The sequence below is a fragment of the Aestuariivirga sp. genome (assembly GCF_037139295.1).
Classification (GTDB): domain Bacteria; phylum Pseudomonadota; class Alphaproteobacteria; order Rhizobiales; family Aestuariivirgaceae; genus Aestuariivirga.
In genome coordinates, this window is the sequence record NZ_JBAXGR010000021.1 from 1 (window position 1) to 48,505 (window position 48,505).

At 64.4% G+C, this 48,505-nt stretch carries 49 protein-coding genes; 19 read left to right on the forward strand and 30 right to left on the reverse strand.

Annotation, left to right across the window (positions count from 1 at the left end; genetic code table 11):
- Positions 1-25 precede the first annotated feature (25 nt).
- Positions 26-2,746: a preprotein translocase subunit SecA gene (gene secA, locus WCJ41_RS07960; RefSeq protein ID WP_336905314.1), complete on the reverse strand. Its 2,721-nt coding sequence runs from the start codon at positions 2,744-2,746 to the stop codon at positions 26-28.
- Positions 2,747-3,140: 394 nt separating this feature from the next.
- Between secA and WCJ41_RS07965 the strand changes: the two genes are divergently transcribed.
- From WCJ41_RS07965 to mutT, 3 genes are read left to right on the forward strand one after another with little or no spacing between them, the layout of a single operon-like run.
- Positions 3,141-4,082: a peptidylprolyl isomerase gene (locus tag WCJ41_RS07965; protein ID WP_336905315.1), complete on the forward strand. Its 942-nt coding sequence runs from the start codon at positions 3,141-3,143 to the stop codon at positions 4,080-4,082.
- Between the two features lie 40 nt (positions 4,083-4,122).
- Positions 4,123-5,370: a bifunctional glutamate N-acetyltransferase/amino-acid acetyltransferase ArgJ gene (argJ, locus tag WCJ41_RS07970; protein WP_336905316.1), complete on the forward strand. Its 1,248-nt coding sequence runs from the start codon at positions 4,123-4,125 to the stop codon at positions 5,368-5,370.
- Between the two features lie 2 nt (positions 5,371-5,372).
- Complete coding sequence (gene mutT / locus WCJ41_RS07975; RefSeq protein WP_336905317.1) at positions 5,373-5,771, forward strand: 8-oxo-dGTP diphosphatase MutT; 399 nt, start codon at positions 5,373-5,375, stop codon at positions 5,769-5,771.
- A 131-nt stretch (positions 5,772-5,902) separates the two neighbouring features.
- Here the strand turns inward: mutT and WCJ41_RS07980 are convergent, their stop codons facing one another.
- Positions 5,903-6,742 (reverse strand): methyltransferase domain-containing protein, encoded by an 840-nt coding sequence (locus WCJ41_RS07980; RefSeq protein WP_336905318.1) that lies wholly within the window; start codon positions 6,740-6,742, stop codon positions 5,903-5,905.
- Positions 6,742-7,566, reverse strand: coding sequence for an inositol monophosphatase family protein (locus tag WCJ41_RS07985; protein WP_336905319.1), 825 nt, complete (start codon positions 7,564-7,566; stop codon positions 6,742-6,744). The genes WCJ41_RS07980 and WCJ41_RS07985 overlap by 1 nt, the downstream gene beginning before the upstream one ends.
- An 89-nt stretch (positions 7,567-7,655) precedes the next feature.
- Here WCJ41_RS07985 and WCJ41_RS07990 point away from each other — a divergent pair, with 89 nt between their 5' ends.
- From WCJ41_RS07990 to WCJ41_RS08005, 4 genes are read left to right on the forward strand one after another with little or no spacing between them, the layout of a single operon-like run.
- Entirely contained in the window at positions 7,656-8,417 is a 762-nt protein-coding gene (locus tag WCJ41_RS07990; protein WP_336905320.1) for a ComF family protein, read from the forward strand.
- Between the two features lie 6 nt (positions 8,418-8,423).
- Positions 8,424-8,681: a glutaredoxin 3 gene (grxC, locus tag WCJ41_RS07995; protein WP_336905321.1), complete on the forward strand. Its 258-nt coding sequence runs from the start codon at positions 8,424-8,426 to the stop codon at positions 8,679-8,681.
- Entirely contained in the window at positions 8,678-9,508 is an 831-nt protein-coding gene (locus tag WCJ41_RS08000) for a carbon-nitrogen hydrolase family protein (protein WP_336905322.1), read from the forward strand. Before grxC ends, WCJ41_RS08000 begins: the two co-directional genes overlap by 4 nt.
- A 20-nt stretch (positions 9,509-9,528) precedes the next feature.
- Positions 9,529-9,972, forward strand: a complete 444-nt coding sequence (locus WCJ41_RS08005) for a DUF1178 family protein (RefSeq protein ID WP_336905323.1) — start codon at positions 9,529-9,531, stop codon at positions 9,970-9,972.
- A 54-nt stretch (positions 9,973-10,026) separates the two neighbouring features.
- On the opposite strand, the gene WCJ41_RS08010 is transcribed toward WCJ41_RS08005, so the two are convergent.
- Genes WCJ41_RS08010 through WCJ41_RS08035 form a run of 6 tightly spaced genes read right to left on the reverse strand, consistent with a single transcriptional unit; the run spans position 10,027 to position 15,288 of the window.
- Complete coding sequence (locus WCJ41_RS08010) at positions 10,027-10,767, reverse strand: SDR family oxidoreductase (RefSeq protein WP_336905324.1); 741 nt, start codon at positions 10,765-10,767, stop codon at positions 10,027-10,029.
- 1 nt (position 10,768) lies between these two features.
- Positions 10,769-11,398 carry a 2-dehydro-3-deoxy-6-phosphogalactonate aldolase gene (locus WCJ41_RS08015; protein ID WP_336905325.1) on the reverse strand — a complete coding sequence of 210 codons (630 nt, stop codon included), beginning with the start codon at positions 11,396-11,398 and terminating at the stop codon, positions 10,769-10,771.
- Positions 11,398-12,291, reverse strand: coding sequence for a 2-dehydro-3-deoxygalactonokinase (locus tag WCJ41_RS08020; RefSeq protein ID WP_336905326.1), 894 nt, complete (start codon positions 12,289-12,291; stop codon positions 11,398-11,400). Before WCJ41_RS08020 ends, WCJ41_RS08015 begins: the two co-directional genes overlap by 1 nt.
- Entirely contained in the window at positions 12,288-13,286 is a 999-nt protein-coding gene (araD1, locus tag WCJ41_RS08025; protein ID WP_336905327.1) for an AraD1 family protein, read from the reverse strand. Before araD1 ends, WCJ41_RS08020 begins: the two co-directional genes overlap by 4 nt.
- A gap of 47 nt (positions 13,287-13,333) precedes the next feature.
- Entirely contained in the window at positions 13,334-14,245 is a 912-nt protein-coding gene (locus WCJ41_RS08030; RefSeq protein WP_336905328.1) for an SMP-30/gluconolactonase/LRE family protein, read from the reverse strand.
- A gap of 5 nt (positions 14,246-14,250) precedes the next feature.
- Positions 14,251-15,288 carry a proline racemase family protein gene (locus tag WCJ41_RS08035; RefSeq protein WP_336905329.1) on the reverse strand — a complete coding sequence of 346 codons (1,038 nt, stop codon included), beginning with the start codon at positions 15,286-15,288 and terminating at the stop codon, positions 14,251-14,253.
- Between the two features lie 163 nt (positions 15,289-15,451).
- On the opposite strand from WCJ41_RS08035, the gene WCJ41_RS08040 reads away from it, so the two are divergent.
- A complete protein-coding gene (locus tag WCJ41_RS08040; RefSeq protein WP_336905330.1) occupies positions 15,452-16,459 on the forward strand; it encodes a TerC family protein in 1,008 nt (335 codons plus the stop codon).
- Positions 16,460-16,525: 66 nt separating this feature from the next.
- Complete coding sequence (locus tag WCJ41_RS08045; RefSeq protein WP_336905331.1) at positions 16,526-17,041, forward strand: TIGR00645 family protein; 516 nt, start codon at positions 16,526-16,528, stop codon at positions 17,039-17,041.
- 13 nt (positions 17,042-17,054) lie between these two features.
- Here the strand turns inward: WCJ41_RS08045 and WCJ41_RS08050 are convergent, their stop codons facing one another.
- Genes WCJ41_RS08050 through WCJ41_RS08070 form a run of 5 tightly spaced genes read right to left on the reverse strand, consistent with a single transcriptional unit; the run spans position 17,055 to position 22,973 of the window.
- Positions 17,055-18,467, reverse strand: a complete 1,413-nt coding sequence (locus WCJ41_RS08050; protein WP_336905332.1) for a sodium:proton antiporter — start codon at positions 18,465-18,467, stop codon at positions 17,055-17,057.
- An 8-nt stretch (positions 18,468-18,475) separates the two neighbouring features.
- Positions 18,476-19,432 (reverse strand): MBL fold metallo-hydrolase, encoded by a 957-nt coding sequence (locus WCJ41_RS08055; RefSeq protein ID WP_336905333.1) that lies wholly within the window; start codon positions 19,430-19,432, stop codon positions 18,476-18,478.
- Positions 19,433-20,209 (reverse strand): hypothetical protein, encoded by a 777-nt coding sequence (locus tag WCJ41_RS08060; RefSeq protein WP_336905334.1) that lies wholly within the window; start codon positions 20,207-20,209, stop codon positions 19,433-19,435. It lies immediately after the preceding gene.
- A gap of 16 nt (positions 20,210-20,225) precedes the next feature.
- Positions 20,226-21,605 (reverse strand): glutamine synthetase family protein, encoded by a 1,380-nt coding sequence (locus tag WCJ41_RS08065; protein ID WP_336905335.1) that lies wholly within the window; start codon positions 21,603-21,605, stop codon positions 20,226-20,228.
- Positions 21,606-21,617: 12 nt separating this feature from the next.
- Positions 21,618-22,973, reverse strand: coding sequence for an aspartate aminotransferase family protein (locus WCJ41_RS08070; protein ID WP_336905336.1), 1,356 nt, complete (start codon positions 22,971-22,973; stop codon positions 21,618-21,620).
- Between the two features lie 125 nt (positions 22,974-23,098).
- Here WCJ41_RS08070 and WCJ41_RS08075 point away from each other — a divergent pair, with 125 nt between their 5' ends.
- On the forward strand, positions 23,099-23,944 hold the full coding sequence (locus WCJ41_RS08075) for a D-amino-acid transaminase (RefSeq protein ID WP_336905337.1): 846 nt from the start codon (positions 23,099-23,101) through the stop codon (positions 23,942-23,944).
- A 358-nt stretch (positions 23,945-24,302) separates the two neighbouring features.
- Here the strand turns inward: WCJ41_RS08075 and betA are convergent, their stop codons facing one another.
- Positions 24,303-25,961, reverse strand: coding sequence for a choline dehydrogenase (betA, locus tag WCJ41_RS08080; RefSeq protein WP_336905338.1), 1,659 nt, complete (start codon positions 25,959-25,961; stop codon positions 24,303-24,305).
- Positions 25,958-26,824 carry a MurR/RpiR family transcriptional regulator gene (locus WCJ41_RS08085; RefSeq protein ID WP_336905339.1) on the reverse strand — a complete coding sequence of 289 codons (867 nt, stop codon included), beginning with the start codon at positions 26,822-26,824 and terminating at the stop codon, positions 25,958-25,960. Before WCJ41_RS08085 ends, betA begins: the two co-directional genes overlap by 4 nt.
- A gap of 96 nt (positions 26,825-26,920) precedes the next feature.
- On the opposite strand from WCJ41_RS08085, the gene WCJ41_RS08090 reads away from it, so the two are divergent.
- Genes WCJ41_RS08090 through WCJ41_RS08100 form a run of 3 tightly spaced genes read left to right on the forward strand, consistent with a single transcriptional unit; the run spans position 26,921 to position 30,253 of the window.
- Complete coding sequence (locus WCJ41_RS08090; protein ID WP_336905340.1) at positions 26,921-27,670, forward strand: N-formylglutamate amidohydrolase; 750 nt, start codon at positions 26,921-26,923, stop codon at positions 27,668-27,670.
- A gap of 21 nt (positions 27,671-27,691) precedes the next feature.
- Entirely contained in the window at positions 27,692-29,065 is a 1,374-nt protein-coding gene (locus WCJ41_RS08095) for a glutamine synthetase family protein (RefSeq protein WP_336905341.1), read from the forward strand.
- Positions 29,066-29,092: 27 nt separating this feature from the next.
- Positions 29,093-30,253: an iron-containing alcohol dehydrogenase gene (locus WCJ41_RS08100; RefSeq protein WP_336905342.1), complete on the forward strand. Its 1,161-nt coding sequence runs from the start codon at positions 29,093-29,095 to the stop codon at positions 30,251-30,253.
- A gap of 5 nt (positions 30,254-30,258) precedes the next feature.
- On the opposite strand, the gene WCJ41_RS08105 is transcribed toward WCJ41_RS08100, so the two are convergent.
- On the reverse strand, positions 30,259-30,696 hold the full coding sequence (locus WCJ41_RS08105) for a copper chaperone PCu(A)C (RefSeq protein ID WP_336905343.1): 438 nt from the start codon (positions 30,694-30,696) through the stop codon (positions 30,259-30,261).
- A 72-nt stretch (positions 30,697-30,768) separates the two neighbouring features.
- Between WCJ41_RS08105 and WCJ41_RS08110 the strand changes: the two genes are divergently transcribed.
- The 4 genes from WCJ41_RS08110 to WCJ41_RS08125 all read left to right on the forward strand — a co-directional run bounded on the left by WCJ41_RS08110 (position 30,769) and on the right by WCJ41_RS08125 (position 37,402).
- Complete coding sequence (locus tag WCJ41_RS08110) at positions 30,769-31,785, forward strand: NADP-dependent oxidoreductase (protein WP_336905344.1); 1,017 nt, start codon at positions 30,769-30,771, stop codon at positions 31,783-31,785.
- Between the two features lie 100 nt (positions 31,786-31,885).
- Entirely contained in the window at positions 31,886-32,782 is an 897-nt protein-coding gene (locus tag WCJ41_RS08115; RefSeq protein ID WP_336905345.1) for a hypothetical protein, read from the forward strand.
- Positions 32,667-34,169: a DNA polymerase Y family protein gene (locus WCJ41_RS08120; RefSeq protein WP_336905346.1), complete on the forward strand. Its 1,503-nt coding sequence runs from the start codon at positions 32,667-32,669 to the stop codon at positions 34,167-34,169. The genes WCJ41_RS08115 and WCJ41_RS08120 overlap by 116 nt, the downstream gene beginning before the upstream one ends.
- Positions 34,166-37,402 (forward strand): error-prone DNA polymerase, encoded by a 3,237-nt coding sequence (locus WCJ41_RS08125; protein WP_336905347.1) that lies wholly within the window; start codon positions 34,166-34,168, stop codon positions 37,400-37,402. Before WCJ41_RS08120 ends, WCJ41_RS08125 begins: the two co-directional genes overlap by 4 nt.
- On the opposite strand, the gene WCJ41_RS08130 is transcribed toward WCJ41_RS08125, so the two are convergent.
- From WCJ41_RS08130 to WCJ41_RS08145, 4 genes are all read right to left on the reverse strand, one after another.
- A complete protein-coding gene (locus WCJ41_RS08130) occupies positions 37,403-37,888 on the reverse strand; it encodes a TspO/MBR family protein (RefSeq protein WP_336905348.1) in 486 nt (161 codons plus the stop codon).
- A 5-nt stretch (positions 37,889-37,893) separates the two neighbouring features.
- Positions 37,894-39,012 (reverse strand): nickel/cobalt transporter, encoded by a 1,119-nt coding sequence (locus tag WCJ41_RS08135; RefSeq protein WP_336905349.1) that lies wholly within the window; start codon positions 39,010-39,012, stop codon positions 37,894-37,896.
- Complete coding sequence (locus WCJ41_RS08140) at positions 39,000-39,668, reverse strand: DUF1007 family protein (protein ID WP_336905350.1); 669 nt, start codon at positions 39,666-39,668, stop codon at positions 39,000-39,002. Before WCJ41_RS08140 ends, WCJ41_RS08135 begins: the two co-directional genes overlap by 13 nt.
- A 61-nt stretch (positions 39,669-39,729) precedes the next feature.
- A complete protein-coding gene (locus WCJ41_RS08145; protein ID WP_336905351.1) occupies positions 39,730-40,665 on the reverse strand; it encodes a zinc ABC transporter substrate-binding protein in 936 nt (311 codons plus the stop codon).
- A 130-nt stretch (positions 40,666-40,795) separates the two neighbouring features.
- Here WCJ41_RS08145 and WCJ41_RS08150 point away from each other — a divergent pair, with 130 nt between their 5' ends.
- Positions 40,796-41,569 carry a cytochrome c biogenesis protein CcdA gene (locus WCJ41_RS08150; protein WP_336905352.1) on the forward strand — a complete coding sequence of 258 codons (774 nt, stop codon included), beginning with the start codon at positions 40,796-40,798 and terminating at the stop codon, positions 41,567-41,569.
- On the opposite strand, the gene WCJ41_RS08155 is transcribed toward WCJ41_RS08150, so the two are convergent.
- From WCJ41_RS08155 to nthA, 4 genes are read right to left on the reverse strand one after another with little or no spacing between them, the layout of a single operon-like run.
- Positions 41,556-41,906 carry a nitrile hydratase accessory protein gene (locus WCJ41_RS08155; protein ID WP_336905353.1) on the reverse strand — a complete coding sequence of 117 codons (351 nt, stop codon included), beginning with the start codon at positions 41,904-41,906 and terminating at the stop codon, positions 41,556-41,558. The genes WCJ41_RS08150 and WCJ41_RS08155 overlap by 14 nt on opposite strands.
- On the reverse strand, positions 41,869-42,519 hold the full coding sequence (gene nthB / locus WCJ41_RS08160) for a nitrile hydratase subunit beta (protein WP_336905354.1): 651 nt from the start codon (positions 42,517-42,519) through the stop codon (positions 41,869-41,871). The genes WCJ41_RS08155 and nthB (WCJ41_RS08160) overlap by 38 nt, the downstream gene beginning before the upstream one ends.
- Positions 42,516-43,172 (reverse strand): nitrile hydratase subunit beta, encoded by a 657-nt coding sequence (nthB, locus tag WCJ41_RS08165; RefSeq protein ID WP_336905355.1) that lies wholly within the window; start codon positions 43,170-43,172, stop codon positions 42,516-42,518. Before nthB (WCJ41_RS08165) ends, nthB (WCJ41_RS08160) begins: the two co-directional genes overlap by 4 nt.
- Positions 43,169-43,786 carry a nitrile hydratase subunit alpha gene (gene nthA / locus WCJ41_RS08170; RefSeq protein WP_336905356.1) on the reverse strand — a complete coding sequence of 206 codons (618 nt, stop codon included), beginning with the start codon at positions 43,784-43,786 and terminating at the stop codon, positions 43,169-43,171. Before nthA ends, nthB (WCJ41_RS08165) begins: the two co-directional genes overlap by 4 nt.
- Positions 43,787-43,845: 59 nt before the next feature.
- On the opposite strand from nthA, the gene WCJ41_RS08175 reads away from it, so the two are divergent.
- Positions 43,846-44,523, forward strand: coding sequence for a haloacid dehalogenase type II (locus WCJ41_RS08175; RefSeq protein WP_336905357.1), 678 nt, complete (start codon positions 43,846-43,848; stop codon positions 44,521-44,523).
- Position 44,524: 1 nt separating this feature from the next.
- On the opposite strand, the gene gshB is transcribed toward WCJ41_RS08175, so the two are convergent.
- The 5 genes from gshB to rdgB are packed head-to-tail and all read right to left on the reverse strand — an operon-like array spanning position 44,525 to position 48,504.
- Complete coding sequence (gene gshB, locus WCJ41_RS08180; RefSeq protein WP_336905358.1) at positions 44,525-45,463, reverse strand: glutathione synthase; 939 nt, start codon at positions 45,461-45,463, stop codon at positions 44,525-44,527.
- Entirely contained in the window at positions 45,463-45,828 is a 366-nt protein-coding gene (locus WCJ41_RS08185) for a YraN family protein (protein WP_336905359.1), read from the reverse strand. Before WCJ41_RS08185 ends, gshB begins: the two co-directional genes overlap by 1 nt.
- Complete coding sequence (gene rsmI, locus WCJ41_RS08190) at positions 45,818-46,714, reverse strand: 16S rRNA (cytidine(1402)-2'-O)-methyltransferase (RefSeq protein ID WP_336905360.1); 897 nt, start codon at positions 46,712-46,714, stop codon at positions 45,818-45,820. The genes WCJ41_RS08185 and rsmI overlap by 11 nt, the downstream gene beginning before the upstream one ends.
- A gap of 49 nt (positions 46,715-46,763) precedes the next feature.
- Positions 46,764-47,912: a radical SAM family heme chaperone HemW gene (gene hemW, locus WCJ41_RS08195; protein ID WP_336905361.1), complete on the reverse strand. Its 1,149-nt coding sequence runs from the start codon at positions 47,910-47,912 to the stop codon at positions 46,764-46,766.
- Entirely contained in the window at positions 47,899-48,504 is a 606-nt protein-coding gene (gene rdgB, locus WCJ41_RS08200; RefSeq protein ID WP_336905362.1) for an RdgB/HAM1 family non-canonical purine NTP pyrophosphatase, read from the reverse strand. Before rdgB ends, hemW begins: the two co-directional genes overlap by 14 nt.
- Position 48,505 lies beyond the last annotated feature (1 nt).

The window sequence follows — 48,505 nt, forward strand, 5'->3', positions numbered from 1 at the left end:
TTGTCGTCTCGATCTGCTCCTGCCGTTAGGCAAACGCCCCGTGGCAGTGCTTGTAGCGCTTGCCGGAGCCGCAGGGGCAGGGGTCGTTGCGGGCAACCTTGCCCCAGCTCTTGGGGTCCTTTGGGTCGCGCTGCTGCGACTGCTGGGCCAGAAGCGGGCCGGACTGGGAGATTTCGTCCTCGCCGGTGATCGGGTCGATGTGGTGGGCCTGCATCATCGGCAGCTCGTCCTCGTCGAGCAGCTGCGTCAGTTCGGAGGGGTCGCGCATCTGCACTTCAACGCGCATCACCTGGGCCGTCACGTTCTCGCGCAGGCGGTCGACCATGTTTTCGAACAGGTTGTAGCCTTCGGTCTTGTATTCGTTGAGCGGGTCGCGCTGGCCGTATCCGCGGAGATGGATGACCTGGCGCAGCTGCTCCACCGTGATGATGTGGTCGCGCCAAAGCTGGTCCAGCGTGCGGAGCAGGAAGGTCTTCTCGACCTGGCCCATGATGTCCTGGCCATAGCGCTCACGTTTCTCGGCATAGTGCTTGTCACCCGCGCTGGCGACGCGCTCCATGATCTCTTCTTCGGCGATGCCCTCTTCCTTCGCCCAGTCGTCGACGGCGAAGTCGATGCCAACCACCTCGCGCAGCCTTTCGCGCAGGCCCGCGGCATCCCACTGCTCGGCGTAGGTGTTGGGCGGAATGTGCTTGTGGACGAGTTCCTCGATGGAGTGGTGGCGCATGTCGTCGATGGTCTCAGCGACCTCTTCGCCCTTCATGATGCCGATGCGCTGGTCGAAGATGACCTTGCGCTGGTCATTCATCACGTTGTCGAACTTCAGCAGGTTCTTGCGGATGTCGAAGTTGCGCGCCTCGACCTTCTGCTGTGCCTTTTCCAGTGCCTTGTTGATCCACGGGTGGACGATCGCCTCGCCCTCCTTGAGGCCGCTCATGGTCAGCATCGCGTTCAGCCGCTCGGAGCCGAAGATGCGCATCAGGTCGTCCTCGAGCGAGAGGTAGAACAGCGAGCGGCCGGGGTCGCCCTGGCGGCCGGAGCGGCCGCGCAGCTGGTTGTCGATGCGGCGGCTCTCGTGGCGCTCGGTGCCGATGACGAACAGTCCGCCGGCGTCCAGAACCGTCTTCTTGTTGACCTCGATCTCCTGCTTGATCGCGGCGATGCGGGCATCGCGCTCAGGCCCCTTGGGCAGATCGGCGAGTTCGATGTCGACCCGCATGTCAAGGTTGCCGCCCAGCTTGATGTCGGTGCCGCGGCCGGCCATGTTGGTGGCGATGGTCACAGCGCCGGGAACGCCCGCCTGCGCCACGATCGCTGCTTCCTGCTCGTGGTAGCGCGCGTTCAGCACATTGTGCGGCACGTTCTTGGCCTTCAGCATCTCGGACAGAAGTTCGGACTTCTCGATCGAGGTGGTGCCGACGAGAACCGGCTGGCCGCGGACGCGTGCCTCATCGATGGTCTCGATGATTGCATCGTATTTTTCCTTGGCGGTGCGGAACACCTGGTCGTCCTCGTCGAGGCGGGCAACCGGCACGTTGGTCGGAATGTCGAGAACTTCAAGGCTGTAGATGTCCATGAATTCCTCGGCCTCGGTCAGCGCCGTGCCTGTCATGCCGGCGAGCTTGGCATAGAGGCGGAAGTAGTTCTGGAAAGTGATGGAAGCGAGCGTCACGTTCTCCGGCTGGATCGCCACGTGTTCCTTGGCTTCCAGCGCCTGGTGCAGGCCTTCCGAATAGCGGCGGCCCGGCATCATGCGGCCGGTGAATTCGTCGATGATGACAACACCATCATCCTTGACGATATAGTCCTTGTCGCGCTGGAACAGCTTGTGGGCGCGCAGCGCCTGCTGCACGTGGTGCACGATGGTGACGTTCTCGGCGTCATAGAGGTTGGTGCCGCGCAGCAGCCCCGCACCGCCCAGCACCTGCTCGAGATGTTCGTTGCCCTGCTCGGTGAGCGTCACCGAGCGCTGCTTCTCGTCGAGGTCATAGTCCTCAGGCGTCAGCGCCGGGATGTACTGGTTCACCGCATTATAGAGGTCCGACTTGTCGTCGACGGGGCCAGAGATGATGAGCGGCGTGCGCGCCTCGTCGACGAGGATCGAGTCGACCTCGTCGACAATCGCGAAATTGTGCCCGCGCTGAACCATCTCCTCGAGGTGGTACTTCATGTTGTCGCGCAGGTAGTCAAAGCCCAGCTCGTTGTTCGTGGCGTAGGTAACGTCGGACGCGTAAGCTTGGCGGCGCTCCTCGTCGGAAAGGCCGTGCACGATGGTGCCCGTGGTCAGTCCGAGAAAGCCATAGACCTGGCTCATCCAGCTGGCGTCACGCTTGGCGAGGTAGTCGTTGACGGTAACGACATGCACGCCCTTGCCGGTGAGCGCGTTGAGGTAGACGGGAAGCGTGGCGACAAGGGTCTTGCCTTCGCCGGTCTTCATTTCGGCGATCTGGCCCTCGTGCAGCACCATGCCGCCGATCAGCTGGACGTCGAAGTGGCGCTGGCCGAGCGTGCGCTTGGAGGCCTCGCGGACGGTGGCGAAGGCGGGCACCAGGATGTCGTCGAGGTCCTTGCCTCCCGCCAGCTGTTCCCTGAACATTGCGGTCCGGGCGCGCAGTTCGTCGTCCGACAGGGCCTCGAGTTCGGGCTCGAGCGCGTTGATCGCCTCCACCCGGCCGCGGTACTTGGCGATGCGGCGGTCGTTGCTGGAGCCGAAAATCCTAGCGGCGATGCCGCGCAATCCGAACATTGATTCGTTTCCTTCAGGTAGGGGCCGTCCGCCCCCGGGTCGAGGCGCTTTCTAGTCAAGTTGCGGGGCCGGGGCAATGCGCCGCCGCGACGAAAATCGCATCGCCTGCCAGATGGTGCCAAGGTTCCGTGATTTCAATGTGTTGCATTGGCGCAACAGGGGTTTCATCTGTGGCCCGCCCACTTGCAAGGCTTCGGCAACACGACCAATGTGCGCGCGAGTTGTGACGGCCCGGACAGACGCGTGCGGGGGCTTATTCTTGCCTTCTTTGAAGGACAAAGAGCAGCGCCCGGTCGATGGCATCCGGGGCGGTCGATGGCCCTTTGAACGGTGGACTTGAATGTCGTTTTATCGTAGTCTTTTCACTATTTGCGCAGCATCGGCTCTGCTGGGCATGAGCCTTGCGATGCCCGCCCGGGCGCAGGAAGACGCCCCGCCGAAGGACGACAAGGTCATCGCCATCGTCAACGGCCACGAAATCCGGGTTTCGGAAGTCCAGATGGCGACGGACGACATCATCGGCCAGTTGCCCGACATGCCGCCCAAGTTGCGCTACCCCTTTGTCGTTGAGTACCTGATCGAACGCCACCTGCTCGCCCAGTACGCCGTCAAGGAAGGCATCGCCGAGACTGAGGAATACAAGCGCCGCCTCGCCCTTTACCAGGCCAAGGCCCTGCGCGACGCCTATTTCTTCCAGAAGATCCGCCCGATGGTGACGGAAGAAGAGATCAAGAAGGTTTATGACGAGGAAGCCGCGAAGCTCCAGCAGACGGAGCGGGTGCGCGCCCGCATGATCCTGGTCGCCACCGAAAAGGAAGCCCAGGACATCGAGAAGATGCTGGCCGACGGCCAGAAGTTCGAGGACCTCGCCAAGAAGTACAGCCTCGACGGCTCGAAGGACTACGGCGGTGACCTCGGCTACTTCACCTCAGCCGAGATGGTTCCGGAGTTCTCGAAGGCCGTCTTCGCGCTGAAGGTGGGCGAGACCTCGCAGCCAGTAAAGACAGACTTCGGCTGGCACATCATCCGCCTCGAGGACAAGAAGCAGGGCGCTGCCCAGCCCTATGACCAGGTGAAGCAGGCCATCCGCAACGTGCTGCTGCGCCAGAAGGTCGGCGAGGTCATGACCAAGATCCGCGAGGCCTCGAAGGTCGAGATCCTCGACGACGATCTCAAGAAATACGCCGAGGAGGCCGCCAAGGCCGCCAAGAGCTTCCAGAACACCAAGCCGACGCTCGACCAGGGCGGCGACGGCGCCGTGCCGGCTTTGGGCGGCGACAATGCGGCTGGCGACGCCACCACCGGCAAAGGCGACCTGCAGCTTCCGGCACAGTAAGACCCGACACCGTATCCTGACCGTTCTGAGGGGGCTCGCCATGGCGAATCAAGACGCACATCAGGTCTCGCCGCTGGCGCCAGCGGCCTTCCCGGACCTGCCGCCCATCGCCGGCGTCAGGCTGGCGGCGGCCGAAACAGGCATTCGCTACAAGAACCGGCCTGACGTGCTGTTGGCCGTCATGGAGCCCGGCACCGCGGTGGCTGGCTCCTTCACCCGCTCCAAGTCGCGCTCCGCACCGGTGGACTGGTGCGTCGACAGCCTCGAGGGCGGATCTGCCCGCGCGGTGGTCATCAATGCCGGCAATGCCAATGCCTTCACCGGCAAGGCGGGTGTCGCCACCGTCACCGCCGTGGCCAAGTCCGCGGCGAAGCTCCTCGGCTGCAAGCCGCATGAAATATTCCAGGCCTCGACCGGCGTCATCGGCGAGCCGCTGGACCCCGGTTTCATCACCAATGCCCTGGCGAAGCTCGCCGAAACGGCGGAACCCAATCAATGGGGCATGGCCGCCAAGGCCATCATGACCACCGACACCTTCCCCAAGGCGGCCACCGCCCGGGTAAAGCTCGGCGGCAAGACCGTCACCATCAACGGCATCGCCAAGGGCTCGGGCATGATCGCTCCCGACATGGCGACCATGCTGGTCTTCATCTTCACCGATGCGGCGATCCCCTCGAAGGTTCTGCAGAAGCTGCTGTCGAAGGCGGTGGACAAGAGCTTCAACTGCATCACGGTGGATGGCGATACCTCCACCTCCGATACGGTTCTGCTGTTCGCCACCGGCAAGGCCGGCAACGCCACCAAGGGCCTGCGCGCCGACGACAAGGAGCTCAAGGCCTTCTCGAAGGCGCTGAACGGCTTGTGCATGGACCTCGCCCACCAGGTGGCGAAGGATGGCGAAGGTGCCGAGAAGTTCATTGAGATCGCCGTCACCGGTGCGGAAAATGACAAAGCCGCCCACCGCATCGCCATGTCGATTGCCAATTCGCCACTTGTGAAGACGGCGATCGCGGGCGAGGACGCCAACTGGGGCCGCGTCGTCATGGCGATCGGCAAGGCTGGCGAGAAGGCCATCCGCGACAGGCTGAAGATCAAGATCGGTGGCATCACGGTCGCAAAGAATGGCATGCGCGATCCGGGCTACAAGGAAGCGGAGATCATGCCGCACATGAAGGGCCGCCACATCGTGATCGAGGCGGATGTGGGTGTGGCCAAGGGCAAGGCCACCGTGTGGACCTGCGACCTCACGCACCGCTACATCGACATCAACGGCTCCTACCGCAGCTAGTGATGAAGATCGTCCTCGTCGCCGCCGTGGCGCTGATCGACAAGGATGGCCGCGTGCTGCTCTCGCAGCGCCCCATGGACAAGCAGCTGGGCGGCTTGTGGGAATTTCCGGGTGGCAAGGTGGAGGCGGGCGAGCGCCCGGAAGCCGCATTGATTCGTGAACTGAAGGAAGAACTTGGCATCGACGTTGCCGAGTCATGTCTCGCACCTCTCACCTTCGCCAGCCACGCCTATGAAGACTTTCACTTGCTGATGCCGCTCTACGTCTGCCGCCGCTGGAAGGGCCAGGTCGTGGGTGCCGAAGGCCAGGCCATCGCCTGGGTCAGGCCCCAGAAGCTGAAGGACTATCCCATGCCGCCGGCGGACGTGCCCCTGATCCCGCATCTGGTGGATTTGCTGTAGAGGTCGTGGCCCCACTCGCCACCATCATCATCGCCGGGCTTGTCTCGACGATCCCTTTTGGCGACCAGCAAAGAAGATGCCCGGGTGAAGCCCGGGCATGATGAGGAATAGGAAAAGCGCTTGTGGGTGGTTCAAATCTTCTTCTCTTCCACCTTCAGCGCATCGGCCAGCCTTGCCTTTGCACTTCCCGGTTTCAGGGGCTGCTGCTGGCTTTCATGCGGGGCCCAGCCGGTGATCCAGGCAACCTCCACCGTCGCGCGCACGCGCTCGTCCGGGTCGGCGAAGTTCTGCTGGTAGTGGTTGATCGCAGCGCCCATCAGCCGGCGGCTGACGGGTGTACGAGAGCGCCCGACGAGGTTGTTGGAAAGGCCCAGCTCGCGGATCTCGTGGATCAGCGCCACCGCATCGGCATAACGCACAATGGTGCGGTCGAGGTCGGCCACCGGCAGGGCAAGGCCTGCGCGTTGCAATAGTCCACCCAGTTCGCGCACGTCGATCATCGGTGCCACGCGGGGTGAAACGCCGCCAGAGACGGCAGCCTCCGCCGCCAGCCATGACTGGCGGAGTTCTGTCAGCGTATCGCCCGCGAAAAGGCAGGCGAGCAGCAGGCCATCGGGCTTCAGCGCGCGGCGCATCTGGATCAGCGCGCCCGGCACGTCGTTGAAAGTCTGCAGGTCGAGGATGCTGAACACCGCGTCGTAGCGCGCTTCGGGCAGACCGAGGTCGTCGCTTGCCGAAGGGCCACGCGTTTCCACCTGCTTCACCTGGCCACCTTCCTTCAGGCGTTCGGCAATCGCTTCCGGTTCCGCCGCGATCAGCAGCACGTGTTCGAAGCGGCGGTTGACGAATGCGAGCCGTTCGACCAGCTCCTCGGCGATGGTGCGCGTCAGGATGTTGGGCTCGGCACCGCGCTTGCGTGAAGCGCGGTCCGCCGCCAGGGCGCGGTCGAAGAGGGGAGTTGCCCCTGTCATCAGCCCACGAGCTCGCGGCGGATGAGGTCATATGTGGCGCGATCGGGCGCCGAGATGATGCCGCCCTCGTGTTTCATCGCGTCATAGGGGTTGCCGTCAAGGAGGGCCGAATAGCCGCCCGCTTCTGCGTGGATCAGCACGCCCGCCGCATGGTCCCACGGCATCAGCTTGTAGTGCAGCGAGAAGTGCACGAGGCCTTCCGAGATCAGGCGATATTCATAGGCCGCACAGCGGTAGTTGAAGCTGGCCTTGGTCTTGGCGAGGTTGGCCACGGTGCGCGAGCGCTGCGGCTCCGGCATCAGGTACCAGGAGGAGAGCCCGGTCATCTCGGACAGCGCGTCGGGCTTTGCCACGGCCAAGTCTCGCGTGCGGCCATTTGCGCTCTCGCCCCAGGCGCCTGTGCCCTTCAGCCCCTTGTGCCAGTCGCGGCCCACGGGGTCATAGATCAGCCCCGCCACCGTCTCGCCCTTGGCCACCACCGCGGCCATGACGCCGAACAGCGGCAGGCCCCAGGCGAAGTTCGACGTGCCGTCGACGGGGTCGACGATGATGCAGAGGTCGGCACTGCCGATCTTGTCGAGCAGTCCCTTGTCGCGCGCCACCGATTCCTCGCCCACGAACAGCGTGTTCGGGAAGGCCTTGGCGCACTGGTCGCGAATTCTCCATTCTGCCTGCTCGTCGGCGTCGGTGACGAGGTCAAGGGCACCGGTCTTCTCGCGGACGCCACCATCCTCAAGACTGCGGAAGCGCGGCATGATTTCGGTTTCGGCGGCCTCCGCCATGATGGCGGCAAGGCGGTCGAGATCGGCACGGGAAAAGGACATGCGGGTGGCTCCGAGGCTGGTTAGGGCCGCTGTTAGACCAATCGCGCAAGGGAATCCACGGTTCCGCTGCGCTGTGTTAATGTTACGTCATGCAGATTGCATTTTCCCATCTCGCCCCCCGCCTGTGGCGGGGCTTCGTGGACCTGGTCACGCCCAGTCTCTGCCTGTCCTGCGCGGTACCTGTTGGCGAACCTTCAAGCCTCTGCGTTGCCTGTTGGGGCCGGTTGAAGCTGATCGAGGAGCCAGTCTGCAACGCGCTGGGCACCCCCTTCGCCTATGACCAGGGCGATGGCGCGCTGTCCGCAGCCGCCCTGTCGGACCCGCCCGCCTGGGACCGCTCGCGGGCTGCCGTGCTGTTCGAGGACGAGGCTGCGAAGCTCGTCCACGCCCTGAAATACCGTGACCGGCCCGAGGCGGGCCTGCTCATGGCGCGCATGATGGCGATTGCCGGCCGCAGGCTGATCGCCCAGTCGGACGTGATGCTGCCGGTGCCACTGCATTATCTGCGCCTGTGGCGGCGGCGCTTCAACCAGTCCGCCTTTCTCACACAGCGCATCGCCGCTCTTTCCGGCACACCTTGGCGGCATGACGTCCTCATCCGTGCCCGAAGCACCCGTGCCCAGGTGGGGCTGGATGAGGCGGCGCGGCGCAAGAACGTCCGCAACGCATTCGCGGTGCGCCCCGAATTGCTCGCTGTGGTGGCGGGAAAGTCCGTGCTGCTGGTGGATGACGTGCGCACCACGGGGGCGACGGCCGAGGCCTGCTCGCTGGCGCTGCGGAAGGCCGGCGCCCGGCAGGTGAACCTGCTGACCTTCGCCCTTGTCCAGCTTCCGTCGAAGTCTCATATTTGATCGATCATGCAGAAAGTCACGATCTACACCACCCCCTATTGCCCCTACTGCCACGCCGCCAAGGCGCTGCTGACAAAGAAGGGTGTCGCCTTCGAGGAAATCGACGTGCAGGACGCAGGCCTTCGCCAGCAGATGATGCTGCGCGCCAATGGCCGCCGCACCGTGCCGCAGATCTTCATCGGCGAGAGCCATGTTGGCGGCTCCGACGACATTCATGAGCTCGACCGGCGCGGCCAGCTCGACCCGCTGCTCGCAGAGCAGTGATCCGCGCCGCTCTCATCCAGCTGCGTTCGGGTACCGACATGGCCCGCAACGCGGCGGAGGCCTCTGCGCTCATCCGCGAAGCCGTGGGTCAGGGCGCCACATTCGTCTCGACGCCCGAGATGACCAACATCCTGGAGCCGGACCGCCCGCGCCTCAGGTCGCTGGCGAAGTCGGAATCGGAAGACGAGAGCGTCGAAATGTTTTCCGCCCTCGCACATGATCTCGGCCTGTGGCTCAACATTGGCTCTCTGGCGCTGAAGGGCCCGGGTGACAAGCTGCTCAATCGCTCGCTGCTCTTCGCACCCGATGGCTCTATTGCCGCGCGCTATGACAAGATCCACCTCTTCGATGTTGATCTGCCCACGGGCGAGAGCTTGCGCGAGTCACACGCCTATGAAGGCGGCGCGGAAGCGGTGCTGGTTGAAACACCGCTGGGGCCGATCGGCCTCACTATCTGCTATGACATGCGCTTCCCGCATCTCTACCGCGCGCTGGCCAAGGCGGGTGCAAAGCTCTTCACCGTGCCCTCGGCTTTCACCGTGCCCACGGGGCAGGCGCACTGGCACGTGCTGCTGCGTGCACGCGCCATCGAGACCGGCAGCTTCGTACTGGCTGCCGCGCAGGGCGGCAGGCATGAGTCGGGCCGCGAGACCTATGGCCACTCGCTCATCGTCTCGCCCTGGGGCGAGGTGCTGGCGGAGGCGGGCACCGAGCCCGGCATCGTGATCGCCGATCTCGATCTCTCGCAGGCGGATCTGGCCCGCGCCCGCATTCCGGCCCTTTTCCATGACCGGGCCATGTCCTTAACTGTCTTGAAACCCGACTGAGCAATCGTTACCTGAAGCCGATGATTCATTACGACCTCATATGCGACAAGGGCCATGCCTTCGATGGCTGGTTCCGCAACAGTTCCGCCTATGACGAGCAGGCGGACCGCGGCCTCGTGAGCTGCACGCAGTGCGGTTCTGTGAAGGTCGAGAAGCAGCTCATGGCGCCGGGCATTCCGGCCAAGTCCAATCGCAAGAGCGATTCAGCGACGAAGATGGTCGCCGCCCCGGCCGATCCGCGCCTCGCCGAACTCATGAACATGATGCGCGAGATGCGCAAGCACGTGGAAGAAAACGCCGAATATGTCGGCGACCGTTTTGCCGATGAGGCCCGCAAGATCCACTACGAGGAATCCGAGCAGCGCGGCATCTATGGCCAGACGACGGCGGACGAAGCCAAGGCGCTGGTCGAGGAAGGCATCACCGTGCACGCGTTGCCGAGGCTGCCCGAGGACGGGAACTGACGCCCCGGCATTCCTGACGTTCATCAGGCCCGGCGATGATGAATCGAATGGGGACTACCCCCGCCCGACATAGGGCATCTTGGTCGCCATCACCGTCACGAACTGCGCGTTGGCCTCCAATGGCAGCGATGCCATGTACATCACCGTCTTCGCGACGTTCGCCACATCCATCGTGGGCTCCGGTGCCATGGAGCCATTGGCCTGCGGCATGCCGGTCTTCATCTTCTCGGTCATCTCGGTTCCGGCATTGCCAATGTCGATCTGGCAGACCGCGATGTCATACTTTCGGCCATCGAGCGAGCCTGACTTGGTGAGGCCCGTCACCGCATGCTTGGTCGAGGTGTAGGGGGCCGAGTTGGGTCGCGGCGCATGGGCCGAGATCGAGCCGTTGTTGATGATGCGGCCGCCGCGCGGGGTCTGCTCCTTCATCATGCGGAAGGCCTCCTGCATGCAGTAGAAGACGCCGGAGAGATTGACGTTCACAACGTTCTGCCACATCTCGATTGACAGGTCCTCGAGCATGATGGTGCCCGGCGCACCGGTGCCGGCATTGTTGAAGAGCACGTCCAGCCTCCCGAACTTGGCCTTGCAGGCGGCGAACAGTGCCTTCACCGACTTGGGGTCCGCCACATCGGTGGGAACCGGCAGTGCGTTCGGCCCGATCTCCTTGGCCACCGCATTCAGCAGATCGGCGCGGCGTCCGGCCAGCACCACATTGTAGCCCTCGCGCGCGAAGGCCAGCGCCACTGCCTTGCCGATCCCTGAACCGGCACCCGTCACCATCGCAACCTTCATCTCAATTCCCCTTCAGGTTCTTCCACGCCGCCACGAATTCGCGTGCGGCCTTGCCCACATCATCGGCACTCATGCCCGGCTTGTAAATGTTGGAGCCGATGCCGAAACCTGCGCAGCCGGCATCGGCCCAGTCCTTCATGTTGGCAGGCGTCACGCCCCCCACCGCATAGATGTTCACGTCGCGTGGCAGCACCGCCTTCCACGCCTTCACCGTCTTGGGGCTCGCGGCTTCCGCCGGAAACAGCTTCAGGTGCCGCGCACCGGCGCGCACCGCGGTGAAGGCTTCCGTCGGCGTAAACACGCCCGGCAGCGGCACGAGGCCAAGCTCCACGGCGCGCCCGATGACCTGCGGGTTGCAGTCGGGCGACACGGAAATCTCCCCGCCCGCCGATTTCAGTTTGTCGACGCTGTCGACATCCAGAACCGTGCCCGCACCCACAACCATGCGGCCCTGGAAGCGCGCCGCGAGGGCGGCGATGGAGCGGAAGGGCTCCGGCGAATTGAGCGGCACCTCGACCACGCGAATGCCCGCATCGTGGAGCGCATCGCCGATGCCCTCCACCTCGCCCGGCGTCACACCGCGCAGAATGGCCACGATGCCGCAGGCCTTCGCGGCGTCTTCGAAACGCATCATATGATCCCCGCCTTCCTTGCGATGATCGCCAGTCCCTTCACGATGGCCTGGGGGTCGCCGTAGCGCACCTTCAGCCCCGCGATATCGATCGCCTTCACATAGCGCCCGCCGATGCCGGGCGAGGCCAGCACGGCATATTCCGCCTCGCGCGGATTGTCCCTGATGGCATGCGCCACTTCCGAGCCGATCACCTGGCCCGAGAGATAGGAGGAGATCGCCTCAGGCGCGATTTCGCCGAACAGCCCCAGCGAACGCGCCGAGAAGATGCGGTGCAGGAAGCCCGCCGGGTCCTCCAGCGCGGCGCGCACACCCACGGCGAAGGCCTTCTCGTCATCCGGCCCCGGCTTCATCAGGCGCCCGAGAATGGTGTGATCCTTCAGTGCGGCGAAAACCTCGCCCGTCACATAGGTGGAATAGCGCACCAGCCGGTCGCCCTCGGTGGTGATCCACTTGGAATGCGTGCCCGGGGTGACGAAGTGCGAGACGCCAAGGTCAAGAGAACCAAACACCTGCACCTCTTCCGAGCGCATCACGTCGGGCATGCCGTCGGGCGCGCGGTAGCTGAGCCCCGTGGCAAAGGCAATGTGTCGCCCCGAGGCGGTGGTGTGTCGGTGCAGTGCGCCCGCGACGTCCTCGGCACTCGCGGGGCAGGGGAGATAAGGCAGTTCGATCCAGCCCTGCCGCGAGGTGATCATGCCGGCGGCCATGATGGGCAGGTTCACGTCCCAGGCGCCGATCAGCCGTTCGAGTGCCGCCTCGAAGGCGCCGTCCTTCACCGCAAGGATTCCTTCCGTCGCTGCGATGGTGTCCAGCACATGTCCGCCAGCGGCCACGCGATAGGCGCGGAAGGATGTGGTGCCCCAGTCGAGGGCGATGAACTCCGTGCTCACAGCGCCTTCACACTGCCCGGCTTGTGCGCCGCCTTCACTGCCTTCAGCGGGTTGCGCAGGGGCGCACCAAACGGTGCGGCGCTGATCTCGAACACGTCGCCGTCCTGCGTCTTCACATTGTCGGCGATCGAGAGGGTGGCCGTGCCGAAATAGTGGATGTGCAGGTCGCCCGGGCGGCGGAAGCCGTCATACTTGAAGTGGTGATATTCGAGATTGGCCAGCGTGTGGCTCATGTTCTTCTCGCCGGTGAGGAAGGGCTTTTCCCAGATCACCTTGCCACCACGGAGGATGCGGCTCATGCCCTCGATCGAGGCAGGAATGCCGCCCACCACCATCTCCGGCCCGATGGAGGAATGGCGCAGCTTCGAATGCGCGAGGTAGAGGTAGTTCTGCCGCTCGGTCACATGGTCGGAATATTCGTTGCCCAGCGCGAAGCCGAGCCGCACCGGGCGGCCCTTGTCATCGATGACATAGAGGCCCGCCAGTTCCGGTTCCTCGCCGCCGTCGAGCGCGAAGGCGGGTATTGGCAGCGGTTTGCCGGGTCCGACCAGCCATGAGCCGTCGCCCTTGTAGAACCACTCGGGCTGCACGCCCGCTTCTGATTTCGACTTCGGCCTGCCGCCCTCGAGGCCCATCTTGAACATCTTCAGGCTGTCGGTCAGGTCTTCCTTGGCGCCCGACAGCTTCTTGTGCATGCCGTCGCGCGCAGCAGCGGAGCCCAGATGCGTGAGGCCGGTGCCGGTGATGATGCAGTGGGCAGGGTCCGGATGGTCCACCGGCGTCAGCACGCGCTTTTCCTTTAGTGCCGCCGCATAGTCCTCTGTCGTCGAAGTTGCGAGCGACGAAGCCATGGCTGACAACTTCACGCCCGCCTGCAGGGCCATGCGCGCGAGATCGAGCGTGGTCGCGGCCTTCTTCAGCAGCACGATCCGGTCTGCCGCCACGAGGCCCACGCGGCGCTTGCCCTTTTGGTCGGTAATCTGGACGAGGTTCATCTTGGGCTCTCCCTTGCGTGCTTTTGTATGACGAATAACCCGTCCGCTCAGCCCGCGAAAGCGGGTTTTTCGAAGCCGGTGACGTGCGGGTCGAAGCAGAACAGCCCGCCCGTCAGCGGCCGGTCGCGCAGCTCTTCCTCCGGCAACCCCTGCCGCGAGGAGGTGGCATAGAGCGTGTCAAGCTTTGCGCCACCGAAGCACACATTCGTCACGCGCTTCGCCGGCATCGGCACCACGCGGTCGATGCGGCCCTTGGGGTCGATGCGCAGTACGCAAGATCCCTCCCAGCGCGCGCTCCAGATGAAGCCATGGGCATCCACCGTCGCGCCATCAGGATAGCCGTAATCCTTCGTGTCGTTCAGGACGCGACGGTTGGAGATGGTGCCAGCCGCTTCGTCGAAGTCATAGGCATAGATGATCTGCGCCATCGAATCCGTGAAGTAGAAGCTGCGCCCGTCGGGCGACCAGCAGGGGCCATTGGAAACACCGATCCCTGTCTCCATCACCGCGACGTTGCCACTGGCATCGATGCGAAACAGCTTGCCGGTGGATGCCGTGATGGGAAGGTCCTCTCCGCGGGGACCGATGTTGTTCATCATGGTGCCGAACCAGAAGCGGCCACGCGCATCGCAGGCCCCGTCATTGCCGCGGTTGCCCGGCGTTTCCGGGTCGATCCTGCGCCACGGTGTCAGCGCGCCCGTCTCCGGGTTGAAGATCGCCAGCCCCGCCTGCGTGCCCACCAGCACCGTGCCGTCATTGCGCTTGGCCATGGCCGTCACCTTCTCGGTGAACTGCCACTTGCGATAAGCACCTGATGCCACATGCAGGCGGTGGATCGCCGAAGGCTCGATGATGTCGAGCCACCACAGCGTCTGGGTCGAGACGTCCCAGAAGCAGCCCTCGCCCAGCTTGTCCTGCGCCTCGACGAGGCAGGTGACCGGAATCTCGGTGATCTTCATTTGGCTCAGTCCTTTGCGTCGATGGGCCAGGTGTCGGCGATCTTGTAGCCGTCGGGCCAGGGGTCTTCCGGATCCAGCATCAGGGTCGACTGCCCGGTGATCCACGCCCGCCCGGTAATGATGGGGATGATCGCCGCGTGATTGCCCACCGTGGTGAGTCCCGCCACCTCGCCGATGAAGCGGCTCTCGATGATCGAGCGGCCGATGTAGCGCTCGCCTTCCTTCAGCAGGCCCTTGGCATGGAGGACGGCCATCAGCGCCGAGCAGCCGGTGCCGGTGGGCGAGCGGTCGATCTTGCCGGGCTTCACCACGCAGGCATTGCGGCTCGACAGGCAGTCGTCCACGCGTTCCAGTTCGCCTGTCAGGAAGGCGAAGGAAAAATGCCGCCATTCAGGAAGATCCGGATGGGTGAATCCCAGTTTTTCATTCGCCGCCTTCACGATCCTGCGCCCGACCACCGCAAGGTCGCGTCCCTCGTCTGGCGTGATACTGAATCCCAGCGCCCCGGCATCCGCCATCACGAAGCTGTCGCCGCCGAAGGCGGTGTCGACGGTGATGGTGCCCAGCCCCTCGACGTCCAGCGGCACGGCAATGCGCTCCGCAAAGGCCGGCACGTTCCTGAGCGTGATCGACTGCGCCTTGCCATCGCGGCACTGTGCCGTCACCTCGATCAGCCCGGCCGGCGCCTCCAGCACCAGCCTGGTCTCCGGCTCCGTCATCGGAATGATCCCGGCATCGAGCAGCACGGTGGCGACACAGATGCAGTTGGAGCCGGACATGGGTGGCGTATCCTCCGGTTCCATGATGATGAAGCCCATCTGGGCGCGGGGGTCCTTGGGCGGCACCAGCAGGTTCACATGCCGGAAGACGCCGCCCCTGGGCTCGTTCAGCACGAAGGCGCGAAGCCTGCCGTCCGAGGCCACGAAGCGGGATTGTTCCCAAACTGTTCTCCCCGGCGGCGGGGCAACACCCCCCACGATCACGTCGCCCACCTCGCCCTCGGCGTGGCAACCGATCACCTGGATGGCCTTCGATGTGCGCAAATCCGCGTCTCCCCCTGCCGTTCACAAATTCGTTATCGAACCAGAGCTTGAACTTGCCGCAATTCGCCATATTTCACCAGTGCGGCGCCGGGCCCCTCTGGCGGGATGAATGTCCCGTGATGTCGGAGCTGCAGAATGACAACATTCAACGCAGGGTCCGGCAATGGAAATTCTCCAGACGTTCATATTCTCCGACTTCCTCGGCACGCCCGCCTATTTCTGGCTGATCTTCATCTCGGTGGTCATCGGCCTCCTCGTCCTTGACCTCGGCTTCCTGCACAAGGGCCAGAAGGAGATCGAGGCCAAGGAGAGCTTCCTGCTCTATGGCGGCTACATGGCCATCGCCTTCGCCTTCGGCGCCTGGGTGTGGCATGCGCGCGGAGCCCAGTCCGGCCTCGAGTTCTTCACCGGGTACCTGATCGAACAGTCGCTGGCGATGGACAACATCTTCGTCATCGCCACGGTCTTCGCCTTCCTCGGCATTCCACGCATATATCAGCACCGCGTGCTGTTCTGGGGCATCATCGGCGTCATCCTGTTCCGCGCCATCCTGATTGGCGTGGGCGCTGCGCTGGTGATGTCCTTCCAGTGGATCCTGTTCCTGTTCGGCGCCTTCCTGGTGTTCACCGGCCTCAAGATGTTCAAGACGTCGAGCGACAAGCCCTCGCTCGAGGACAACTGGATGCTGAAGCTCATCAAGAAGAACTTCCGCGTCACCGACAGGCTGCATGGCGAAAAGTTCACCATCCGCCAGATCGACCCCAAGACCGGCAAGCTGGCGCTGTTCATCACGCCGCTCTTCGTGGCACTCATCATTGTCGAGTTCGTGGACCTGGTCTTCGCGGTGGACTCGGTGCCGGCCATCTTCGCCGTCACGCAGGACCCGTTCATCGTCTATACCTCGAACATCTTCGCCATTCTTGGCCTGCGCGCCCTCTACTTCGCGCTTGCCGCCGCCATGCACAGGTTCAAGTATCTCCAGTACTCGCTGGCGGTCATCCTGGTGCTGGTTGGCATCAAGATCTTCCTCGTGCCGCTCGGCATCAAGATCGACACCGCCATCTCGCTTGCCGTCACCATCGGCGTGCTGGCCTCCGGCATCCTCTGGTCGCTGTGGAAGACCCGCAACGACAAGCCGGAGCCTGCCCCGGTGGTCGGAACCGCCGAGTAAGAGGCCCCCTTGCCTCAGCCAACGGATACGCTATCAGGGGACCCGTCCAACGGCGGGTCCTCTCCCATGAAGAAGCTTGAACACCTCATCGAGAACATCATCCTGGCCTCACGCTGGCTGCTGGTGGTCTTCTACCTCGGCCTGACAGTGGCGCTGCTGCTCTATGCGATTTCATTCGCCAAGAAGCTGTGGGAGTTCGTCGACAAGCTCTTCGTGCTGCAGGAGACCGATACCATCCTCAAGATGCTGTCGCTGATCGACGCCGCCCTGGTGGCGAGCCTCGTGGTCATGGTCATCATCTCGGGATACGAGAACTTCGTCAGCCGCTTCGACAATGCGGAAGGTGCGGAGATTTCCTGGCTTGGCAAGCTTGATGCCTCCTCGCTGAAGATCAAGGTGGCCTCCACCATCGTGGCGATCTCGTCCATCCACCTGCTGCAGGTCTTCCTCAATGCGCAGATGTATACCGATGGCCAGCTGATGTGGCTCACCATCATTCACCTCACCTTCGTCATCTCGGCCCTGCTCCTGGCCTATATCGACAAGCTGATGGTCTCGACCAAGAAGGAAAAGGGCGAGTAGAGGGGAACCCCGCTTACCCCGTGAAGAACAGCCAGCCTACCACCGCGAACAGCGGCAGCAGGATTGCGCCCGACCACAGCATGTAGCCGAAGAAGCCTGGCATCTTCACGCCCGCGTCACGCGCCATGGCATAGACCATGAAGTTCGGTGCATTGCCGATGTAGGTGTTGGCACCCATGAACACCGCACCCGCCGAAATGGCGGCGAGCGTGGTAGCGCCCTCCGTCATCAGCTGCTGCGGGTCGCCGCCCGCGAGTTCAAAGAACACCAGGTAGGTCGGCGCATTGTCGAGGAAGGACGAGAGCCCGCCGGTGATCCAGAAATAAGCCAGGTTGTTGGGCTCTCCTGCGGGCCCCTGCACGAGCGAGACGAGCGGCGCGAACACGCCGCCCATGCCGGTCTTCAGCATCGCCAGCACCGGGATGATGGTGATGAAGATGCCCGCGAAGAGTTCCGCCACCTCCTTGATCGGCTCCCAGTCGAACTTGTTCGCCGCGCGGCGCTCCTGGGGCGTGAAGGCAAGCGAAAGGCCGACGATGGCGAGGAAGGCCGCGTCCCTCAGCAGCGCGGCGATGGGCTCATGGGTTCCGAAGATCACCACTTCGCCGAGGTCGACGGACGCCGACAGCAGGATGGTGGCGATGATGGCCGCGGTCAGCAGGTAGTTGATGCCGCCGATCACATGCACCGGCGCGCCGTCCGGGGTGGGGTCGCGCCGCATATGGCCTTCCTTGCGATAGATGAAACTGTCCATGGCGAAGAACAGGGCGAGCAGCACGCCGACGATCAGCAGCGCGGGCAGCAGCAGGTGCACGGTTGGCCAGAAGAAGCTCACCCCGCGCAGGAATCCTAGGAACAGCGGCGGGTCGCCAAGCGGCGTGAGCGCGCCGCCGGCATTGGCGACGAGAAAGATGAAGAACACGAAGACATGCACATTGTGCTTGCGGTCATCGTTCGCGCGCAGCAGCGGACGGATCATGATCATCGCCGCACCCGTGGTGCCGATGATCGAGGCGAGTGCTGCGCCGATTGCCAGGATCGCCGTGTTGGTGCCGGGTGAGCCATGCAGGTTGCCGCGCACCACGATGCCGCCGGCCACCGTGAACAGCGCCAGCAGCAGCAGGATGAAGGGGATGTATTCCTCCAGCGCCGTATGCACCAGCGCCTCGCCTGCAGTGCCGAGGCTCCGCGTCACCACGATGGGGATCAGCGCCAGCAGCGACCAGAAAACAGCCACCTTGAAGCGGTGGTGATGCCAGAAATCCGATGCCACCAGCGGAAAGATGGCGATCGACAGCAGCATGCCGAGGAACGGGATGGCCCAGGGCAGCCCCAGCGTGCGGCCGTCAAGGCCTTCGGCCGCGAAGGCGGGCACTGCGGAAACAAGCAAAAATCCCGCAGCAAGGGCGGCGCGTCGCAGCGTCATCGGTATCCTCAGTCAATGTCCAGGGTTTCGCCCGCATCAGGCACAAGGAACCGGGCAGGGTCAACCGAATGTTGTGCGAGAGCGTCCTTCAGCGCCGCCACCGGCGCATCGACCGGCTCGTCGGTGAGCTGTACGGTGCCGTGGTGGATCGCAATGCTGGCGTGGCTTTCGAGCAAGACGTGTGCTTTCACGGCCTCGTCCGGGTTCATGTGCTGCGGATGCATGAACCAGCGCGGCTCATAGGCGCCGATTGGCAGCAGCGACAGGCGCGGCGCACCGAAGCGCTTGCGCACGTCGGCGAATGTCGAACCCTTACCAAAGCCGGTGTCCGCCGCGAAGTAAATGGGGCCGCCCGGCGCCTCCACCACGAAGGCACCCCACAGTGCGGCATTGGCATCGAAGAAGCCGCGCTTCGACCAGTGCAGCGCAGGGGTGAGGTGAATGCGCAGGCCCTTGTGCTCCACGTGCTCGCCCCAGCCCAGCTCGTCGATACCGAAACGGGGCGAGGCCCGCCGCACCCAGCGCGCATTACCGTGCGGCGTCACCACATGTGCGGCGTGGTGCTTGGCGATGCGGCGCAGAGCCGGCAGGTCCATGTGGTCATAGTGGTTGTGGCTCAGCAGGATCAGGTCGATGGGCGGCAGCGTCTCCGCGGTGAGTGCTGCCGGGCGCACGCGCCTCGGTCCGGCGAAGGGAACGGGGCTCGCCCGCGAGGAGAGGAAGGGATCTGTGAGGATGTTGAGGCCCGCCGTCTGCAGCAGCACCGTCGAGTGCCCGATCCATGTCGCCTTCAGCGCATCGCCTTCGACGCGCGCGGGCGGCGGCGGGAAGCTGCGGTTCTTCATGCGCCACGGCCAGCGCGCGCGCTTTCCTTCCATCTGCCATTTCAGCAGATCGCGGAAGGAGCCCTCGCCGCGATGGCCTGCGATGATGTAGCGCTTGCCGTCGTGGACGACGTCGACCATTCAACCCCCGGCTCCCGATGCCCGGACGATCGCGTCCGGCGTCAGGGTTGTGTAGCCGCGGAACGGCCGGTCATGTTGCACGATCACGAACAGCATGAAGCTCACCGCCAGCGTCACGATGGCCAGCGCCACACGCCGGGCGAAGGGAAAGGGCGCATGGTTGATGGCAACCACTATCAACAGCAGCAGGCCCAGGCCCATCACCAGAACCCATTGCGGCAGACTGACCACGTCCTGGGCGATTGACAGCCGCTCCTGGCGGGCGGTGGAAAGCGCGTCGAGCGCCACCAGGATGCGCTGGTGCAGCAGCCTGTCCTCTTCGCTGTGCGACACATCACGGATCACCGCTGCATATATCTTGCGCAGCGACGTCTCGGCCTGGCTGCCGCCACTGCCGCCATCGGCCATGCTGTGCCATTCATCCGCAACGCCCTCTCCGTAGTCAGCGAGCATCTGGTAGAGGGCGTTGTGCGGCGGTTCCTGCGTGGCGTCGAGGTAGACTTCCATCACACGGATGGCGCGCGCCTCGGCGCTGACCGCCTCGCGCGCCCTGTCTTCGATGTTCCACACCGAGTTGGCGAGGAAGGTGACGGAGAGGCCAAACAGCGCGCCGCACACCGTGATGACGGTTGCCGACACCTCGGAAAAGCGCGGCGCCAGCTTGATGAAGCGCGGCAGGCAGAAGATCAGATTCAGCAGGATCGCAACGCTCGAAACCGTTGCGAAGACGGTCAGGAAAATGCCGAGGGCAGGCAGGTCGAAGATGAAGTCCGGCATTTTCCCGTGTCTTTCCTCAGACGGTGCGGAGGTACCATTCGAAGTCGCGCGCCGTGGGTTCGGCATAGAACCGGTCGGCCTCGACTTCCTTCAGCGTACAATAGGTGTCGACGAATTCCTTGCCGAAATATTCCTTGAGGATCGAGGCCCGCCAGAAGGCGTCGATGGCGTCGAACCAGTTGCCCGGAATGTACTTCGCCCGGCGCTCATAGCCATTGCCGTTCACCGGGTTGCCGGGGTCGGACTTCTCGGTGATGCCGTAATGCATGCCGGCAAGGATTGCGGCCATCACGAGATAGGGGTTGGCGTCAGCGCCCGACGGCCGGTGCTCGATGTGGCAGGCTTTGGGCGGGCCTGCCGGAATGCGCAAGGACACCGTGCGGTTGTTGATGCCCCAGCTGGCCGAGACCGGCGCATAGGAGTTGCGGCGGAAGCGGCGGTAGGAATTGGCATTGGGCGCGAAGATCAGCATCGATTCCGCCATCGCCGCCTTGAGGCCGCCGATGGCGTGCATCAGCAGTTCGTTCTGCATCGGGTCTTCGGCGGCGAACAGGTTGTTGCCGTCTTCATCACCCAGCGAGACATGGATGTGCATCCCCGAGCCCGTCCACGCGGAATAGGGCTTGGCCATGAAGGTGGCGGCCAGCCCGTGCTTCTCGGCCACGTTCTTGATCAGCCGCTTCAGCATGATGCCTTCGTCGCAGGCCTTGAGAACGTCAGCGCGGTGGCGCAGCACGATTTCCATCTGGCCCGGCGCGTATTCCGAGATCAGCGTCTTGGCCGGCAGGCCCTGAATCTCGCACCAGGCATAGAGATCCTTGAAGAAGGGCCCGAAGTCTTCCGTATCCTGAAGATAATAGGCCTGGTAGTGCTGGGGCCTTGCCTCGTTGATCAGCGACTGCGGCGCCATCGGCTTGCCGGCGAGTGCTGAGGCCCGGTCCATCAGGAAGAACTCGAGCTCAACCGCCCCCACCGGCTTCATGCCGAGTTCCAGCTCGAAGCGCTTGACGATCTTGTCCAGCGCATTGCGCGGGTCGGCGTAATGCGGCGTGCCGTCGAGATCATGCACGGTGGCGATGTATTGCGCGGTGGGCACATGCGCCCAGGGCACGCGCACCATGGAGCCGGGTACCGGCCACAGCAGCATGTCGCGGTCGCCTTCGTCGAAGACGAGGCCGGTTTCGGGCACGTCCTGGCCCGTCACGTCGAGCACGAGTGCCGAGATCGGCATGAAGCGGCCGTCCTTCCAGGCCGGCACCACCTCGTCACGGCGCAGGATCTTGCCGCGGGCAACGCCGCACATGTCGGTCCAGATCACGTGGACGCTTTCGATGTCCGGATTGGCATCGAGGAAGGCCTGCGCTTCGGCTTCGCGGCGGGGGAACACGAGTGTCATGCTGTTTACTCCTCAGCCCATCAGTTCGGTGAGACAGCGGTCGAGACCTCCGACCAGCTGGTTCACATGTGCCTCGGTCGTCGCCGGGCAGATGAGCATCATGTTGTGGAAGGGGGTGACGATCACCCCGCGATTGAGCAGATAGTGATGCACGGCTTCATCGATGGGCCGGTGGATCACTCTTGCAGCTTCGCCGCCGTTGCGGGGCCGGTCGGGAGTGCACATGAACTCCACCCGGGCGCCGACGCGGACGACGTGCCACGCCACGCCATGTTTGATGATGACATCGGCAATCCCCTTCTCGAGGCGCTTTGCCAGCGCCACGAGGGGACCGAACGCCTCCTCGGTGAAATAGTTCTCCAGCACGGCGCGCATCAGCGCCAGCTGGATCTTGGAGCCCGACAGCGTGGTGCCGATGCCGGAATGGCCGGGTGTGCGCGTCTCGAGGAATTTGCGGATGCGGTCCGTCACGTCCTGCGTGAAGCCATAGACGGCGGCGGGAATGCCGCCGGCGATGGGCTTTCCCAGCACCATCGCGTCAGGTTCCAGCCCGTATTCGCGGGTATAGCCGCCGGGGCCTGACGACATGCAGTGCGTCTCGTCGATCACCAGAAGCGTGCCATGCTTGCGGGTCGATTCGCGCAGCGCGGTGTGGTAGCCGTCATCCGCCAGCACCATGCCCACGTTGGTCATGATCGGCTCGGCCAGCACGCAGGCGACGTCCTTCTCCGCCAGCGCCTTTTCCAGTGCGGGGATGTCGTTGAACTCGACGACCTTGGTGAACCGCGTGAGGTTGCGCACTTCGCCGATCAGCGCCGGGTCGGCATGCGGTGTGCCGCCGTCGATCGTCACGTAAGTCTCATCCACCGCGCCATGGTAGCAGTGGTTGAAGACGAGGATCTTGCTTCGGCCGGTAATGGCCCGGCACCACTTTATGACGGCGCGGTTGGCATCGGACGCGGTCGCCGTCACCTGCCAGCAGGGCAGGCCGAAGCGGTCTTCGAGCAGCTTGCCCACGACTGCGGCATCGGGAGACGGCATCATGGTGGTGAAGCCGTTGGCCCCTTCGCGCTGCAGCGCGTCGACCACGGCGGGCGGCGAGTGGCCGAACATGGCCCCGGTGTCGCCCAGGCAGAAGTCGATGTAGTGGTGGCCGTCGGCGTCGGTCACGTCGACGCCCTGCGCCTTGGCTACGAAGAGTGGGAATGGCGTGCCCCAATCCACCATCCAGTGCATGGGAACACCCTTCAGCCAGTTCCGGGCCGCATCTTCCGAGAGCTGTTTCGAAGTGGGGTTGCGCTGGGTGAAGAGGGCCTCTTCGCGGCTCAGCATGGCCTTTATCGCTTGCTCCGGAACGTTACGCGGCATGATATCCTGTATGGCTGTTGACGTTGGTCAATCTCCTAGCCGCCCGGACAGGCCGCCACAACCCCCATGGATTAGAGTGCCGGAATCATGCTTAGAGGCAATGCAGCATGAAGGAGCCCGTTTCCATGGTCCGCACCGTCTTCGTGAATGGTGATTATCTATCTGAAACAGAAGGGAAAATCTCGATCTTCGACCGTGGCTTCCTGTTCGCCGACGGGGTGTATGAAGTGAGCGCGGTGATCAACGGCAAGTTGGTCGACTACGCCGCGCACATGGAGCGCCTCGGCCGGTCACTCAACGAACTCCGCATGGACTGGCCCTGCACGCGCGATGAACTGGACCAGATGCATTCTGAGCTCATCAGGCGGAACAATCTCGCTGAAGGCATCATCTACATGCAGGTCACGCGCGGTGCCGCGGACCGCACCTTCAACTTCCCCAAGGGCGACGTGAAGCCCACCCTCATCGCCTTCACCCAGGCCATGAGCCTCGTCAGCAATCCCAATGCAGTGACGGGGATCAAGGTCGTCACCACGCCGGACCTGCGCTGGGCGCGGCGCGACATCAAGACGGTGATGCTGCTGGCCCCGGCGCTGGGCAAGCAGGAGGCCTATGAGAAGGGCGCACAGGAAGCCTGGATGGTGGAACACGGCTTCGTCACCGAGGGCACCTCGTCCAACGCCTACATCGTGAAGGATGGCAAGGTCATCACCCGTCACCTCTCCAACGAGATCCTCGCCGGCTGCACAAGGCGGGCGCTGATGCGGCTGGCGAAGGAAGAGGGCGTCGAGATCGTCGAGCGCAAGTTCACGGTGGAAGAAGCCCTCGCGGCGGACGAAGCCTTCCTCACCTCCGCCTCGCAATTCGTCATGCCCATCGTGGAGATCGACGGCCACCGCATCGGCGGCGGGCAACCGGGGCCGGTGGTCAGGAAGCTGCGGGAATTGTTCCTGAAGGAAGCGATGGCCTAGGGAGGGAAGCGCGCCAGTCTTCTCCCGCTCCTCTCCCGCTGACGCAGGAGAAGACGAGCGAAGCCGGGGCCAAAAAACAGATTCACAATGTCAATCAGCAGAAAGCACTTTCGCCCCTGCATCTAGCATATCTAGGAATAAAAGTCAAGGATTATTTTCCGAAGAGGATTGCGCCTTTCGTCCTCTCCCGCTTCAGCGGGAGAGGAGGGGGCCCCAGCGAAGCTGGGGTAGGTGAGGGGAAGTCAAGAGAGCCGCAATCCGCCTTGACTTCCCCTCATCTCCCCGTTGCGTGCCGCAACGGGGCCCTTCTTCTCCCGCTTCAGCGGGAGAAGACAAAGTGCGCGCGGGTCGAAGCCCCCTATCTTTGGCTCACCATCCAGTCCGGGTTGATCCACGGTTCCTGGTTCGACGGCGCCAGCGGCTGCTTGCCGAGGATGTGGTCGCTCGCCTTCTCGCCGATCATGATGGTGGGGCCGTTCAGGTTGCCGTTGGTCACCTGCGGCATGATGGAGGAATCCGCCACGCGCAGGCCCTCGATGCCGATCACCCGGCACTCCGGGTCCACCACCGCGGCCGGATCGTCGACCGCACCCATCTTGCATGTGCCGCAGGGGTGATAGGCGCTTTCGCAATGCTCGCGGATGAAGGCGTCAATCTCGGCGTGCGAATTCACCTTCGGGCCGGGCTGGATTTCTTCCGCCGCATAGCGCTGCATGGCGGGCTGCTGGAACAGCTCGCGCGTGAGCCTCACGGCGCGGCGCCATTCGGGCAGGTCGTCCGGGTGGGTGAGGTAGTTGAACAGGATCTGCGGCGCCTCGCGCGCCTTGTTGCTCCGCACACGGACGAAGCCGCGCGACTTCGCCCGCATCGGGCCTACATGCACCTGGAAGCCGTGTCCGGCGAAAGCAGCCTTGCCGTCGTAGCGCATGGCGGCAGGCAGGAAGTGATACTGGATGTCGGGATACTCGACACCCGCGGCGGAGCGGATGAAGCCGCAGGATTCGAAATGGTTGGTGGCGCCGAGGCCTGTCTTGAAGAACACCCACTCAGCACCAATCAGCCCCTTCGAAAACCAGTTGAGCTTGGAGTACAGCGTCACCGGCTCCTTGGACTTGATCTGGAAATAGATCTCGAGATGGTCGTGCAAGTTCTCGCCCACGCCCGGCAGCGCATGCGCCACGTCGATGCCTGCGGCTTTCAGCACCTCCGGCGCACCGATGCCGGACATCTGGAGGAGTTTCGGCGAATTGATGGAGGAGGCGGCGATGATCACCTCGCGCCGGGCCTTCACCTGCCGCTTCTCGCCGCCCACGTCATATTCCACGCCCACGGCGCGCTTGCCTTCGAGGATGACGCGGTGCGCGAAGGCCTTGGTGGTGAGCTTCACGTTGCCGCGCTTCATCGCGGGCTTGAGATAGGCATTGGCGGCTGACCAGCGGATACCATTGTGGATGGTCATCTCCATCGGGCCGAAGCCCTCCTGCTGGTGGCCGTTGTAGTCGTCCGTCACCGGGTAGCCCGCCTCTCGCCCGGCCTCGACGAAGGCCTGGTAGAGCGGATTGTCGCGCGGGCCGCGCCGCACATAGAGGGGGCCCTTGGTGCCGCGCCAGCCGTCTTCGCCGTCGGGGCAGGATTCCTGGCGCTTGAAATAGGGCAGCACGTGGCGGAAACCCCAGCCTTTGGCGCCCATCTCCTCCCAAGTGTCGAAGTCCTTGGCGTGACCACGCACATAGACCATGCCGTTGATCGAGGAAGAGCCCCCCACCACCTTGCCGCGCGGCGTGGCAAGCCTGCGGCCGCCGAGGCCGGGCTCGGGGTCTGACTCGAAGCCCCAGTTATAGAGCTTCATGTTCATCGGGTAGGAGAGGGCAGACGGCATCTGGATGAAGGGGCCGCGGTCACTGCCGCCGAATTCGAGCACGCAGACGGTGTTCTTGCCGTCTTCCGACAGGCGAGAGGCCATGGCACAGCCGGCCGAGCCTGCGCCCACGATCACGAAGTCGAAGGTTTCGCTCATTTGCCGCGCCGCCCGCTTTCGGACAGCGTCTCGATTTCCGCGATGCGGGCCTCGGTTTCACGCCATGACGCGTTGACGGTCGCGGCCACCAGGGCCTCGGCCAGGAACAGCGGCACGATGTTCGAGTCCCAACTCGACGGGGCCTCGATGCGGAGCGGAAGTGAATGCACGGCAAGTCTCGCGATTGGGGATATCCACTGGTCGGTAATGAGCACGACCTGCGCACCCCGCTCTCGGGCGGAAGCGGCAAGATCGAGCATGCGCGCGTCATAGCGGCGGATATCGAAGAACAGCAGCACGTCGTTCTTGGCCGTATCGATCAGCTGCTGCGGCCAGACCGAGGGGGTGGCGGAGATCAGGCTCACCCCCGGCCGCGCCATTTGCAGGTGGGTGACGAGATAGGCGGCCAATGCCCCGGTGATCCGCCCGCCAGCCACGAAGACCTTGCGCTTGCGGTCCGCCAGCAGCGCCACGATGGCGTCGAAGGCGCGATGGTCCATCAACTTGAGCGAGCCCGAGAGGTTCGCCATGGCTGCCGTGGCGAAGGTGTTGAGGATGTGGGTCTCCGGCGCTTCCGCCGCCCAGCGGTCATGCTTGGAAATCGGATTCTGCAATTGGGCGGAGAGTTCGGAGCGGAGATCGTCCTGGAAGGCCGGAAAGCCGGAGAAGCCAAGCTTCTTGGCCAGGCGCAGCACTGAGGGGGTGGAAACATCCGCCTCGCGCGCGAAATCGGTGATCGAGCCCAGCCCCGCCATGGGATAGTTGGCGAAGAGCGCGGCCATCAGCTTGCGCTCCGCGGCGGTGAGCTCCGCAGACATCAGGCGCAGTCTTTCGGCAATCGTGGTAGCGCGCTGAGGCGGCATTGTTTTCTCCCTGCTAGACTACTGTAACGAATTTGACAGGCTTCATACAATCTGAAATCATCGCTTCAACTGACCGAATTTCCGGAGTTTTCGTGAATGGGAGCGCTGCTCCAGCAGGGCGAGGAAGGCCCGTTTGTCGCCGTGAACGAGGAGGGCCGCTCGCCCTTCGTTCTGATCTGCGAGCATGCCTCGAATGTGATGCCCAAGACGCTCGGCACGCTGGGCTTGGCCGAGGCCGAACTCACCCGCCATATCGCCTGGGACATCGGGGCGGAGAAGGTGGGCCGCCTGCTGTCGCGCCTGATGGATGCGCCGCTGTTGCTGCAGCGCTATTCGCGGCTGGCCTACGACTGCAACCGCCCGCCGGAATCGCCCGACTCCATTCCGGAGATGAGCGAGCTCACCGCCATTCCGGGCAACAGGAAGCTCTCGGCCGAGGACAGGCTGGCGCGAGCCCGTGAAATCTACCGGCCTTTCCATGACGGCGTCTCGGCGGTGCTCGACAAGCGCGCGGCGGGCGGCCAGACGTCGCTGGTGGTCTCGATCCATTCCTTCACGCCTGTCTACAAGGGCAAGGCCCGAAGCGTCGAACTCGGCATCCTGCATGACCGGGACACCACGTTGTCCTCCAAGCTCATCAAGAGCTTCCCCAACATCGATGCGCGACTGAACGAGCCCTATGGCCCGAAGGACGGCGTGTTGCACACACTGAACCTGCACGGCTTCACCCGTGGCCTGCAGCACGCGATGATCGAAATCAGGAATGACCTGGTGTCCACCGAACGCGGCCAGGACGAATGGGCCCAGCGCCTGTCCGTGCCGCTGATCCAGGCTGCAACGAAATAATATGATTGAGGGAGAACGACCATGAGCGAAGGCATGCTGATACTCGAACAGCTGAAGGCCGAGGTGAAGGCCGGAACGATCGATACCGTGGTCGCCGCCATGGTGGACCTGCAGGGCCGCCTCATCGGCAAGCGCTTCCACGCCAAGTTCTTCGTGGACGGCGGCTATGAGGAGACGCATGGCTGCAACTACCTACTCGGCGTCGACATCGAGATGGAGCCGGTGCCCGGCTACAAGGCGACGGGCTGGGACAAGGGCTATGGCGACTTCGTGCTGAAGCCCGACATGGCAACGCTGCGCCGCACGCCGTGGTTGCCCGGCACGGCGCTGGTGCTGTGCGACGTGCTCGACCACCACACGCATGAAGACGTGCCGCACAGCCCGCGCGGCATTCTCAAGAAGCAGCTGAAGCGCCTCGAGGCGATGAAGATGAAGGCCTACATGGCCTCCGAGCTGGAGTTCTTCCTGTTCGATGATTCTTACGAGACGGCCTTCCAGAAGGGTTATCGCAACCTCAAGACGGCGGGTTACTACATCGAGGACTATCACATCCTGCAGACCTCCAAGGAGGAGGTCTACATGCGCGCCCTGCGCAATGGCCTCGCAGGAGCGGGCATTCCGGTCGAGAACTCCAAGGGCGAATGGGGCCCGGGCCAGGAGGAGATCAACGTCCGCTATGCCGAAGCGCTCGAGATGGCGGACCGCCATGCCATCATCAAGAATGGTGCGAAGGAAATCGCCTACAATGTCGGCAAGTCCGTCTCCTTCATGGCAAAGTGGGACTATGGCATGGCGGGCAATTCCTCCCACATCCACCAGTCGCTGTGGTCCACCGACGACAAGCCGCTGTTCCGGGACAAGGAGGGCGAGCACGGCATGTCGCCGCTGATGAAGCAGTATCTCGCGGGCCAGCTGGCCCATGCCGGCGAGATCACCTATTTCCTCGCGCCCTATATCAACTCCTACAAGCGCTTCATGGCCGGCACCTTCGCGCCCACCCGCGCGGTGTGGAGCTTCGACAATCGCACGGCGGGCTTCCGCATCTGCGGGGCGGAGACCAAGGCCATCCGTGTTGAGTGCCGCATCGGTGGCGCCGACCTCAACCCCTATCTCGCCTTCGCCGCGCTGATCGCGGCGGGCCTCGACGGGATCGAGAAGAAGATGGAGCTGGAGCCGGTGGTCTCGGGCGATATCTACGACACCTCGCGCAAACTGCGCGAGATCCCCAAGACGCTGCGCGAGGCGACCAGGCTTCTTGACGAGTCGGACTTCCTGCGCAAGGTGATGGGCAATGACGTGGTCGACCATTACGTCCACACCGCCGAGTGGGAACAGTTTGAATTCGACCGCCGCGTCACCGATCTCGAGCTGAAGCGCGGGTTTGAGAGATACTAAGTTACTTACGGCATCAGGAGACACGCCATGGCCATTCCGAATCGCAACATCAACTATCCGACCGCCATCAAGTATGGCGCGGGCCGCATCAAGGAACTCGCGGAGTTCTGCAAGGCCAACGGCATCAAGCGGCCGCTGGTCGTGACCGACAAGGGCCTTGCCGCCATGCCGATGGTGGCGGAGATCATGGCCGACCTGAAGCAGGCGGGCCTCAAGGCCGCGCTCTTCGCCGACGTGCGCCCCAACCCGGTTGAGGAAAACGTGCTCGCCGGCTGCAAGGTGTTCAAGGACGGCAAGCATGACGGCGTCGTCGCGCTTGGCGGCGGCTCGGGCCTCGATGTTGGCAAGCTGATCGCGCTGATGCATTCGCAGAAGATTTCGGTGTTCGAGCTGGAAGACATCGGTGACTGGTGGACCAGGGCCGACGCCTCGCTGATCTCGCCCATCATCGCCGTGCCGACGACAGCCGGCACGGGCTCGGAAGTTGGCCGCGCCGGCGTGGTCACCCACCCGATCACCCATGAAAAGAAGATCATCTTCCATCCGCAGCTGATGCCGAAGGTGGCGTTGCTCGACCCTGAGCTCACCGTCGGCCTGCCGCCGAAGCTGACCGCCGCCACCGGCATGGATGCGCTGGCCCATAACCTCGAAGCCTATTGCGCACCCTTCTATCACCCCTGGTCGGCAGGCGTTGCGCTTGAAGGCATGCGGCTGGTGAAGGACAATCTCGCCAAGGCCGTGAAGAGGCCGAAGGACCTCGATGCGCGCGGCAACATGCTGGTCGCCTCCGCCATGGGCGCGACCGCCTTCCAGCGCGGCCTCGGCGGCATCCATGCGCTGGCCCACCCGTTCGGCGGCCTTTATGACGCGCACCACGGCCTGCTCAACGGCATCATCATGCCCTATGTGCTGAAGGCCAACCGCCGCAAGATCGAGAAGGACATCGTGCGCGCCGCTGCTTACTTAGGCATCAAGGGTGGCTTCAACGGCTTCCTCAGGTGGATCCTGGCGCTGCGCAAGGAGATCGGCATTCCCCACGCGCTGAAGGACATTGGCATCGACACCAAGCGCCTCAACGAGGTGGCGGCGATGGCCATCAAGGACCCGTCTGCCGGTGGCAACCCGATCCAGTTCACGGAAAAGCAGTACAAGGCGCTGGCCAGGAAGTGCGTGACGGGCGATCTCTGACGCCGTCAGTCGCCCGGCGCGTTCTCGACGTGGAACTCGACCTCCGTTTCGCCCGCATTCAGGAAATCCAGAATGATGGTGAAGCGCTGGTCGAGGACAAGCGGCCCATCGAGCCCCATGAGCCGGAGATGCCGTGCCGTGGGCCTCATCGGCAAGGGCTTGCCGGGTTCGAGCAGGAATGAAGTGAGCGGCGGATCATCGTAACGGTTGTTCCGCCGCAACTCGATTGTTCCGCAGACGGATGATCGTGCCGCCACCAGCTCATCTGCTGTTTGCCCATTGTTGACCAGCGGCACGAAAGCCTGGCCTTCGCGGGAGACCTGCGCTGGCAGGGCCCAGGCATGACCGATTGCGATATCGCCCAGCCGATAGGAATGGGCGCGTGCTGCGGCGGGCCAGGCGGCAGCTGCGGCAAGGCCCATGATCACGCCGCGTCTCTGCATTGTCTTCCCCGCACCACTGTGGCCATTGGCCGATGCTGCACATATAGTCGCGTTTCAGCAAGGGAGATGGCGATGGCAGAGACAATCCTGAACCGGCGGATCGTGATGGCCTCGCGCCCCACCGGCATGCCGGCGCCTGACAACTTCCGCATGGAAGAGGTGGAGGAGCCGCGCGCGGCGCCGGAAGGCGGCGTTCTGCTCAAGACACTGTTCTTCTCGCTCGACCCTTACATGCGCGGCCGCATGGATGCGGGCCCCTCCTATGCGCAGGCGCTGGAGCCGGGCGGCGTGATGGAAGGCGGCAGCGTGTGCGAGGTGCTCGCCTCGCGTGACGCGACGTTCAAGCCGGGCGACATCGTGCTGGCCGGAACCGGCTGGCAGACCCACCCGCGCGCCAGCGCCAAGGGCCTGCGCAAGATCGATCCGACGCTGGCGCCGGTGTCGACCGCCCTTGGCATTCTCGGCATGCCGGGCATGACGGCCTATACTGGGCTTCTCAACATCGGCGCGCCGAAGCCTGGCGAGACGCTGGTGGTGGCGGCGGCGAGCGGGGCGGTGGGCGCTGCCGTTGGTCAGATCGGGCGGATCAAGGGTTGCCGCGTCGTGGGCATCGCGGGCGGGCCGGAGAAGACACGCTACATCCGCGAGGAACTGGGCTTCGACGTGGCGCTCGACCACCGTGCAGGCGATTTTGGCGATCAGCTGAAGGCGGCGTGCCCCAGTGGCATCGACATCTATTTCGAGAATGTCGGTGGCCAAGTGTGGGACCTCGTGCGGCCCTTGCTCAACAATTTTGCGCGCGTGCCGGTGTGCGGCCTGATTGCGCAGTACAACGGCGTCGAGGGCGGCGGAGCGGGCTCTTCCGTGGCGCTGCGCAGCGTGCTGGTGAAGCGGCTGCGCATCCAGGGCTTCATCGTGTCCGATTTCGCGGCCCAGCGTGAGGATTTCCTGCGCGACATGGGCGGCTGGGTGGCCTCGGGCGAGGTCAAATACCGCGAGGACGTGGTGGAGGGGATCGACAACACGGTTCCCGCCTTCATCGGCCTGCTGCAGGGGCGCAATTTCGGCAAGCTGCTCATCCGGCCCTGAAGCTTTCGGAAAGCCCCACGCCAGCCTGCGATTCCGTTCCGCTTGACTCTGTTCACGCCATGTGGAACAAAATAGGAACATTCTGGATCATGTTGTTGTCATGCGTATTGGACCGGCACATCAGGCTGCGCGGAGCGGAGACGCTTGCGCTGCCGTCACGCCTTTTCGCCCGGGTGGAGAGTCCGCCCGGCTGCTCGCCACGCTGCGCGCCCACATCGCGCGGCTGGAGCAGGGGCACGCCCAGTTCGAGCGGCAGAAAAGCCGGGCCCAGCCCTGGCTGACGGGGCTTGCCGAACTCGACCGCCATTTGCCGGCGCAAGGGCTGCAGCGCGCAGGCCTTCATGACGTGAGCCCCCGCGCCTATGGCGATCAGCCGGCGGCCATGGGCTTCGCGCTGGCCCTGGCGCTCCGGCGGCTGAGCGATGCCGGCGAACGCCGCCCGCTGCTGTGGTGCCGCTTGAGCAGCCATGAGCGTGAGCACGGAAGGCTCTATGGCCACGGCCTTGAACGCCTCGGCCTGCCGCGCCACCGCTTCGTCACCATCACGCTGAAGAAGCCCGCGAGCCTGTTGTGGACGATGGAGGAGGCGTTGAAGTCCGGTGCCGTCGCCGCCGTGCTGGGCGATGCAGAAGCCGCGCATGCGGATCTCACCACCACCAGGCGCCTGTCGCTGGCGGCGGCTGCGGGCAAATGCGCGGCGATCCTCACCTTCGCCAAGCCGGATGCTTCGGCCACCGCCAGCCACACGCGCTGGACGGCGGCGGCCGTGCCCTCGTCGAGCCCCGCCCATGATGCGGCGGCGCCGGGGGCACCCTGCTGGAACATCGAACTCACCCGCGCCCGGGGCGGCCGCCCCGGCGCCTGGACTTTGGAATGGCATCATGCGCAGTCTCGTTTCTCTCTGGTTACCGGATTTTCCCGTCGAGCGATTCATCCGGGCACGGATCAAGACGGGCCGGAAACCGCCCGCCAAGGGCCTGCCCTTCGCACTGGTTGAAAGCGGCAAGTCCGGCCTGCGCCTCATCGCGGTCAATGCCACGGCGCGCAGCTTCGGGTTGATGCGCGGCATGCGGCTGGCGGACGCGCGCGCGCAGTTGCCGGAGCTCCTGACCGAGCCGCATGAGCCGGAGGACGACATGAACAGCCTGCTCGGCCTGTGCCGCTGGATGGAGCGTTACAGCCCCTGGGTGGCGCCCGATGCACCCGACGGCATCCTGCTGGACGTGACCGGCGTTCCCCACCTCTTCGGCGGCGAACAGCGCATGATGGCAGAGATGCGCCAGCGGCTGGCGCAATATGGCTTCAGCGTCAGGATCGGGCAGGGTGCCACGCTGGGTGCGGCATGGGCGCTTGCCCGCTACGAGGCAAAGGACATCCAGTCGCTGCCCGTCGAGGCCCTGCGCATCGACGGCACCGCTGCAAAGACGCTGCGGCGGCTCGGCCTCAAGACGGTAGGATCGCTGCTCGCCATTCCGCGCGCCTCGCTGGCCCGCCGCTTCCGTGGCGAGACTATCGGCGAGAATGTGCTGATCCGTCTCGACGAGATGATGGGGGTGCGGGACGAGCCGCTGAACCCGCTGAACCCGCCCACCTCCTTCATGGCGCATCGCGCGCTGATGGAGCCGGTCATTCATGCCGAAGGGTTGGAAATCGTTCTTGAGGGACTGGTCAACCAGCTCTGCCGCGATCTCGAAAAGGCCGGCAAGGGTGCCTTGCGGCTGATCCTCAAGCTGTTCCGCGTCGATGGCTCGCGCGCCAACCTTCCCGCGGGCTTTTCGGTGGCGGCCCATGACCCCAGGCACATGCTGCGCGTGCTGAAGCCGAAGCTCGAAACGGTTGATGCGGGCTTCGGCATCGACGCCATGACGCTGGAGGCGCGCGAGACGGCAGCGGCCCTCGTGCAGCAGCATGGCTTTCTCGAGGATGACAGCACGCTGGCGCTGGAACAGCTGAACGACCGCGTGCTGAACCGCCACGAGCAGCAGTTCGTGGCGCTGGAGGACGTTGCAAGCCATATCCCCGAACGCGCCGAGATGCCGCGGCCCTCGGCGCATACTCTGCCGCCCAAGCCTTCCCGTCCCGCACCTACGGCGCGGCCGCTCCTCATCTTCGAAGCGCCGGAACCTGCCAAGGTGGTGGCTGCCGTGCCCGATGGTCCGCCCATGCGCCTCACCTGGCGGCGCGTGACCAGACGTGTGGTCAAGGCGCAGGGGCCCGAACGCGTGGCACCCGAATGGTGGCGCCTCACTGCCGGCGAGCGCCCGCGCGATTATTACGTGATCGAGGACGAGCATGGCCGCCGCTACTGGCTCTACCGCGAGGGGCTTTATGGCGAACCCGGCGAAGAGCAGCCGAAATGGTACGTACACGGATTGTCGGCATGACGAATTATGCCGAGCTGCAGTGCACCAGCAACTTCTCCTTCCTGCGCGGGGCCTCCCACCCGGAAGAGATCGCCATGCAGGCGAAGCATCTGGGCGTTGCGGCGATCGCGGTGACGGACTGCAACACGCTCGCTGGCGTGGTGCGGGCGCATGCGGCGGCGAAGGATGCGGAGCTGCCCTTCATCGTGGGCGCAAGGCTGGACCTGACCGAACCCGGCATTTCGCTTCTCGCCTACCCGACGAACCGCCAGGCCTATGGCGCGCTGTGCCGGCTTCTCAGCATGGGCCAGCGCCGGGCGCAAAAGGGCCAGTGCCTCATCACGCTGGAGGATGTCTATGCCCATGCGCCGGGCATGATCTTCGCGCTGCTGGCGGACGGGGTCGATCACCTCTCGGGCATCCGCCAGCGCCTCAAGGCGCCGCTCTACCTGGCGGTGAGCCATCACTATCGCGGCAACGACAAGGAGCGCATCAACTGTCTTGCTGAGTTGGCGCAGAAGCATCAGACGGGGCTCTTGGCCACCAATGACGTGCTCTATCACCATTCGTCCCGCCGCGTGCTGCAGGACGTGGTGACGGCGATCCGCGAGGGTGTCACCATCGCGGAAGCCGGTTACCTGCTGGAGGCCAATGCCGAGCGCCATATCAAGACGCCTGACGAAATGGCCCGCCTGTTCCGCGACCACCCTTCCGCCATTGCCAACACGCTGGCCATTGCCAAGGCCTGCCGCTTCTCGCTGGAGGAGCTCAAGTACGAATATCCGGAAGAGCCGATCCCGCAGGGCTCCACCCCGCAGGCGCACTTGACGCATCTCGCATGGGAGGGCGCCAAGGAGCGTTATCCGGGTGGCATTCCGCAGAAGGTGAAGGAGAACATCGCCAAAGAGCTCACCCTCATCGAGAGGCTCAACTACGCGCCCTATTTCCTCACCGTCCACGACATCGTGCAGTTCGCCCGAACACAAGATCCCCCGATCTTGTGCCAGGGTCGGGGGTCGGCCGCCAATTCCACTGTCTGCTACGTCATCGGAATCACGGCGGTCGACCCCAACCAGATCGAACTCCTGTTCGAGCGCTTCATCTCGGAAGAGCGGAAGGAGCCGCCTGACATCGACGTCGACTTCGAGCATGAGCGACGCGAACAGGTGATCCAGTATATCTATGCCCGCTATGGCCGCGAGCGGGCAGGGCTTGCGGCCACGGTGATCACCTATCGCGGCCGCTCCGCCATGCGCGAGGTGGGCAAGGTGATGGGGCTGTCGGAAGATGTGACGGCGACGCTCGCCGGCATCGTCTGGGGCCAGATGCGCGAGGAGATGCACAATGGCAGGCTTCAGGAAGCGGGCCTCGACCCCGATGATCCGCTGCTCGCCAAGGTGATCGAGCTCGCCGATGATATCCAGGGCTTCCCGCGCCATCTCTCGCAGCATGTGGGCGGCTTCATCCTCACCAAGGGCAGGCTCGACGAGACGGTGCCCATCGGCAATGGCGCGATGGAGGATCGCACCTTCATCGAATGGGACAAGGACGACATCGACACGCTGGGCATCCTCAAGATCGACGTTCTGGCGCTGGGCATGCTCACCTGCATCCAGAAGAGCTTCGAGATGATGGAAGGCTGGTACGGCCTCAAATATTCCCTCGCCACGCTGCCGCGCGAGGACAAGGCGGTCTATGACATGCTGTGCAAGGCAGACTCCGTCGGTGTGTTTCAGGTGGAGAGCCGGGCGCAGATGAACATGCTGCCGCGCCTCAAGCCGCAGTGCTTTTATGATCTCGTCATCGAGGTGGCGATCGTCAGGCCCGGCCCCATCCAGGGCGACATGGTGCATCCTTATTTGCGGCGGCGTGATGGGCTGGAGCCGGAGGATTATCCCGCGCCGCATCCGGATTTCGGGCCGCCTGACGAGTTGCGCCAAGTGCTCGGCCGCACCAAGGGCGTGCCGCTGTTCCAGGAACAGGCGATGAAGCTTGCGATGGTCGCCGCCGAATTCACCGCGGGCGAACTCAATGAGTTGCGCAAGGCCATGGCCACCTTCCGCCGCCGCGGCACCATCGGGCGCCTTGAGCAGAAGATGGTGAGCCGCATGGTGGAGCGCGGCTATGACGCGGCGTTTGCCGCGCGCTGCTTCAACCAGATCAAGGGATTCGGCGAATATGGCTTTCCCGAAAGCCATGCCGCGAGCTTCGCGCACCTCGTCTATGTCTCGTCATGGCTCAAGCATCACTATCCGGAGGTCTTCGCGGCCTCGCTCTTGAATTCCCAGCCCATGGGCTTCTATGCCCCCGCCCAGATCGTGCGCGATGCGCGCGAGCATGGGGTGGAGGTCAAGGCCGTTGACGTCGGCTTCTCACGCTGGGACTCGATCCTCGAAGCGCCATCACGGGGTGAGCGTGCAGCGATCCGACTGGGCCTGCGCGAGGTCGATGGCCTCAAGGCGGCCGATGCCGCCTTGCTGCTGCAGTACCGTTCACAGAAGAAGCCGCTCACCATTGCCGATCTCCATGGCTTCGGCGTGCCGGTGGCGGGGCTCGAGAAGCTGGCCGCCGCCGATTGCTTTCGCTCGCTCGGCCTCGACCGGCGCGCGGCGCTGTGGGAGGTGAAGGCGCTGGCCAAGTCCAGGGCACTGCCGCTTTTTGCCTTCGCCGACACGCGCGAGCAGGGGGAGGAGGCGCATGTGTCGCTTCCCGACATGCCGCTCTCCGAGCATGTGGTGAATGATTACCAGACGCTGAAGCTGTCCTTGAAGGCGCACCCCATGCAGTTCCTCCGGAAGCTCTGCACCGAGCGCAAGGTGACGGACACGGCGAAGCTCAAGACGCTGAGGAATGGTGCTGCCGTCACGGTCGCGGGTGTGGTGCTGGTGCGGCAGCGGCCGGGCTCGGCCAAGGGCGTGGTCTTCCTCACGCTCGAGGACGAGTTCTCGGTGTTGAACGCGGTAATCTGGCCGCAGGTGCTGGAAACCCACCGCGCCGTAGTGATGGGCGCGCGCCTCATGCTCATCAAGGGGCGCGTGCAGCGAACGGGCGACATCGTCCATGTGGTGGCAAGCACCATCGAGGATCATTCGAGCTGGCTGGCGCTGCTGACGGAGGAGGGAACGCTGATCAGGAACCCGCTGGCCCGCGCCGACGAGGTGGCAAGGCCGGGGCCGGATCCGGACCAGCAGCAGCCCCCGGCGCGGCATCCGCGGCAGGTGCGGGTGATCCCGAAGAGCCGGGACTTTCACTGATCAGGAATTCAGCCACCAGATCGCCAGATTGAGGATGGCGGCAAAGCTCACCCAGGCGAGATAGGGCACGAAGAGCCAGCCCGCCGTCGCCTGCCGTCCGAAGAAGGCCAGCATGGTGAGCAGCACCGAGCCGACCAGGAAGACGACCTCGACCAGCGCCCAGCCGGGTGAGCGGAGGCCAAAGAACACGAGCGTCCACAGCAGGTTGAAGCCGAGCTGTGCGAAGAACAGCAGCATGGCGGGGCCGATGCGGTCCTTGGTGCGCCAGACCAGCCAGGCAGCGATGCCCATCATGATGTAGAGCAGCGTCCACACCGGCGCGAAGACCCAGTTTGGCGGGTTCCAGCTCGGCTTGTTCAGCGTGCTGTACCATGTGTCGATGGAATTCTGCGTGGCGAAGCCGCCGATCGAGCCCACGGCAAGGCAGAGGAGAATGAGGCCCGCCAGCACGAGCCAATGGTGGCGGGGAATGGCAGCAGTCTGCATGGCACTCACATCATCGCGTTGGTGGAGCCCAACGAGCCGAGGAACAGGATCGTTCCAAGGAAGGCTATGACAAGTCCGCCCGCCAGGCGCAAGCCAATCCCCGCCCAGTCGAGCAGGCCGGTCTGTCCGCGCATCAGACGGGCGGCCAGCTTCTTGCCATAGACGGCGATGGCGGCGATCGCCGACACGGTGATGAAGGTGCCGAGCGCCATGGCAAAGGTGGAGGCAATGCCCTCCCAATAGAGGCCCAGCCCATTGGCGAAGACCAGCACGAGGATCGCCCCTGTGCAGGGCCGGATTCCCACCGCAAAGGCGAGCGAGAAGGCCTTGGCGAAGGAGAAGTCACCCGCGAGGTCCTTGGCGTCCGGCAGGTGTGCGTGGCCGCAGTCGCAATCGGGCCCATGCACATGATCAGCGGCAACGTCTGCATTCTTCATCGGCGCGAAGCTGGCAAAATCAGAGAGTCCTGTGGACTGGCGTGTGGTGATGCCCGCGGGGGCCAGTGCGGGGGTGGCAACTGCACGCCGCGCCACCAGCAGGCGCATCGCAGTCCAGATCAGGTAAAGGCCAAGGAGTCCGATCAGGGCATAGCTGGCGCTTTCGAGAACGCCCGCCACGTCACGCGCGGTGGCGCCGACGCTGGCGACCGCGAGGAAGAGAACGCTCACCAGCACGATGGCGGTCAAGGCCTGGATGATGGCACTCATGAAGGAGATCAGCACGCCGCGCTTCAACTCGCTCTCCGTTGCGAGCAGCCAGGTGGAGATCACCGCCTTGCCGTGGCCCGGGCCCGCAGCATGGAAGATGCCGTAGGCGAAGCTCAGCAGCATCAGCGTCCAGCCGGCGGCAAAAGCATTGGGGCCGCGCATGGCCTTCAGCGTCGCGGACATCCGGCCATAGAAATTTTGCTGCTCGTCGCGCGCCCACATCACCGGATCTTCGGTGAAGGGTGTGACCTTGACGGTGCCATCGGCGTTCTTGGGCGGCACGAGCAGCTGGCTGCGCTTGATCGTCACCTCGGGCTGCGCTCCATCCGCTGCCTGCGCCATCACCTGCGGGGCAGTCATGAGTGACACGAAGAGCAGGGCCATGAGGCCCAGCAGCGCCCGCATCATGCCTTGCATGAGATGGTCACCGGCTGGGCGAAGAGCGACCCGAAGTCCTCCTCCTCCGATGGCTTCCAGTCGGTACCCTTGGTGGCCAGCATGGCCTTGGTCTGTGCGAGTTCCGCGTCCGTCGGCACCGGCTTGACCACCAGCCCGCAAGTCTTCGGCATGTTGCCGATGACGGATACAGGTTCCTCCTTCGCGTAATCGAAGGCGATGAAGAATTCCGGATCATAGGTCTTCAGCACGAACTCGCCCTTGGTGGGGTCGAGCGGCGTTACCAGTGGAACCTGGAAGTGAAGCTGAAGCTTGTTCTCGGCAAAAACCTGGCCGGCATCGACGGGTGTGCCGATGGGTTGCGGCTTGCCGCCATAGCGGACGTAGGTGAAGTAGTTGTAGTCCTTCAGCGAGTCGAGGTTCTCGCGGGTCAGCGGCTCAAGCTCCGAAGGGTCGAAGACACCGTCGCCGTTCTTGTCCAAGCCCTCAAGCGCCACTTGCGCATAGGCGTCGTCGAAGGTCCAGGACACGTTGACAGCCGAGATCAGCCCCTGGTCGTTGAACACCACGTCGGACTGCATCTCGACCCAAACATGCGGGTGGGCCTGCGCGGGCGTTGCCGCGGCCCAGCAGAGAAGCCCCAGAGCGGGAAGTGCTGCCCGGTAGCGTGTTCGCATCAAACCGTCCTTCCGATTCGAGCGAGGAATGATGGGCCAATGCGGCAAAATCGTGAAGTGCCTAGGTGCCGGACAGGCAGTCCTTCAGGGCTGCGGCAAGGTTGCGCAGAAGCTGGGGATAGGCCTGGGGGCCGGGGGTGAGGCCGGCGCCCAGCGGGTCGAGCACGCCTTCGCGGGCCCCGGTGCCCTCGATCACCGTCTGCACCACCCTGTCGTCGAACTGCGGTTCGCGAAACACGCAGGCCGCCTTGGCGCTCATGATCTTGTCCCGCACCTGCGCCAGCCGCTCCGCCGAGGGCGCCTGGGCGGAAACGTCCGAGATCGATCCCACCCCCGTGAGGCCAAAGCGATTTTCGAAATAGTGGTAGGCGTCGTGGAAGACGATGAAGGGCTTGTCCTTCACCGGGGCCAGCTCTGCGGCGATGGCGGCGGAGGTCTTGTCGATCTCCGCGGCGAAGGCCTGGGCATTGGCGGCATAGGCTGCGGCATTGCCGGGGTCGGCCTTGGCGAGGTCGGCGGCAACCTCGCGCGCCATGGCCTTGGCATTCTCGGGATCAAGCCAGATGTGGGGATCGAAGGTCAGCGCACCCTCGGCTGCCGTGCCTTCGGCGGCGTGGTCATGCTCATCCGCGTCAGGCTCCCAGGCACCACCTTGGCGGATGGGCAATTTCGCCACACCCGGCGCCTCGGAGAGTTCGATGAAGGTCTTGCCATTGACGGCGTCCGAGCCGCTCAGCTGCGCGAGCTTCGCCTCCAGCCCGTGACCCACGATGAACACGAGATCGGCATCGCCGAGCGTCGCGATCTGAGTGGGGGTGAACACCGCCCGGTGCTCCGACATGCTGCCCTTGAGCAGCAGTTCGGGTGCACCCCTGTCACCCATCACCGCGGCGACGATGGACTGGACCGGCACCACCGAGGCCACGACCTTGGGGGCGGCCAGTGCGGGGCTGGCTGACAACAGGGCGGCGGCGAGCAGTGCTGACAGCTGACGCATGGGGAACTCCGATGTAATGTTATAATATAACATATCTGGATGGAGGCCCGTGTCAAGCGTGACGCACAGGTGATCGCCTGCGGCCCTGCGGTGAATTGCGCTTCGGGCGCGGGTCTGTCAGAGGAAGGCCATGAGCCTTGATGTGTCCGTGGGTGCCGCGCTCTTCGCCGGCACCATCAGCTTTTTGAGCCCCTGCGTGTTGCCGCTGGTGCCGCCCTATCTCTGTTTCATCACCGGCACCTCGCTGGAGGATCTGGTGGACAACAAGATGCGGCCCAAGGAGGAGCGCCGGCAGGTGATGCTGGCCGCCCTGATGTTTGTGCTCGGCTTCTCAACCGTCTTCGTGGCGCTGGGGGCGAGTGCCTCGTGGCTGGGCAGCCTGCTGCGCACCGAACTCGGCCGCCAGGTAGAGCTCTTCGGCTTCTCCTTCAACCCGATCACCACGGTGGCGGGCCTCATCATCATCGCCATGGGCCTGCATTTCCTCGGGTTGTTCCGGATGTTCTGGATCTCGCGCGAGGTGCGCTACCAGCACAAGTCTCATCCTGGCGGCCTCGCGGGTGCCTATCTGATAGGCTTGGCCTTCGCCTTCGGCTGGACGCCCTGCATCGGCCCGGTGCTCGGCACCATCCTGACCATCGCGGCGAGCGAGCAGGACGTGATGAAGGGGGCGGGGCTGCTCGCCGTCTATTCGCTCGGCCTCGGCATTCCCTTCCTGCTGGCGGCGGCCGGCATCGGCACCTTCATGGGCTTCATGTCGGGCTTCCGGAAGCATCTGGGTCTGGTCGAGAAGATCGCCGGTGCGCTGCTCGTGCTCTCCGGCCTGATGTTCATCACCGGTGGCGTCCAGGCGGTGTCCTACTGGCTGATCGAGCGCTTCCCGATCCTGCTCAACCTCGGTTGAGTTCGATGGGTGCCCCATGCGGCGTTGCCTTCGCCGCCCGATCCCAGGCATCAACGCGGGCGAGGCGCTCCTGCTCTGTGAGCACGCCCTTGGCCAGTACCAGCCGTTCCAGCGCCGCGAGCCAGCTTTCGTAATAGGGCCGCAGCGGCTGCGCCTTCAGCTCCGCACCCAGCGTCTCCGCCCATTCACTCCAGTCGAAGACGCCTGCCTCGTTGAGCTTCACCGCCATGGCGAAGGCCTGCGCCTCCCACGGTTCGGCGAAGACTGGGCCATCTGCATCCTTCGGCAGCCGTTCGGACTCAGCGAGCTTCAAGATAGGGCTCCCACAGATCGGCATGGATAACATCACGCGCGGCGTTGCCCCAGACGTCAGAGGCATTGAAACGCACGGTGTAGAGATGGCGCGGATCCTCACCGAGGCCACGTGAATTGGAATCCGGAAACACATGCGCGCCGTGGCAGGCGACGATCTCGCCCACCTGGCCGCGCAAGTAACGCGGCAGGCGGGTGTGATGAACGGGGTTCAGGTGCCGCGTGCGCACCACGTCACCCAGCTTGAACAATGGTATCTCATCTGCCTTGCGTTCATAGCTGCCGGGCGCGGTGACGGCAGACCACACGACCTCAGCAGCAGTTGGCGTCACAGGCTTTCCATGGATTGCTGCGGTGCCGGAGGCGATTTCCTCCGCCGTCGCGAGGCCGTGCTTCTGCAGCAGCCGTTCGAGTCCGCTCAACCAGTGCTCGTAATAGCTGGACGTGATGTAGTGGCCGGGCTCCATCGCCTCGCAGGCGGCGCGGTCGTCGTCCAGAGTCCAGCCGCCGATGTCGCCCACGGCAGACATCAGCGCGAACATCCGCGCCTCCCACGGTGCGTGGAAGACGGGCTCATTCACCTTCGCCACCACCGGGCCGAAGCCCATCATGCCGCCGCAGTCATGCGCACCGTTCACGCGGTTGCCTCCAGATAGGATTCCCACAGGTCGATGCAGACGGCATCATTCGTGTCCTTGCCCCACAGGTCCTGCGCCGTGAATCGCACGCTGTAGAGCCATTGCGGATCTTCGCCAGATCCATGCGCATTGGAATCGGGGAAGACATGCGTGCCATGCACCGCCACGATCTCGCCCGCCTTGCCGCGCGCATAGCGTGGCAGCCGCGTGTGGCCGGACGGATTGAAAGTCCGTACACGGACCTTGGTGCCAATGGCAAAGCCCTGTGGCCGGTTGCTCGGCCGGCTCGCCGGCCCACCGGAGGCGAGGATGGCCGGAATCATGTCCGCCTTCGCCACGCGCTTCACCGGCTTCGCGGGCACGGCCATGTGGCCCTGCTCTTCTTCCATCGCATTGACGAGCCCCAGCTCGATCAGCTGCAGGATCATCGCAGAGTGCCGCATCTCGTAATAGCTGGAATGCCAGTACTGCATCGCGGGCAGCCGCTCGCGGGCGTGGCGGGCTTCATCGATGTTCCATGAGCCCGTCATGCCCATGGCCAGCACCAGCGCGAAGGCGCGCGGCTCCCAGCCGTCATGCCAGACCGGCTCGTCGTCCTCATGCAGCACCGGGCCGAAGCCGGTGAAGCCGCCCATGTCGTGCGGGCCGTTCATGCCGTCACGATGCCGGTACCGATCATGGCGTTGCGGGTGACGATCCCGGCGAGTTGCTCCTCGCTCCAGCCCTCGGTGCCGGCGGGCCGTTCAGGGATAACGAGATAGCGGATCTCGGCGGTCGAATCCCAGACGCGCACCTCGCGCGCGTCGGGCACGCTCACGTCGAATTCCTTCAGCACCTCGCGCGGTTCGATCACCGCGCGGGAGCGATAGGGCATGGACTTGTACCAGACGGGCGGCAGCCCCAGCACCGGCCACGGGTAGCAGGAGCACAGCGTGCAGACGACCATGTTGTGGGTCTCAGGCGTGTTGAACAGCGCCACCATGTGCTCGCCCTGGCGGCCAGTGTAGCCGAGGGACGCAATGGCAGCAGTGGCATCGCGCTTCAGCCAGTCAGCGAAACCAGGATCCGTCCAGGCTTTCGCCACGACGCGGGCCCCGTTGCGCGGGCCGATCTTGGTTTCATAGGTGTCGATCAGCACGTCGAGCGCCTTGGGGTCGACGTAGCCCTTCTCGACGAGAAGCGATTCCAGTGCCTTCACCCGCAGCGCCAGCGGCGAAAGCTCGGAGCCTTCGTGGTCGTGATCGTGGTGGTGTCCGTCATGTGGCATGTTGTCGGCCTCGGTCTTTGCGATCATCATAGTGGGCGGATCGGGGAAGAGGAAGCGGCATGGAGAAACTCTCAGGGGTCAGGGCCTGCGTGTTTGACGCCTATGGCACGCTGTTCGACGTTGCGAGCCCCGTGGCAAAGCTCGCCGGCGAGATCGGCCCCCATGCCGAGGACATCTCGAAGCTGTGGCGGCAGAAGCAGCTCGAATACAGCTGGTTGCGCAGCCTGATGGGTGTGCACGCCGATTTCTGGCACGTGACGGGCGATGCGCTGGATTATGCGCTGGAGCAGTTCAACGTCAGCGAGCCGGGCCTGCGTGATGAGCTCCTTGCCCTCTATTTGAAGCTTGACGCCTATCCGGAGGTCGCGGATGCGCTCGCCGCGGTGAAGGCCAAGGGCAAGCTGACTGCGATCCTCTCCAACGGCAGCCCTTCGATGCTCGATGCCGCAGTGCGCCACGCCGGGTTCGACAAGCTGTTCAACATGGTGCTGTCGGTCGAGGATGTCGGCATCTACAAGCCGTCCCGCCGCGTCTATCGCCATGCCATGCAGAAATTGCAGATCCACGAGGCGCCATCGATCTGCTTCGTCACCTCGAATACGTGGGACAGCCACGGCGCCGCGCAATTCGGCTTCCAGGTGGTGCGGGTGGACCGCTTCGGCTGGAAGGATGACCGGCTGCCGGGGAAACCGGCAGCGCTGGTGAAGGATTTGAGCGAGCTGGCGGGGATCGTCTGAACTACCGCCGCGCCTCGATCGCATCCCAGATCAGCGCCGCGATGTCTGCCCCGCCGAATTTCTTCACTTCGCGGATGCCGGTGGGCGAGGTGACGTTGATCTCCGTCAGGTAGTCGCCGATCACGTCGATGCCGACGAAGATCAGGCCGCGTGCCTTGAGGTCCGGTCCCAGTGCCTCGCAGATCTCGTGTTCGCGCTTCGTCATATCTGTAGGTTCAGCCTTGCCGCCCACATGCATGTTGGAGCGGTTCTCGTTCAGTGCCGGCACACGGTTGATGGCGCCCGCCGCCTTGCCGTCGACGAGGATGATGCGCTTGTCGCCCTTGCGCACGTCAGGCAGATATTTCTGCGCAATGAAGGGCTCGTTGAACATCTGCGTGAAGAGTTCGAGCAGGGAGGAGAAATTCTGGTCGCCCTCGCCCAGCCGGAACACGCCCGCGCCGCCATTGCCGTAAAGCGGCTTCAGGATGATGTCGCCGTGCTGGCGGCGGAAGGCGGCCAACTCCACCGGGTCACGCGTGATCAGCGTCTCGGGCATGAACTGCGGATAGTTGAGGACGAAGAGCTTCTCCGGCGCGTTGCGCACTTCCTTGGGGTCGTTCACCACCAGCGTCTTGGGGTGGATCGTTTCCAGCATGTGGGTGGCGGTGATATAGCCCATGTCGAAGGGCGGGTCCTGGCGCATCAGCACCACGTCTTGCCTGCCCAAGTCGCAGCGGCGCTCTTCGCCCAGCGTATAGTGGTTGCCCTTCTCGTCGCGCACGGTGATGTCATTGCCGGTGCCAGACAGCGAGCCGCCGCCCAGGGCCAGCGTCCTGGTCTGGTAGTAGAACAGCCTGTGCCCGCGCCGCTGCGCCTCCAGCATCATGGCGAAGGTTGAATCGCCCGCGATGTTGATGGACTCGATCGGGTCCATCTGCACTGCCACCTTCAGAGCCATCAGCCGTCTCCCTCGAATGCGTTCTCGATATGCTGCGGCCAGTGGTAGGGGCTCACCGCGACGATGTCAAAACGGCAGGCCTGCAGTGCTGCCCTGCGGTCCTCCGCCATGAACTGGCGTGCCGCGGCGGCGATGCGCCGGGCCTGCCGCGGAGTGACGGATTCCACCGCGCGATCGAGGTTCTTTCGCGCCTTCACCTCGATGAAGGCGGTCACCTCGCCGCGCCGCATGATGAGGTCCACCTCGCCCACATGCGTCTTGTAGCGCCGTGCCAGCAGACGCCAGCCCTTCAGCCGCAGCGCCCACAGCGCGATCAGCTCTGCGCTGCGGCCTGCTGCCTCGGATTTCTTCCGATCATTCGCCATCGCCTTCCCGGCGGGAGAGGATGCGTTGATAGACGTCGGAGCGATTGAGGTTGAAGCGCTTGGCCAGTTCGGAGGCCGCCTTGCTGGCGGGCATCTCGGCGAGGGCATTGGTGATGGCGTTCTCGAGTTCGGTTTCGGACACCTCTTCCTCGCCCTCTGGCGGTCCGACAAGCAAGGTGATCTCGCCCTTCACGGATGGCCGCGCTTCCAGTTGTGTGGCGATCTCAGCGGCCGCGCCGCGCAGCACCTCCTCGTGCAGCTTTGTCAGCTCGCGCGTGACGGCAATATGGCGGCCGGGGAGTGCAGTGGCGAGATCGTGCAACGTTTCGATGATGCGATGCGGGCTTTCGAAGAAGATCAGCGTTGCCTTCAGCTTCGCGAATTCCGCAAACAGCTTTTTGCGCTCGCCTTGCTTCTGCGGCACGAAACCGGCGAAGAGGAAGCGGTCGGTGGGCAGGCCCGACAGGGCCAGTCCGGTGAGCACGGCCGAGGGGCCGGGGCAGGCCGTGACGGGAATGCCGAGTTCCACAGCTTCCTTCACCAGCCGATAACCTGGGTCGGAGATCAGCGGCATGCCCGCGTCCGAGATGAGCGCGATGGTGGCGCCCTGCTGCAGGCGTGCCAGGATCTCGGGCCGCACCTTCTGGGCATTGTGCTCGTGGTAGGACCACAGCTTTGCCTTGATGGCGAAGCGCTCCATCAGCTTGGCCGACGTGCGCGTATCCTCGCACAGCACCGTCTCGGCGGCGGCCAGCGTTGCGAGCGCGCGGATCGTCATGTCACCCAGATTGCCGATGGGGGTCGCCACCACATAGAGCCCCGGCGCCAGCGGCTCCGCCTCGAAGCGATGGGCGCCGATGATGTAGCTGCGATGGTCGTCGTTCAAGTCAGCCACCCTTCACGCCCAGATTTGGCGCCATCCCGGCAACGTAATGTTACGAAGCCAGTTCCGCAATCACCGCATTGAGCAGCTTGCGGCCGTCAGCAGTGGCCATCAGCTGCGGGCCGTTGCGCTTGATGAGGCCCATCGATTTCATGCCCGCGAGTTTCGAGGAATCGATCTCGCGGCCTGCCAGTGCTGCGTAACGGTCCATGTCGATGCCCTCTGCGATGCGCATGCCCATCAGCAGATATTCGCTGGCCTGGTCCACCGGCGGCACGACCGTATCGGAAACGATCCCGTGGCCCTGTGTTCGCACCAGGTCACGCCAGGTTTCCGGGTGGCGCTCGGCGATCAGCGCGCGGCGGTTATCGCCATCGGCCAGCCTGCTGTGTGCGCCGGGGCCGACGCCGGCATATTCGCCATAGCGCCAGTAGAGCAAATTGTGCCGCGATTCCTGGCCGGGCCGCGCGTGGTTCGAGATTTCATAGGTCGGGAGCCCGGCCTTCTCGGTGAGCTCCTGCGTGAGGTCATAGAGGTCGGCGGCGCGGTCGTCTGTGGGCGTCACCAGCCGCCCGCGCTCATAAAGATCGAAATATGCCGTGCCGGGCTCGATCGTGAGCTGGTAGAGCGACATGTGGCCCTGCTGCTCGGCCAGCGCACGGGTGAGTTCGGCGCGCCACTGTTCCGGTGTCTGTTTGGGCCTCGCATAGATCATGTCGAAGGAAACACGCGGGAAGATTTTCGCGGCAAGGCGAAAGGCGGCGATTGCTTCTTCGGATGAATGCTGGCGGCCCAGCGCCTTCAGGTCCTCGTCGTTCAGCGCCTGCACGCCGACCGACACGCGGTTGACGCCCGCTGCGCGGTAGCCGCGAAAATTCTCGGCTTCGATGGAAGTCGGGTTGGCTTCGAGCGTGATCTCGACATCGGGTGACATGCTCCACAGCGAGGCAATGGTCTCGAGCACGTGGCCCACCGCTTCCGGCGGCATCAAGGAGGGCGTGCCGCCGCCGAAGAAGATGGAGGTGACGGTGCGGCCCGGCGTGCGCGCAGCGAACCACGTGAGCTCGGTCCCGAGAGCCTTCGCGAAGGAGCGCGCGTCCACACCCTCGTGGCGCACATGGCTGTTGAAGTCGCAATAGGGACACTTGGCCTTGCAGAAGGGCCAGTGGACATAAATGCCGAAGGCGTCAGAAGAGGTCACGGACCAGCTTTTCCAAGGCTTTCGCGCGGTGCGAAATGCGGTTCTTTTCTTCGGGGCTAAGTTCCGCGAAGGTGCGCGTTTCGCCATCCGGCACGAACATCGGATCGTAGCCGTGGCCGAGCTGGCCGCGCGGTGGCCAGGCAAGCGTGCCTTGCGCGCGGCCCTCGTAGATGCGCTCCTCGCCGTCCGGCCAGATGACGCACAGCGTGCAGGAGAAGTAGGCGCGGCGCTTGTCGGGCGTCGTCGCACCCTTGGCCTGCAGCTTTTCTTCCACCAGCCGCATGGCGCGATTCCAGTCACGGTCGGGTCCGGCCCAGTCGGCGGTATAGACGCCGGGCTCGCCGCCCAAGGCTTCCACGCAAAGGCCTGAATCATCCGACACCGCAATCAGCCCGCTCGCGGTCATGGCAGAGAGCGCCTTGATGCGGGCATTGCCGGCGAAGGTGTTTTCCGTTTCCACGGGCTCGGGCAGCCCGAGGGCGCCCGCGCTCACCGCTTCCACCCCATAGGGCTTCAGCAGCGCGGCGAATTCCTCGAGCTTGCCCTTGTTGTGGGTGGCGATGACGATCTTCGCATCGCGGAGCGTACGCATC

What these genes read in the sequence shown, in the direction of transcription:
- argJ (WP_336905316.1), top strand. Translation starts at nt 4,123, where the DNA reads ATGGCGAATCAAGACGCACATCAGGTCTCGCCGCTGGCGCCAGCGGCC.
- WCJ41_RS08090 (WP_336905340.1), top strand. Translation starts at nt 26,921, where the DNA reads ATGGGAGCGCTGCTCCAGCAGGGCGAGGAAGGCCCGTTTGTCGCCGTG.
- WCJ41_RS08005 (WP_336905323.1), top strand. Translation starts at nt 9,529, where the DNA reads ATGATTCATTACGACCTCATATGCGACAAGGGCCATGCCTTCGATGGC.
- WCJ41_RS07980 (WP_336905318.1), bottom strand. Translation starts at nt 6,742, where the DNA reads ATGACAGGGGCAACTCCCCTCTTCGACCGCGCCCTGGCGGCGGACCGC.
- gshB (WP_336905358.1), bottom strand. Translation starts at nt 45,463, where the DNA reads ATGGCTCTGAAGGTGGCAGTGCAGATGGACCCGATCGAGTCCATCAAC.
- WCJ41_RS08175 (WP_336905357.1), top strand. Translation starts at nt 43,846, where the DNA reads ATGGAGAAACTCTCAGGGGTCAGGGCCTGCGTGTTTGACGCCTATGGC.
- WCJ41_RS08155 (WP_336905353.1), bottom strand. Translation starts at nt 41,906, where the DNA reads ATGCCGATCTGTGGGAGCCCTATCTTGAAGCTCGCTGAGTCCGAACGG.
- nthB (WP_336905355.1), bottom strand. Translation starts at nt 43,172, where the DNA reads ATGAACGGCCCGCACGACATGGGCGGCTTCACCGGCTTCGGCCCGGTG.
- WCJ41_RS07985 (WP_336905319.1), bottom strand. Translation starts at nt 7,566, where the DNA reads ATGTCCTTTTCCCGTGCCGATCTCGACCGCCTTGCCGCCATCATGGCG.
- WCJ41_RS08050 (WP_336905332.1), bottom strand. Translation starts at nt 18,467, where the DNA reads ATGACGCTGCGACGCGCCGCCCTTGCTGCGGGATTTTTGCTTGTTTCC.
- WCJ41_RS08085 (WP_336905339.1), bottom strand. Translation starts at nt 26,824, where the DNA reads ATGCCGCCTCAGCGCGCTACCACGATTGCCGAAAGACTGCGCCTGATG.
- betA (WP_336905338.1), bottom strand. Translation starts at nt 25,961, where the DNA reads ATGAGCGAAACCTTCGACTTCGTGATCGTGGGCGCAGGCTCGGCCGGC.
- WCJ41_RS08185 (WP_336905359.1), bottom strand. Translation starts at nt 45,828, where the DNA reads ATGGCGAATGATCGGAAGAAATCCGAGGCAGCAGGCCGCAGCGCAGAG.
- WCJ41_RS08040 (WP_336905330.1), top strand. Translation starts at nt 15,452, where the DNA reads ATGGAAATTCTCCAGACGTTCATATTCTCCGACTTCCTCGGCACGCCC.
- WCJ41_RS08130 (WP_336905348.1), bottom strand. Translation starts at nt 37,888, where the DNA reads ATGCAGACTGCTGCCATTCCCCGCCACCATTGGCTCGTGCTGGCGGGC.
- WCJ41_RS08100 (WP_336905342.1), top strand. Translation starts at nt 29,093, where the DNA reads ATGGCCATTCCGAATCGCAACATCAACTATCCGACCGCCATCAAGTAT.
- WCJ41_RS08015 (WP_336905325.1), bottom strand. Translation starts at nt 11,398, where the DNA reads ATGCGTTTCGAAGACGCCGCGAAGGCCTGCGGCATCGTGGCCATTCTG.
- WCJ41_RS08095 (WP_336905341.1), top strand. Translation starts at nt 27,692, where the DNA reads ATGAGCGAAGGCATGCTGATACTCGAACAGCTGAAGGCCGAGGTGAAG.
- mutT (WP_336905317.1), top strand. Translation starts at nt 5,373, where the DNA reads ATGAAGATCGTCCTCGTCGCCGCCGTGGCGCTGATCGACAAGGATGGC.
- WCJ41_RS08135 (WP_336905349.1), bottom strand. Translation starts at nt 39,012, where the DNA reads ATGCAAGGCATGATGCGGGCGCTGCTGGGCCTCATGGCCCTGCTCTTC.
- WCJ41_RS08030 (WP_336905328.1), bottom strand. Translation starts at nt 14,245, where the DNA reads ATGAAGATCACCGAGATTCCGGTCACCTGCCTCGTCGAGGCGCAGGAC.
- WCJ41_RS08075 (WP_336905337.1), top strand. Translation starts at nt 23,099, where the DNA reads ATGGTCCGCACCGTCTTCGTGAATGGTGATTATCTATCTGAAACAGAA.
- WCJ41_RS07965 (WP_336905315.1), top strand. Translation starts at nt 3,141, where the DNA reads ATGAGCCTTGCGATGCCCGCCCGGGCGCAGGAAGACGCCCCGCCGAAG.
- WCJ41_RS08060 (WP_336905334.1), bottom strand. Translation starts at nt 20,209, where the DNA reads ATGCCGGACTTCATCTTCGACCTGCCTGCCCTCGGCATTTTCCTGACC.
- WCJ41_RS08010 (WP_336905324.1), bottom strand. Translation starts at nt 10,767, where the DNA reads ATGAAGGTTGCGATGGTGACGGGTGCCGGTTCAGGGATCGGCAAGGCA.
- WCJ41_RS08115 (WP_336905345.1), top strand. Translation starts at nt 31,886, where the DNA reads ATGCGTATTGGACCGGCACATCAGGCTGCGCGGAGCGGAGACGCTTGC.
- WCJ41_RS08150 (WP_336905352.1), top strand. Translation starts at nt 40,796, where the DNA reads ATGAGCCTTGATGTGTCCGTGGGTGCCGCGCTCTTCGCCGGCACCATC.
- WCJ41_RS08045 (WP_336905331.1), top strand. Translation starts at nt 16,526, where the DNA reads ATGAAGAAGCTTGAACACCTCATCGAGAACATCATCCTGGCCTCACGC.
- WCJ41_RS08120 (WP_336905346.1), top strand. Translation starts at nt 32,667, where the DNA reads ATGCGCAGTCTCGTTTCTCTCTGGTTACCGGATTTTCCCGTCGAGCGA.
- WCJ41_RS08055 (WP_336905333.1), bottom strand. Translation starts at nt 19,432, where the DNA reads ATGGTCGACGTCGTCCACGACGGCAAGCGCTACATCATCGCAGGCCAT.
- WCJ41_RS07990 (WP_336905320.1), top strand. Translation starts at nt 7,656, where the DNA reads ATGCAGATTGCATTTTCCCATCTCGCCCCCCGCCTGTGGCGGGGCTTC.
- WCJ41_RS08145 (WP_336905351.1), bottom strand. Translation starts at nt 40,665, where the DNA reads ATGCGTCAGCTGTCAGCACTGCTCGCCGCCGCCCTGTTGTCAGCCAGC.
- WCJ41_RS08125 (WP_336905347.1), top strand. Translation starts at nt 34,166, where the DNA reads ATGACGAATTATGCCGAGCTGCAGTGCACCAGCAACTTCTCCTTCCTG.
- rdgB (WP_336905362.1), bottom strand. Translation starts at nt 48,504, where the DNA reads ATGCGTACGCTCCGCGATGCGAAGATCGTCATCGCCACCCACAACAAG.
- nthA (WP_336905356.1), bottom strand. Translation starts at nt 43,786, where the DNA reads ATGCCACATGACGGACACCACCACGATCACGACCACGAAGGCTCCGAG.
- araD1 (WP_336905327.1), bottom strand. Translation starts at nt 13,286, where the DNA reads ATGAACCTCGTCCAGATTACCGACCAAAAGGGCAAGCGCCGCGTGGGC.
- WCJ41_RS08065 (WP_336905335.1), bottom strand. Translation starts at nt 21,605, where the DNA reads ATGACACTCGTGTTCCCCCGCCGCGAAGCCGAAGCGCAGGCCTTCCTC.
- secA (WP_336905314.1), bottom strand. Translation starts at nt 2,746, where the DNA reads ATGTTCGGATTGCGCGGCATCGCCGCTAGGATTTTCGGCTCCAGCAAC.
- WCJ41_RS08105 (WP_336905343.1), bottom strand. Translation starts at nt 30,696, where the DNA reads ATGCAGAGACGCGGCGTGATCATGGGCCTTGCCGCAGCTGCCGCCTGG.
- WCJ41_RS08140 (WP_336905350.1), bottom strand. Translation starts at nt 39,668, where the DNA reads ATGCGAACACGCTACCGGGCAGCACTTCCCGCTCTGGGGCTTCTCTGC.
- WCJ41_RS08070 (WP_336905336.1), bottom strand. Translation starts at nt 22,973, where the DNA reads ATGCCGCGTAACGTTCCGGAGCAAGCGATAAAGGCCATGCTGAGCCGC.
- WCJ41_RS08110 (WP_336905344.1), top strand. Translation starts at nt 30,769, where the DNA reads ATGGCAGAGACAATCCTGAACCGGCGGATCGTGATGGCCTCGCGCCCC.
- grxC (WP_336905321.1), top strand. Translation starts at nt 8,424, where the DNA reads ATGCAGAAAGTCACGATCTACACCACCCCCTATTGCCCCTACTGCCAC.